Annotated in this window: 54 protein-coding genes and 1 other RNA gene (1 of these 55 only partly in view); 26 read left to right on the forward strand and 29 right to left on the reverse strand. The window is 40.5% G+C overall.

All coding sequences use genetic code 11. From position 1 onward, the window contains the following. On the reverse strand, nt 1-1217 hold the 5' portion of the coding sequence (locus B1201_RS07200) for an extracellular solute-binding protein (protein ID WP_078192927.1). It extends 622 nt beyond the left edge of the window; the window shows 1217 of its 1839 coding nt (coding positions 1-1217); the start codon lies at nt 1215-1217; the stop codon falls past the left edge of the window. Nucleotides 1218-1243: 26 nt separating this feature from the next. After that, nucleotides 1244-4570 carry a LysM peptidoglycan-binding domain-containing protein gene (locus tag B1201_RS07205; RefSeq protein WP_078192928.1) on the reverse strand — a complete coding sequence of 1109 codons (3327 nt, stop codon included), beginning with the start codon at nt 4568-4570 and terminating at the stop codon, nt 1244-1246. A gap of 206 nt (nt 4571-4776) precedes the next feature. Between B1201_RS07205 and dnaQ the strand changes: the two genes are divergently transcribed. The 3 genes from dnaQ to nudC all read left to right on the forward strand — a co-directional run bounded on the left by dnaQ (nt 4777) and on the right by nudC (nt 8827). Beyond that, on the forward strand, nt 4777-6279 hold the full coding sequence (dnaQ, locus tag B1201_RS07210; protein ID WP_078192929.1) for a DNA polymerase III subunit epsilon: 1503 nt from the start codon (nt 4777-4779) through the stop codon (nt 6277-6279). A 128-nt stretch (nt 6280-6407) separates the two neighbouring features. Beyond that, nucleotides 6408-8054 (forward strand): chemotaxis protein, encoded by a 1647-nt coding sequence (locus B1201_RS07215; RefSeq protein ID WP_078192930.1) that lies wholly within the window; start codon nt 6408-6410, stop codon nt 8052-8054. Continuing rightward, nucleotides 8054-8827: an NAD(+) diphosphatase gene (nudC, locus tag B1201_RS07220; RefSeq protein ID WP_078192931.1), complete on the forward strand. Its 774-nt coding sequence runs from the start codon at nt 8054-8056 to the stop codon at nt 8825-8827. Before B1201_RS07215 ends, nudC begins: the two co-directional genes overlap by 1 nt. A gap of 84 nt (nt 8828-8911) precedes the next feature. On the opposite strand, the gene B1201_RS07225 is transcribed toward nudC, so the two are convergent. Genes B1201_RS07225 through B1201_RS07240 form a run of 4 tightly spaced genes read right to left on the reverse strand, consistent with a single transcriptional unit; the run spans nt 8912 to nt 11967 of the window. Next, the gene (locus tag B1201_RS07225; protein WP_143221677.1) at nt 8912-9784 is read right to left on the reverse strand and encodes an alpha/beta hydrolase; all 873 of its coding nucleotides are present in this window, start codon (nt 9782-9784) and stop codon (nt 8912-8914) included. Nucleotides 9785-9809: 25 nt separating this feature from the next. Then, nucleotides 9810-10508, reverse strand: coding sequence for a BON domain-containing protein (locus tag B1201_RS07230; RefSeq protein WP_078192932.1), 699 nt, complete (start codon nt 10506-10508; stop codon nt 9810-9812). A gap of 60 nt (nt 10509-10568) precedes the next feature. After that, nucleotides 10569-10976 (reverse strand): YraN family protein, encoded by a 408-nt coding sequence (locus B1201_RS07235; RefSeq protein WP_078193291.1) that lies wholly within the window; start codon nt 10974-10976, stop codon nt 10569-10571. Nucleotides 10977-11022: 46 nt separating this feature from the next. Next, entirely contained in the window at nt 11023-11967 is a 945-nt protein-coding gene (locus B1201_RS07240; RefSeq protein ID WP_078192933.1) for a penicillin-binding protein activator, read from the reverse strand. Between the two features lie 10 nt (nt 11968-11977). On the opposite strand from B1201_RS07240, the gene rsmI reads away from it, so the two are divergent. Together rsmI and B1201_RS07250 are read left to right on the forward strand one after the other, a co-directional pair. Then, a complete protein-coding gene (gene rsmI / locus B1201_RS07245) occupies nt 11978-12820 on the forward strand; it encodes a 16S rRNA (cytidine(1402)-2'-O)-methyltransferase (RefSeq protein ID WP_078189168.1) in 843 nt (280 codons plus the stop codon). Nucleotides 12821-12923: 103 nt separating this feature from the next. Further along, the gene (locus B1201_RS07250; RefSeq protein ID WP_078193292.1) at nt 12924-13346 is read left to right on the forward strand and encodes a hypothetical protein; all 423 of its coding nucleotides are present in this window, start codon (nt 12924-12926) and stop codon (nt 13344-13346) included. Nucleotides 13347-13478: 132 nt separating this feature from the next. On the opposite strand, the gene B1201_RS07255 is transcribed toward B1201_RS07250, so the two are convergent. The 3 genes from B1201_RS07255 to B1201_RS07265 all read right to left on the reverse strand — a co-directional run bounded on the left by B1201_RS07255 (nt 13479) and on the right by B1201_RS07265 (nt 16351). After that, nucleotides 13479-13727, reverse strand: coding sequence for a hypothetical protein (locus B1201_RS07255; protein WP_078192934.1), 249 nt, complete (start codon nt 13725-13727; stop codon nt 13479-13481). 174 nt (nt 13728-13901) lie between these two features. After that, complete coding sequence (locus B1201_RS07260) at nt 13902-15146, reverse strand: FAD-dependent monooxygenase (protein ID WP_078192935.1); 1245 nt, start codon at nt 15144-15146, stop codon at nt 13902-13904. Beyond that, a complete protein-coding gene (locus B1201_RS07265) occupies nt 15143-16351 on the reverse strand; it encodes an FAD-dependent monooxygenase (protein WP_078192936.1) in 1209 nt (402 codons plus the stop codon). Before B1201_RS07265 ends, B1201_RS07260 begins: the two co-directional genes overlap by 4 nt. A gap of 348 nt (nt 16352-16699) precedes the next feature. Between B1201_RS07265 and B1201_RS16945 the strand changes: the two genes are divergently transcribed. Together B1201_RS16945 and B1201_RS16950 are read left to right on the forward strand one after the other, a co-directional pair. Further along, nucleotides 16700-16864, forward strand: a complete 165-nt coding sequence (locus tag B1201_RS16945) for a hypothetical protein (RefSeq protein WP_171263758.1) — start codon at nt 16700-16702, stop codon at nt 16862-16864. Nucleotides 16865-17110: 246 nt separating this feature from the next. Then, nucleotides 17111-17254, forward strand: coding sequence for a hypothetical protein (locus tag B1201_RS16950; RefSeq protein ID WP_171263759.1), 144 nt, complete (start codon nt 17111-17113; stop codon nt 17252-17254). A gap of 183 nt (nt 17255-17437) precedes the next feature. Here B1201_RS16950 and B1201_RS07270 read toward each other — a convergent pair whose 3' ends face one another. The 3 genes from B1201_RS07270 to B1201_RS07280 all read right to left on the reverse strand — a co-directional run bounded on the left by B1201_RS07270 (nt 17438) and on the right by B1201_RS07280 (nt 20886). Continuing rightward, nucleotides 17438-18613 carry a tetratricopeptide repeat protein gene (locus tag B1201_RS07270; RefSeq protein WP_078192937.1) on the reverse strand — a complete coding sequence of 392 codons (1176 nt, stop codon included), beginning with the start codon at nt 18611-18613 and terminating at the stop codon, nt 17438-17440. 189 nt (nt 18614-18802) lie between these two features. Further along, entirely contained in the window at nt 18803-20137 is a 1335-nt protein-coding gene (gene pepP / locus B1201_RS07275) for a Xaa-Pro aminopeptidase (RefSeq protein ID WP_078192938.1), read from the reverse strand. A gap of 131 nt (nt 20138-20268) precedes the next feature. Further along, complete coding sequence (locus tag B1201_RS07280; RefSeq protein WP_078192939.1) at nt 20269-20886, reverse strand: UPF0149 family protein; 618 nt, start codon at nt 20884-20886, stop codon at nt 20269-20271. Between the two features lie 64 nt (nt 20887-20950). On the opposite strand from B1201_RS07280, the gene B1201_RS07285 reads away from it, so the two are divergent. From B1201_RS07285 to ssrS, 3 genes are all read left to right on the forward strand, one after another. Beyond that, nucleotides 20951-21502 carry a hypothetical protein gene (locus tag B1201_RS07285; RefSeq protein ID WP_078192940.1) on the forward strand — a complete coding sequence of 184 codons (552 nt, stop codon included), beginning with the start codon at nt 20951-20953 and terminating at the stop codon, nt 21500-21502. A 2-nt stretch (nt 21503-21504) separates the two neighbouring features. Continuing rightward, complete coding sequence (locus B1201_RS07290; RefSeq protein WP_078192941.1) at nt 21505-21792, forward strand: cell division protein ZapA; 288 nt, start codon at nt 21505-21507, stop codon at nt 21790-21792. Nucleotides 21793-21891: 99 nt separating this feature from the next. Continuing rightward, nucleotides 21892-22074, forward strand: a non-coding RNA gene (gene ssrS / locus B1201_RS07295) — 6S RNA. Between the two features lie 153 nt (nt 22075-22227). Here the strand turns inward: ssrS and B1201_RS07300 are convergent. From B1201_RS07300 to B1201_RS07315, 4 genes are all read right to left on the reverse strand, one after another. After that, on the reverse strand, nt 22228-22692 hold the full coding sequence (locus B1201_RS07300; RefSeq protein ID WP_078192942.1) for a hypothetical protein: 465 nt from the start codon (nt 22690-22692) through the stop codon (nt 22228-22230). Nucleotides 22693-22778: 86 nt separating this feature from the next. Next, entirely contained in the window at nt 22779-23978 is a 1200-nt protein-coding gene (locus tag B1201_RS07305; protein ID WP_228144770.1) for a YncE family protein, read from the reverse strand. Between the two features lie 261 nt (nt 23979-24239). Further along, nucleotides 24240-26153 (reverse strand): type I secretion C-terminal target domain-containing protein, encoded by a 1914-nt coding sequence (locus B1201_RS07310; RefSeq protein WP_078192944.1) that lies wholly within the window; start codon nt 26151-26153, stop codon nt 24240-24242. Beyond that, nucleotides 26150-26950 carry a cadherin-like domain-containing protein gene (locus tag B1201_RS07315; RefSeq protein ID WP_143221678.1) on the reverse strand — a complete coding sequence of 267 codons (801 nt, stop codon included), beginning with the start codon at nt 26948-26950 and terminating at the stop codon, nt 26150-26152. Before B1201_RS07315 ends, B1201_RS07310 begins: the two co-directional genes overlap by 4 nt. Here B1201_RS07315 and B1201_RS16955 point away from each other — a divergent pair. The 4 genes from B1201_RS16955 to lon all read left to right on the forward strand — a co-directional run bounded on the left by B1201_RS16955 (nt 26931) and on the right by lon (nt 31114). Further along, nucleotides 26931-27266 (forward strand): hypothetical protein, encoded by a 336-nt coding sequence (locus B1201_RS16955; RefSeq protein WP_171263755.1) that lies wholly within the window; start codon nt 26931-26933, stop codon nt 27264-27266. The genes B1201_RS07315 and B1201_RS16955 overlap by 20 nt on opposite strands. A 21-nt stretch (nt 27267-27287) precedes the next feature. Further along, complete coding sequence (locus B1201_RS07325; RefSeq protein WP_078192947.1) at nt 27288-27815, forward strand: OmpA family protein; 528 nt, start codon at nt 27288-27290, stop codon at nt 27813-27815. Nucleotides 27816-27952: 137 nt separating this feature from the next. Further along, complete coding sequence (locus tag B1201_RS07330; protein WP_078192948.1) at nt 27953-28540, forward strand: 5-formyltetrahydrofolate cyclo-ligase; 588 nt, start codon at nt 27953-27955, stop codon at nt 28538-28540. A gap of 147 nt (nt 28541-28687) precedes the next feature. Next, complete coding sequence (gene lon, locus B1201_RS07335) at nt 28688-31114, forward strand: endopeptidase La (protein WP_078192949.1); 2427 nt, start codon at nt 28688-28690, stop codon at nt 31112-31114. Nucleotides 31115-31530: 416 nt separating this feature from the next. Here the strand turns inward: lon and B1201_RS07340 are convergent, their stop codons facing one another. Next, on the reverse strand, nt 31531-32493 hold the full coding sequence (locus B1201_RS07340; RefSeq protein ID WP_078192950.1) for a M20/M25/M40 family metallo-hydrolase: 963 nt from the start codon (nt 32491-32493) through the stop codon (nt 31531-31533). 152 nt (nt 32494-32645) lie between these two features. On the opposite strand from B1201_RS07340, the gene rlmH reads away from it, so the two are divergent. The 3 genes from rlmH to B1201_RS07355 all read left to right on the forward strand — a co-directional run bounded on the left by rlmH (nt 32646) and on the right by B1201_RS07355 (nt 34986). Further along, nucleotides 32646-33128 carry a 23S rRNA (pseudouridine(1915)-N(3))-methyltransferase RlmH gene (gene rlmH / locus B1201_RS07345; protein ID WP_078189858.1) on the forward strand — a complete coding sequence of 161 codons (483 nt, stop codon included), beginning with the start codon at nt 32646-32648 and terminating at the stop codon, nt 33126-33128. Nucleotides 33129-33264: 136 nt separating this feature from the next. Beyond that, a complete protein-coding gene (locus tag B1201_RS07350) occupies nt 33265-34041 on the forward strand; it encodes a dioxygenase (RefSeq protein ID WP_078192951.1) in 777 nt (258 codons plus the stop codon). A 168-nt stretch (nt 34042-34209) separates the two neighbouring features. Further along, nucleotides 34210-34986 carry an META and DUF4377 domain-containing protein gene (locus B1201_RS07355; RefSeq protein ID WP_078192952.1) on the forward strand — a complete coding sequence of 259 codons (777 nt, stop codon included), beginning with the start codon at nt 34210-34212 and terminating at the stop codon, nt 34984-34986. A 614-nt stretch (nt 34987-35600) separates the two neighbouring features. Here B1201_RS07355 and gdhA read toward each other — a convergent pair. After that, on the reverse strand, nt 35601-36947 hold the full coding sequence (gene gdhA / locus B1201_RS07365) for an NADP-specific glutamate dehydrogenase (protein WP_227591817.1): 1347 nt from the start codon (nt 36945-36947) through the stop codon (nt 35601-35603). Nucleotides 36948-37277: 330 nt separating this feature from the next. Here gdhA and B1201_RS07370 point away from each other — a divergent pair, with 330 nt between their 5' ends. Together B1201_RS07370 and nth are read left to right on the forward strand one after the other, a co-directional pair. After that, nucleotides 37278-38072 (forward strand): RnfABCDGE type electron transport complex subunit B, encoded by a 795-nt coding sequence (locus B1201_RS07370; protein WP_078192954.1) that lies wholly within the window; start codon nt 37278-37280, stop codon nt 38070-38072. 2 nt (nt 38073-38074) lie between these two features. After that, on the forward strand, nt 38075-38764 hold the full coding sequence (nth, locus tag B1201_RS07375; protein ID WP_078192955.1) for an endonuclease III: 690 nt from the start codon (nt 38075-38077) through the stop codon (nt 38762-38764). Nucleotides 38765-38827: 63 nt separating this feature from the next. Here the strand turns inward: nth and B1201_RS07380 are convergent, their stop codons facing one another. The 4 genes from B1201_RS07380 to B1201_RS07395 form a co-directional block, all read right to left on the reverse strand. After that, nucleotides 38828-39019, reverse strand: a complete 192-nt coding sequence (locus B1201_RS07380) for a hypothetical protein (RefSeq protein WP_078192956.1) — start codon at nt 39017-39019, stop codon at nt 38828-38830. Between the two features lie 86 nt (nt 39020-39105). Then, entirely contained in the window at nt 39106-39765 is a 660-nt protein-coding gene (gene adk, locus B1201_RS07385; protein ID WP_078189866.1) for an adenylate kinase, read from the reverse strand. Between the two features lie 84 nt (nt 39766-39849). Next, nucleotides 39850-41166, reverse strand: a complete 1317-nt coding sequence (locus tag B1201_RS07390) for a hypothetical protein (RefSeq protein WP_078192957.1) — start codon at nt 41164-41166, stop codon at nt 39850-39852. Nucleotides 41167-41230: 64 nt separating this feature from the next. Beyond that, nucleotides 41231-41749, reverse strand: coding sequence for a hypothetical protein (locus B1201_RS07395; protein ID WP_078192958.1), 519 nt, complete (start codon nt 41747-41749; stop codon nt 41231-41233). A 234-nt stretch (nt 41750-41983) separates the two neighbouring features. Here B1201_RS07395 and mrdA point away from each other — a divergent pair, with 234 nt between their 5' ends. After that, the gene (gene mrdA / locus B1201_RS07400; RefSeq protein ID WP_078192959.1) at nt 41984-44026 is read left to right on the forward strand and encodes a penicillin-binding protein 2; all 2043 of its coding nucleotides are present in this window, start codon (nt 41984-41986) and stop codon (nt 44024-44026) included. A gap of 3 nt (nt 44027-44029) precedes the next feature. Then, nucleotides 44030-44581, forward strand: a complete 552-nt coding sequence (gene rsmD / locus B1201_RS07405) for a 16S rRNA (guanine(966)-N(2))-methyltransferase RsmD (protein ID WP_078192960.1) — start codon at nt 44030-44032, stop codon at nt 44579-44581. 56 nt (nt 44582-44637) lie between these two features. Here rsmD and B1201_RS17050 read toward each other — a convergent pair whose 3' ends face one another. Next, a complete protein-coding gene (locus tag B1201_RS17050; RefSeq protein ID WP_078192961.1) occupies nt 44638-45102 on the reverse strand; it encodes a hypothetical protein in 465 nt (154 codons plus the stop codon). Between the two features lie 199 nt (nt 45103-45301). Here B1201_RS17050 and B1201_RS07415 point away from each other — a divergent pair, with 199 nt between their 5' ends. Next, complete coding sequence (locus B1201_RS07415) at nt 45302-46039, forward strand: sulfite exporter TauE/SafE family protein (protein WP_078192962.1); 738 nt, start codon at nt 45302-45304, stop codon at nt 46037-46039. Nucleotides 46040-46229: 190 nt separating this feature from the next. Beyond that, the gene (locus B1201_RS07420) at nt 46230-46559 is read left to right on the forward strand and encodes a hypothetical protein (protein ID WP_078192963.1); all 330 of its coding nucleotides are present in this window, start codon (nt 46230-46232) and stop codon (nt 46557-46559) included. Nucleotides 46560-46639: 80 nt separating this feature from the next. On the opposite strand, the gene B1201_RS07425 is transcribed toward B1201_RS07420, so the two are convergent. After that, on the reverse strand, nt 46640-47218 hold the full coding sequence (locus B1201_RS07425; protein WP_171263760.1) for a 1-acyl-sn-glycerol-3-phosphate acyltransferase: 579 nt from the start codon (nt 47216-47218) through the stop codon (nt 46640-46642). Between the two features lie 280 nt (nt 47219-47498). Here B1201_RS07425 and B1201_RS07430 point away from each other — a divergent pair, with 280 nt between their 5' ends. Next, nucleotides 47499-47981 carry a copper resistance protein NlpE gene (locus tag B1201_RS07430; protein ID WP_078192964.1) on the forward strand — a complete coding sequence of 161 codons (483 nt, stop codon included), beginning with the start codon at nt 47499-47501 and terminating at the stop codon, nt 47979-47981. Nucleotides 47982-48060: 79 nt separating this feature from the next. Here the strand turns inward: B1201_RS07430 and groL are convergent, their stop codons facing one another. From groL to B1201_RS07450, 4 genes are all read right to left on the reverse strand, one after another. Further along, nucleotides 48061-49695 (reverse strand): chaperonin GroEL, encoded by a 1635-nt coding sequence (gene groL / locus B1201_RS07435; protein ID WP_078192965.1) that lies wholly within the window; start codon nt 49693-49695, stop codon nt 48061-48063. 73 nt (nt 49696-49768) lie between these two features. Then, nucleotides 49769-50059: a co-chaperone GroES gene (locus B1201_RS07440; protein WP_078192966.1), complete on the reverse strand. Its 291-nt coding sequence runs from the start codon at nt 50057-50059 to the stop codon at nt 49769-49771. Between the two features lie 183 nt (nt 50060-50242). Beyond that, a complete protein-coding gene (locus B1201_RS07445; protein ID WP_078192967.1) occupies nt 50243-51028 on the reverse strand; it encodes a metallophosphoesterase family protein in 786 nt (261 codons plus the stop codon). Then, nucleotides 51009-51947: a diacylglycerol/lipid kinase family protein gene (locus tag B1201_RS07450; protein ID WP_078192968.1), complete on the reverse strand. Its 939-nt coding sequence runs from the start codon at nt 51945-51947 to the stop codon at nt 51009-51011. The genes B1201_RS07445 and B1201_RS07450 overlap by 20 nt, the downstream gene beginning before the upstream one ends. 413 nt (nt 51948-52360) lie before the next feature. On the opposite strand from B1201_RS07450, the gene B1201_RS07455 reads away from it, so the two are divergent. Beyond that, nucleotides 52361-54193 carry a phosphoenolpyruvate carboxykinase (GTP) gene (locus tag B1201_RS07455; RefSeq protein ID WP_078192969.1) on the forward strand — a complete coding sequence of 611 codons (1833 nt, stop codon included), beginning with the start codon at nt 52361-52363 and terminating at the stop codon, nt 54191-54193. 80 nt (nt 54194-54273) lie between these two features. On the opposite strand, the gene glpD is transcribed toward B1201_RS07455, so the two are convergent. Further along, nucleotides 54274-55791, reverse strand: coding sequence for a glycerol-3-phosphate dehydrogenase (gene glpD / locus B1201_RS07460; RefSeq protein ID WP_078192970.1), 1518 nt, complete (start codon nt 55789-55791; stop codon nt 54274-54276). A 341-nt stretch (nt 55792-56132) separates the two neighbouring features. Here glpD and B1201_RS07465 point away from each other — a divergent pair, with 341 nt between their 5' ends. Then, nucleotides 56133-57452: an MFS transporter gene (locus B1201_RS07465; protein ID WP_078192971.1), complete on the forward strand. Its 1320-nt coding sequence runs from the start codon at nt 56133-56135 to the stop codon at nt 57450-57452. Nucleotides 57453-57671 lie beyond the last annotated feature (219 nt).

A 57671-nucleotide genomic window follows, 5' to 3' on the forward strand; every position in this document is an offset into this window, starting at 1 on the left:
CCACTGCCATCAGAAACGGGATATTGCCAATCGGATAAGACCCCCTGTCTTTGAATAGGATCAAGTTGCGATAACATCGGTTTTAAAATATCCAACTCTTGGATAGAGGGTTTCCCCTTCGCTTCTAGCACACTATTACTAAAATAACTCTGCAAACGCTGATACTGCCCATAAAATAATGCTTTATTTTGCCATTCAAAATCATAAGCATAGGTTAACGCTTGTCGAAAACGAATATCACTAAATGGCGCACGACGGGTATTAAATACGAGACTTTTTGTCGGAATCGGTCGTTCATGTTTAAAGCGATATTTGACAATTTTACCGTCTTTAAAAGCAGGAAAATTGTACGCTCCCACCCAATTACGTGCGGTCTTTTCCTCATATAACGTAAATTGACCTGCTTTAAAGCCTTCAAAGGCTATGTCTGGGCTGCGATAATATACATATTTCAGATGGTTAAAATTATAGCGACCACGATTGACGGCTAAGTTCTGCCCCCAATACTCAGGATTGCGCTTGTAGCGAATACTCCTACCTGCATCGATCGTCTCAATCGTGTAAGGGCCTGAGCCTAATATGGGCTGCAATGTAATTTGAGTAAAATCTTTTTTTGCCCAATCTTTTTTGGAATAAATCGGCATTTGCGCCAAAATCATGGGCATATCAGTATTATGACCAGATTTAAAACTCATCCTCACCTGATATTTAGATAAAACATCTGTTTTGTCCAAATCCGCTAAGTACATTTGTAGACCTGGATTTGATTTAGTTTGAAAGGTATCAAAACTAAATTTAACGTCTTCAGCAGTGAGTTCAGAACCATCACTAAACCGTGCTTTTGGGTTTAAATGAAAAATAACAAAATTAGTTTTTTTCGGGTCAAATGTCACCTTTTCGGCAAGCAATGGATACATCACACCCGGTTCATCTAAAGATGAACTCATCAAGCTATCAAAAAGATAATTGATACCTTCAACAGAACGCCCTTTTCCATTCATGCTGTTTAAATTATCAAAACTCCCAATACTCGAGGTCGTGATATATCCCCCTTTATTGGCAAGAGGATTGGCATAGGGCATTGCCTGTAATTGATGATATTGAGGGCTACTATGTATGGCAAGAAAAGGCGTGGTCTGCAACGCAGCCCACGCCCCTGTTGAAAGTATGCTCAAAGTCACACCAAACACGTAACGCGAAGTTGAAGCAGAATACATTCAACTTAACTCCTTAATGTTTGGACTCAGTTTGGTACTTTAATGACTTCACCAATACGTAACTGAGCAGACGGTTGTATATCATTCATTTCAGCAAGTTTTGATGTATCAAGTCCATAACGGCTTGCTAAACCAATCAATGTATCGCCGCGTTTAATACGGTATTCACTGATAGTTTTAGGGACTTGTAAATTTTGACCGACACGCAGTCCTGCACGGGGGTTCAAGTTATTTAATTCAGCCAATGCTGCCACAGTTAAACCTGTCCGACTAGCAATCGAATTTAAAGACTCGCCTGATTTCACAGTATAGCTTTCAGTATTTGTTGGTTTCACATTGCTCGTAGAGGATTTAGCTTCCGTTTTTTTGGTTTCAGTTGCTTTACTAGCTACATCAGCAGGTAGTTCACCATCTACTTTTAAACGCTGCCCTACACGAATCGCACTATTGGTATTTAGGCCATTTAATTCAGCTAAATAACGTAATTGAAGATGATATTTCTTCGCAATCACACCCAATGTTTCACCTGATTTCACCACATGAATATCGGTCGCATCAACGGAATTCGTTCGTGTATTGGTTTTGCTTTCAATTTTGGTCGCCTCAGCTTTGGTTTCTACTTTAACCGGTGCGACATCACCTGTTAATTTTAATTTCTGCCCAACCCGTAGACCAGAACTACGCTCTATACCATTTAAATTTGCGACATAGTCCATGCCTAAATCATAGCGACTAGCAATGCCTGTCAGTGTATCGCCAGACTGCACCACATATGTATCAGGAACAGTTGAACTTGCAGGAACTTTAATGCTTTGCCCAGCCATCAGCCCACTATTTACCGACATATCATTTAGACTCGCCAATTCTGACAAACTGATTTTTGACCGCGTCGCAATACTGTAAAGCGTATCACCACGCTGCACTTTATAGCTTTCAACTTTATACGCAGGATCAACTTTGACATTTTCAATGCGATTCACGACTTTGCTTTCGAGCTTCTCAACTTCTGCTACAGCTTGTAATGGCACATTAATTTTTTGCCCCACCATCAAGCTACTGCCAGCCGTTAAACCAGTTGTTAAATCTGCCAACTCTTGATTTGACAGCGCATAACGATCTGCAATGAGTTTTAGATATTCACCACGTTTTACCGTGTAGGATTTGGTTTGAACTTTTGCAGATTTTTCGACAACTTGAGCTGCTTTCTTGTCAGCTTCCAATTTTGCTTTAGATGCTGGCGGTTCTTTTAAGGATAATTTCTGCCCAACATATAAACCACTCGTGGTGGTTAAACCATTGTAGTCGGCGAGTTGCTTCGTACTTAAACCAAATTGACTCGCAACAGCTGTAAGACTGTCATTTGCTTTCACCACATAGCTATCTGCGATAGGCTTAGCTTTCGATTCTTCATTATTTTGCACAATCGGTTTCGCATCATATAAATAGATGGTCGTACCGACATACAAGGTCGAATCTGGCGAAATTTGGTTCCAAGCTGCAATATCACGCCAATTCACGCCATTTTTCATCGCGATCAACGCTAATGTGTCGCCCGCCAAAACTGTATAAGTACTGCGTTTACCTTTAGGTGGTACAACTACAATTTCAGAATCTGTACGAATGACATTTTTACCTTGGTTGCGTTTGGCTTCTTCGGAATCTGCACCTGTATTTTCAGCCACGCTTTTCGGGTAAGAGAACCCTTTCGTCAGTTCTTTACCTTGTTGGTCTGCAATTGACTGACTGGTCTGAATCGCAGTCAACTTAATCTTGCCATCATAAGGATCGACAATTTCAGTGCCTTTCGGCGCAATAGCTTTAATTTCCTGAACGACTTCTTCTTGTTCTGCTTTAGTCGCTACTGGTTTTAATACCTCATCTATTGTTTTGGTCTCACCTTCAGCTTTAATAGCCGCCATGATTTGCTCACGCTCATTTGCGCTGAGTGGTGGCTCGACAGACACGGCTTTCACAGGCGTCGAAGGTGTTACAGCGACTGGAATACGCGGCGCACTTGGAATATCACTATTCGATGCAAAAGCAGCCAAAGCAGATGATCCTATTGGCGTTTTGCCTTTCGTTCCTGATGGAACACTCGGCGTAACCGTTGCAGCGACTACAGGTGGTTTGGCAGAAGCTGTCACTGTCGGCTGTGTTTTAAGCGTAGGTGGCGTCACTTTAGCGGGCTGAATAGTTTTACTATTTAATTCCGGCGGAGTAACACGTGACGGTGTTATTTCAACATTATTTTTTGGTAAGTTATAAGTTGAATTACTTGCCCAATAACCTGATGAACCACCTGATTGTAATTTCTTCAAACGTGCATCGACTGATGGACTCACATCCGCAGGAATTAAAATCCGCATTGGGCTACTGCTGTCAATCACATCGCCACGATGCCCGGGATTTAGTGCATAGAGTTCTGCACGGCTTAAACCGGTAATAGATGCAATTTCATTTAAATTTGCAGGCCCTACAGCCACTTCACGAAAGTGTGGACGGTTGGCAATTGGCGGTAAACTTACGCCATAAGCACTTGGATTTTTAATAATTTGAGCAACAGCCAAGAAACGTGGGACATAGTTCATGGTTTCTTGGGGCAGTTTTAGTGACCAATAATCCGTTGGCAAACCTGCCGCACGGTTACGGTTAATCGCCTGTTGAATGCGGCCCGGCCCTGCATTATATGCAGCCAAAGCCAATTCCCACGAACCGAACTGGTTATGTAGCGCACCTAAAAACTCATAAGCTGCACGCGTTGATTCCACTACGTCACGACGACCATCATACATTGAGGTTTGTTTTAAGCCGTAAATACGTCCAGTACTTGGAATAAATTGCCATAAGCCTGCTGCGGCTGCACTTGAGGTTGCTGCTGGGTCATAAGAACTTTCAATCACTGGTAATAACGCCAACTCCGTCGGCAAACCACGACGTTCTGCTTCTTTAACCGTGTGATATAAATAACGGGACGCACGCGCACTTAAACGATCAATATATGGTTGACGTGAAATAAACCAACCACGCTGCGCTTCAATTCGCGTATCCCAGTGGTTCAAATCCATTTTGAAACCCACAGTCATACGCTTCCAGACATCACCATGCTTCAGTACTAAAAGGCGATCGCCTTCTACGGCACGCATGTCTGTTGCAGAAAGTAAATCTTCGAGTGAATCTAAACTATTGGCATCGAGAAAGTTTGAGCCAACTTGTTTACTTGCTGAGTTCTGCTTAGTCGTTTGCGATGAAGAACAGCCCGTCAGACCAAGAGCTGCGAGCGCAGAACCCAAGACTGTAAATTTAAAAATTTGTGGTAACGTAGGCTGCCAGACAGTCGCAGTTGATTTATACATAAAAAAATCCAGACAACTCATATAAAATTTATTTTTTAGATATGCCATTGTAGTGAAGCAGAACACAGACACAAGGCGTTAATTTAACGCTATTTCAGTATAAATGTTACAAGAAATTAAAAAAATCGCCAGAAATGGATTTCTCTCTGTCATTTGCGTTATACAATATACGGTTCTGAATGCTTGTTTTTCTCCGGATTTGATTTATGTCTCAAACAATCACGCTTTATGTTGATGGTGCATGTAAAGGCAACCCTGGCTTAGGGGGTTGGGGGGCCTATATCATCCGTGAAACTGGAGAAGAAAAACTCTGCGGCGGCGAAGCTGAAACCACCAATAACCGTATGGAATTGACTGCTGCAATTGAAGGTATTCAACACTGTCCGTCCGATGCAAAACTGATTATTTGGACAGACTCTAACTATGTCAAACAAGGCATTACCGAGTGGATACATGGTTGGAAAAAGAAAAACTGGAAAGATGTTAAAAATCCAGATTTGTGGAAATTACTGGATGCAACTTGTCAGGGTCGGGAAATTGAATGGAACTGGATTAAAGGGCATGCAGGCCATCCGGGAAATGAAATGGCCGATCAATTGGCCAATCTAGGCGCTGAAAAAACCCTCGAACACATCAAACAAGCGGCATCATCTACAGCTGAAGCACCTAAAAAAAAAGCTGAACCTGACTGGCTATTAAATGATCCATTTGGACTTGAATTTGCTGATAGCGAGGATGAAGCAGAAGAAATCTCTGAAGAAGCTATGATTGCAAATGACAGCATTGTTGAAGCTTCAAGTCAGGAAACTTCAATTGCTCAGCCGCTAGAAATTGCTCCGTCACGTGAAATGACTACTTACACAGCGATCAATGCAGAGCAGATTGATGACATTACGATAGAACAACAAGCAATAAACACGGCATCAACGTTGAATGAAGCTGCCCCTATACAGTCTAAGCAAGCTGCTGAAATCCATCCAATGATTGTCATTACACCAGCAACCGTCGATGTATCTGGCCCACGACAATTAATTTTGGATACGGAAACCACAGGTTTCTATTTCCAAGATGGCGACCGTATTATTGAAGTCGGTGCAGTGGAAATGATTAACCGTAAACTGACCGGTAGCTCAATTCATATTTATATCAACCCGCAAAAACCTGTCGGTGAATCTGAAAATATTCACGGAATCAGTGATGACTTTCTAAAAGACAAACCACTGTATGCTGAAATTGCTGATGTCTTATTTGACTATCTAAAAGGCGCAGAAATCATTGCGCATAACGCAACCTTCGATATGAACTTCCTTGATATGGAGTTCAAACGTGCCGGTTTTGTGGCCTTATCTGAAGTTTGCGAAGTTACCGATACCTTGGCTATGGCCAAAGCCAAGCATCCAGGCCAGAAAAACTCACTCGATGCATTAGTGCGTCGTTACGAAATTCCACAACGTGACCGTACTTTCCATGGTGCCTTACTCGATGCGGAAATCCTGTCTGACGTATACCTAGCAATGACGGGCGGTCAGGTTTCCTTTGATATCGATGCACTGACCCACTCGCAAAATGAAGATGGTTCGCAAACCCGCGCCGCTGTTGAAATAGAATTACCTGTGATTTTACCTTCAGCAGATGAACTTGAAGCCCATGAGACATGGGTCAAACAATTTGAAGAAAAACATGGTACACCTTGCCTTTTTGCGAAATAAAATCTAAATTTCGTGTTACTTTTTGTATATAAACAATTCTTACATACGCTATAGTAAAACCATAAACATGGACCGCCTTAAGGGGCGGTTAATAAACAAGATAAAACATCTAGGAAAGGTGCAGATACATGTCTTACCAAACCTCTATCCATTTTGATCCAACGGCTTTGCTGATAATAAAAAATGAGGTTGATAACTCAATCAAGTTAGTCGAATCAGCAGTCAGCACCTTAGTTGAAGATCAAACTTTACCTTTCGGGATTGATGATGCACTGATTCAATTTGAACAATGTGCTCAAGTACTAGCTTTAGTTGATATGCCAAGTTTGGCAAAAATCGCTCAATATTCAGCAGAGTTAATGCGCAAGATCATGGGGAATCCTGCGCAAATTAACACTCAAGATGTCATCGCACTGAGCGAAGGCACGACCATGCTGAAACGCTATATCGAATTTATCTGCCTACGTGAAGTTAAAATTCCACAGTTCCTACTCGACAGTCTGAATCGTCTAGAACTGTCTTTAGGTAAACCTTTAACGTCGGAAGGCCAACACATTGAGTCCCTACTCGATTGTATTACCCCTGACTTTGACTTACCTCAAGCTCCTGCACTTGAAAAATCAAAATACGTTCACCGGCTGTATAAGTTGGCTTTGAATAAATTGATTAAACAAGAAGAAACTGAGCTGGATTTGCAAGCGATTAAATTGGTCGGTGCGTATTTAGCAGGTCTTTCAGACAAACATCCAAGCAAACAATATTGGAACTTGGTTTTTGTTGCGTTTAATCAAATTGATCAAATCTTGATTACCGATGCTCGTTTACGTACTTTGGTGAGCATTGAACGCAATATGGCTCAATATTTTGCAGGAACTGAGCGCTTTAAAGCATCCATTTCTGATTTAGCCAATGTCTTAAGTCTAAACATTAGCCAAGAAGATGACATTTCTCATCATATTCGTGGCAAGTTAAATATCGGTGAAGACCTTCTTACCGACACCCAATTGCAAGTTTTCAGTCGTCATTTATATGGTCCTGACTTCGACACCATGCATACCATTGGTGAATTGGTTACGACTGAAATGACGCAAATTCGTAATGATATTGAATTTAACTATCAAAATATGACGCCTGAAAAAACCCAAGAACTTCAAGCGAAATTGAACGAATTGGCAAATATTTTCAAAGTCTTGAACTTAAATGAAGCGTATAACGACCTGTCGCGTCAAGCTGCGTCATTAGGTAATGCTGAGATTTTACAAGATGAAAGCTTTGCCCAGCAGTTGATGAACAATATCTTGTCTGCCATGAACTCGATTGGTGTGCTTGAGCGTCATCACACTTCTAGCCGCTTACAACTTCGTGTGAATAATATGAATATTTCACTCGACCGTTTAGATGAAGCACACGCTGCTCTGTTAAATGAGACCAAGGTTTTAATTGATGCTGCTAGCCAATCTTTGGTTCAGTATTTACAAAACCAAGATTTGACACAACTTGAAGCGACTGCAACTCAATTCCGTGAAATTGGTGGTGCAATGTTGTTCCTCAATGCAGATGCAGCTCAAAATGCGCTGAATTCAACAGCTCAATTCATTTTGAAACGAGTTGAATCTTCAACAGCCATTGAAGCAAATGAAGTGAATCAAGCATTAGATTCATTGGCAAGCGCAGATATGTTGATTGACAATTTAAAGAACAAACAACCTGTTTTACAGGGCATGTTTAAGGTAGCATTGGACAGTAGCGAAAAACTGAAATCAGCAGCGGCCTAATGTCTAAATTATCACTTGCGTATATCTTCAAACAACAGCAATTGCTAGTCGATGAAAACTTTCAACTTCCCGAAGTTGAACAACTCGCAAGTGATTTAAATATTGGCACGGGTGATCGAGTGATTGCCCGTGATCTACTTGAAAATGAGCCAATTCCTGAAGGCTTACAACTCATCCCTATTCGTCAGCTTTTACAACTTTGGAATGTTCAGCAATTTGAACAAGCCAGCCGTGCTATTCAACTCTTAGAATGGCGCCGTAATCATAAATTTTGTAGCCACTGCGGTACTGCAACTCAAGTCCACGCCACAGAATATGCTATGGTTTGTCCCGCTTGCGGATATCACCAATACCCTCGTGTCAATCCTTGTGTCATTACCGTCATTACCCGTGGTGAAGATGAAATTTTATTGGCAAAAAATGCAAAAAATGTCCGTGCTATGTATGGACTGATCGCAGGTTTTGTTGAAGTCGGTGAAACTTTAGAAGAAGCAGTTCGTCGTGAAACTGAAGAAGAAGTTGGGCTGAAGGTCAAAAATATTCAATATTTGGCAAGCCAACCTTGGCCTTTCCCAAGTAATTTAATGATCGCCTTTAAAGCAGAATATGCTTCAGGTGAGCTTCAATTACAAGAAGAAGAAATAAGTGATGCGGCTTTCTTTAAATTTGATGCATTACCTGAAATTCCGTTCAAAGGAAGTATCGCCCATTCGATGATTATGCATGTCATCCATGGGTCTGCTGTTGCAGATGACACCGAAGCATGGTTATAAGTAGCTATTTTTAGTAAATAAATCATGCAATAAAAAAACCGCCATACTTGGCGGTTTTTATTCTCAATCATTTAACCAAAGACATTAAGGTGGACTAATTTCATCGAGTACACGCATGATTTCAGCTTTGGTTTTAAAGAAGCGACTAAATAGACTCGAAATTGAACCAATCATCGTAATGTGCCCAACACGAGGGATTTGAATCAATTGACTATGGTTGCCTGAGGCTTTTAATCGACGATCAAAATCTTCACTATTGCTATGGCCAACGATATTGTCTTTATCCGCAGTGAATAGATAATGCTTCACTTGATTGTGCTCAACAAAATAATACGGCATCACTTGTTGATACGGTACATTTTGATCAAAGGCATCTGCACAAATCGGATCACCTTTATAATCAAAATGATATGGCCCTGCCAAACCCACGATTGCACGAATATTCTCTTTCACTTGTAGCTGATAAGGTGTCGGATGATACAGTGCAGACATGACATTAAATGCCCCTGCCGAATGTCCCATTAACACCACATTTTCCACTTCAATCTGCAACTTATGCTGAGACTGCGTCAAATAGTTTAATGCAAGGCTAAGATCATCAATTGAAGCCGGAAAAATATATTCAGGTGCGAGATGGTAATTGATGACAGCAACATCGAAACCTTCTTTGGCAAAAGCTTCACCAATGAATCCATAATCCTTTTTGTCACCATGCATCCACGCTCCACCATGTACAAACACGATGAGTGGACGTTGCTGACGAGGTGCTGACGTGCGATACAAATCTAGGCGATGGCGCGCTTTTAGACCATAAGGGATATTGTGTTGAACATGATATCCTTGTTTGGGTGTCAGTCGATTTAATGCATAACTGCCAAAATCATATAACCGAAAATTTCGGTATAAAGATTTAGCCAAATCCATTTTTTGCTGAAGCCGCAGAGACCATTGATTCATATTTTACAGCATCATTTCCGACATTTTATTGAGCATTTGGATCGACAGCATCCGGATCTATCGCTACAGGCGTTTGTACTTCAGGTTGCACATTACCTACAGCAGGTGTGGTGTAACTAGAGTTAATCGAACGTGCCTGTGGATTTGGGTTCTGATCAATATTATCGATTAAAGTGACAATTCGCGTTACATTACCCACTTGTTGCAAGATTTGATTTAAGTCTGTGATTTCCGCACTGTTTAAACGGCCCATCACATAAAGAACAGCATCTTCAGTATGAATGTGTACTTTGCTGTCAGATACCACAGGCGCTTTCATAATCAAACCACGGGTATTCGCAGTGACCGCAGTATCTTGCATGATGGTGCTATAGCTGATCTGATTACCCACTGTAATATAGTTATGTACAGTTTTGACATCACTCATTGAACGGACATTTTCTTCTGCCAATTCTTTTAAATGATTATCTGGCACTTGCCCAGTCAATAAGACATTGCCATGAAAACTTTCAATATTGACACGTGACTGTTTAAAACGAGTATCTAATTTATATAAGTTAATTTTTGCTGTTCGAACAATGGAAGAGTCAATAAAAACTTGTCCCAATGAGCGTGCGCCGCTTTCAGTTCCTACAGGTGCTGATCCTGTTCCATTCGAAATAAAACTCGCACAGCCAGATAAACTTGCGACACAAAGCATCGTTATTGCAATACGCTTAACCACTCAGCACGACTCCTCAAATTTCCACACGTATTTTTCTATGCGTTTACACAGTTTGTTTTATCAAAGATTAATCAACTCTTGATCAAAAGTAAAAGCATTTTCAATCCATTGCTGATGATACGGGTATTTAGAAAAGTCTTGCTGTAGTGTTTTTGCAAAGTGTTGATAAAAATCAAAACAAATTGCATCAAAGCGACAATAATAATTTTGAAAATGTGACTGTTCATTTAAAAAATGCAACGCAGTCTTCATCATCTTACGTTGTTTGTGAATTGAGATACTTTCGATGGCTTGGGCATAACGGGTATGCGAACGAGCTTTAACTTCGATAAACACCAATTCTTGACCACGTGTGACGATCAAATCAATTTCACCATAACGACTATGATAATTCTGTTGCACCTGTACATAGCCTTGCTGCTCAACCAAACGTAGCGCTTGCTGTTCTGCCCACTGTCCCAGATTCATCTGTCCCAAATTCATCTGCTCTAAGTTTAGCTGCATCGTTTCATCCCTAAAGTGAGATCGCCACGATGCCTTTTTTACTTCGCTCATAGCAGTGAGGAACACGCTGAATATTATTTTGACTAATTTTGATTAGCCCTGTTCGCCCCTGAAACTCAATGCTTTTTAATTTCGGTTCTTGCAAATATTGTTTTGCGATATGCCATGTGTCCCCACCAAAAGCTAAAAGACGTTGATATGGCATATCTACTGGGTTTTCCTCATAAGCTCGGATCAGGTCAGGCCAACGCGCGTCATGCAATGCAGGTGCATCACAAAATTTCAGCCCTATAGGAATGGGCTTTGTGGCTTCAATCGCATTGGCAACGGTATATAGTTTTGCTTTAGGTAGTTTTTTTTGACTGTTTAACCATTCATTATTGCCCAGCAATAGTACCCCTTGATTTTTGTCCAGCTTCGTTGGGAGCTGTTCAACCACTTGAATCGGCACTGAACTTTGGCTGATTAAGGACATGAGCAATAATTCATGTTCTGCCTCAGTTGCAGGCTGACGTAACACTAACACTTGCGCTAATTTGTCTTTTTCGAAGACTTTTTGGAGTGCTAGGGCATCATCCCGTTTCGATAAACTGTACTGCCAGACGTTTGGAATTTGGCTCGTCGTTTCATTTAAAGCCAACACGCGGACTTTAGGCTTTGCTTTTACAAGTGCTTCAACATCTTGGCGTGCTAAAGGACCAATCACCAATTGAGTTTTTTTATTGACCTGTTGCTTCAATATCGTTGCTATTTGCTTTTGATTTGAATCTACAAACTTAATGGGCACTTTGTAGTCTGACGATTGATATGCGCTATTGAAACCTTGCTTAATACTGGATGCGGCTCGCGCCATAGGGCCAGATTCAGGTAGAATGACCAAGACGTCTGCCTGTGCAGCAGTAAACAGACTGCTTAAAAGGCAAAGACCCAAAATTTTGTTCTTATTATCCAACATGGAGAAACCTATGAGTGCTCAGTTATTTGTTGTTGCAACTCCAATCGGGCACTTAGATGATATTAGTTATCGTGCAATTGAGGTATTGAAGTCGGTTAAAATTATTGCCGCCGAGGATACACGAACTTCAGCACAATTACTTAAACATTTTAGTATCAATACGCCTTTAACCGCCTGCCACGACCATAACGAAAGCAACAAAATAGACCAGCTGATTGAACGCCTCGAAAAGGGTGAAAATATGGCGCTGATCAGTGATGCAGGCACGCCATTAATCAGTGACCCTGGCTTTAAACTGGTTCGTGCTGCACAAGAAAAAAATATTCGTGTCATTCCTGTGCCGGGTGCCTGTGCTGCCATTGCAGCTCTCAGTGCTGTCGGCCTACCCAGTGACCGTTTTAGTTTCGAAGGCTTTTTACCTTCTAAACAGTCACAACGTCTTTTAGCACTCGAAAAACTGAAAGACGAAACTCAAACCATGATTATTTATGAAGCGCCGCACCGTATTGTGGATTGCCTAAAAGATATGTCGAATGTCTTTGGTGCCGATCGTCCTGTGGGCTTTGCACGTGAAATTACCAAAACATTTGAAACCATTAAAAAAATGTCTTTGGGTGAGTTGGTTCATTTTGTCGAATCTGATCACAATCAGCAAAAAGGCGAAATCGTTTTGGTAATTGGTGGTGCGACCGAAGAAAAAGACCTAGAGCAAGAAAAGTTAGACAAATTGCTGACGCGTTTACTTCAAGATTTGTCCGTTAAAGCTGCCTCTCAGTTGGCTGCAGATTTAACTGGGATTAAAAAGAAAGTGGCCTATCAACGTGCTTTAGAGTTAACCCAAGCGAACGATTAAGCTTAATTTTTTTATTTTTAATTTGAACCACTTATGGGACCTACGGGTTCCATAAGCTATCCCATACAATAATTTAAATAGAATGAAAAAAGTTGCTTATAACATGTCCATAAATCTGTCTGTCAAAAAACCGCTGGTGTTCATTCTCTTTAATCTGGTTTGGCTCACGGCCCTTGCACATATTGTTTATACGGGCATTCAACCCTATCCGCACTATATTAATGGCGAGCAAATGACTGCCGATCATAGCGCGATTGCGATGGTCTGTGGATATTGTTCCCTCTATTTTGTAGTCGGTAATTTACTGAAACTGAGCCAATTTTGGGATAGGCATCGCTATTGGGCTTATGTCGTTTTGAGTGCGGTATTACTTTTTCAATCTTTTGTCGCTGCTGTGGCGGCCATGCATGCACCGCCGTATATTGCTGCATTCATTATCAATTGTATGTTTTTGCTTTTACTGCATTTTGTGTTTTATCCTATTTACGCGATCAGCCGTAAATATATGAAGCCAAAGACGGCTTGAAGCGACTTCACATCTTATTAACGTCTTAACTTCTTGAGCAAACATGCTACAGAGTTAAAAAATGAATGACGTTCATCATCGCACAAGCGAATGAAGCAAAAAAAACACCACATGACGTGGTGTTTTTTCATTTTAATCTTTTGCCGATTCGTCTGGAGGGACTTCGGTAATACGACCACCACGCGCTAAGAACGCAGCAACTTCATCTTCAAGCGCCTGACGTTGTTTTAGTTTTGCAGTCACTGTTAATGTTTCAGCTTCAGAGGTGTCATCATCAGAGGCAGAATCAGCTGCGTCACCTGCACCTTTTTCAGCTGCTTGTGCTTCATCTTCATCAACTACTGAATCTTCTGGATCATCATAATCGTTCATATCAGTCATTGTGTTCTCCCCGCGAATGACTTCTGTTTGCCAGCGAATGGCTGGTTTTAAATTAACAGAAATTTAGCAATCTCTGAGCATTTCGACTAGTACCCACAATCAAAAAATCGTATCTTTTTTAATCAAAATCGTAACCTTGTTTATACGACTGTCTAAAAAATATCTGACTTTGACCTAAGCTGCGTAGATTGTATCTTTTAAAATACTCAGACCATTGGCTTGAGCCATAAACGCATCTTTTAGAACAGTCTGATTTTCCACTTGTTTTAAACCAAAGTTTCGCGCCCACACCACAGGTGAAAAAGTGGTGGTTTCTAACCAACCAATCGCGGACATACTATGCATCATGGCATCGTTTTGCCCTTTACGGCGGTGCTCATAGCGCTTCAAACTTTGTTCATGTGCCCACACACCTCGTTTTTTATCGGTCAAAAGCACATCGCAAAGCACCGCTGCATCTAAACAACCAATATTCACGCCTTGTCCTGCAAGCGGATGAATCACATGGGCCGCATCACCAATCAACGCCAGACCATCATGCACATATTGCTGCGCAGCTCGTGCCTTCAATGGAAATTTAGCACGCGGAGTTGCTTCTAAGACTTCACCGAGCATGTGATGACTTTCTCGAGTGAGCAACGCATTAAATTCAGCATCGGATAAAGCCACATATTCATCGGCGTAATCATCTGGTAAGGTCCACACAATGGATTGCCAATAACCGCTTTCCTCTTTTTTCAGACTCGCCATCGGCAAAAATGCCAAAGGCCCAGTTTCTAAGAAAATTTGACGCGCTACATGCTGATGCGGTTGGGCGGTTTTAATTGCACAGCTCACACCGGCTTGTTTATAGTCCAGCACATCTAGATCGATGAAAGCTTGCTCACGGACAAATGAGTTTGCACCATCTGCACCTATCACCAGTTTTGTTTTGAGCTGGGTACCATCTGCGAGGTGAATGATCCACACACCAACGCCGCGCTCAACACGACTGACCTTGACTTGGGTTCGGTAGTCTTCGAGTTGTTCTAGCATTTTTTCTTGAATGGCTAAATTCAATATGCTTGGTTCAACCATTGAACCTAAAGCTTGCTCAACTGATGGTGTTTGGTCTGCAACATGACCAAAATTGATTTCTCCATAGCCATTTTTATTCCACACCTGCATACCAGTATAAGGCTGCTGACGGGCAAGCTTTTCCCAAACGCCCACAGTCTTGAGTAAATGAATGGTGGCTTGACTGAGCGCCAAAACTCGAGGATTCACAACACTTTTGGTTTTTTCTGCATCCAAAATAGGTGCCGCATCCAATACCGTAGCCTGCACACCGCCCTGCGCCAATAACAATGCCGTTAAGCCACCGACCAAGCCGCCGCCGACAATCACGGCATCCAGTACATCTGTATGATTTAAACTCATGCTTTTAGCCCCATTGCATAATTCGCGACCAAAGGCTTAATCCCCGGAATGGTGTCAAAGGCAACTAATCCAGTATTGCGAATCAATTTTAAAAATGGATTCTGGTTACTAAAACCACGAACAACTGAATCACAGAATTTAATCACCCGCTGCTGATCGGTCAGGCGCGATTTTTCATAATCAAGCAACATAGCTGCATCACCCAGATCTGCATTTTTTTCAACTTGCTCTTTTAAATAACGGCGTAGTACATAAGCATCGCGCATACAAAGATTGAAGCCCTGACCTGCCACTGGATGAATGGTATGTGCTGCATTTCCCATCAACACTACACGTCCAACTGCTTGTTTCTCTGCAAGTACTTGCGACAATGGGAAGCTGAAACGTTTACCAGTTTTTTGGAATTTACCGGCACGGTCACCATAGGTTTCTTGTAAAGCATCTAAGAAGTGCTGATCATTTTCATCACCCATCCACTCGCCTTCAGTTCCTTTGGGAACAGGCCAAACCACTGAGCGACGGTATTCACCTGGAAGTGGCAGCAGCGCTAGCGGACCAAGCGGACTAAAACGCTCGAAACCGACATGACCATGCGGTTTAGAGGTTTGTACTGTAGTGACAATCGCCACTTGGTCATAATCATGCACCGATGCGCCAATACCTAAGGCTTTACGGCAGAATGAATCACGGCCATCGGCGGCAATCACAATTTTAGATTGTAGTTTGAGCTGTTCTTCAGCACGCTTTGCTTCAATATAGGCATGGTCTGCATCCTGCGTCAGCGAAGTCACTTGTACGCCGTCAATTAATTCAATGAATTGTTGTTTTTTGACTTCTGTGAGCAGCACACGGCCTAACCATGCATTTTCAATAACTTGTCCAAAGCTTTCGACTTTTTCTTGTTCTGCTTTGAGTCTTGCCTTACCAAAACTTCCTTGCTCGGTAATATTCACTTCTAAAATAGGTGTGGCGTGTTCCTGCAAAGAATCCCAGAGGCCTAGTTCTTGATAAATTTGCACCGTACGGCGTGACAAGGCGCTGTTTCGTGCATCAAAACTCGAGTGATAAGGCTCAAGGTTTGCATCATCATAATTGGGGTATTTAATGGCTTCTAAAAGTTTTACGCCAATTTTGTCTTTGGCCAACATGAGTGCCAGACTTAAACCGACCATACCACCACCAACTATGATGACTTCTTGCTGCATGCTTGTTTCCTTTTTTATCAAGTATTCGAATTTAGGACATTCACTCGAAATACATATAATCTGTAATGAATTTTATCTTACATCAAGGGCATGATTTTTTATAATGAAATACAAATTAGTTGCAGGTATTTGCACTGATTAAATACAAAATTAATCATCTCTTGCCGTAAATATTGATCTTTAAAAAAGAGAAAATCACAATAAAAATGGCTGAGTCCATCAGTATGAGCCATCATTTGCGTAAATCAGCGTCATTTGAACATGTCATGTTTTGATGCATTCAAAAGGACGATATCAAGCTAACTACCTGATGATCTGCCTTTAGCCATTGCTCAATTAGTTGAATAAGTGATTGCAGCTGCAAAAACCAATTATGTTACACCATTCGGTTTAATGAGCTTTTCATTACACAACATTTTCTGGATATATTCCGCAGCAGAATATCCAGAATATGTAATTTTTGTTGTGTTATTGGCGCCTTATCCTAAAGTTGATGCACGTACCAAGCTTTAATTTGAGTTAGGTACAGAGCAACTCTAAAGCGATGTCGAGCACTATTATTCAAACAGGTTTTAGCGCCAACTTTACCTTGGCATGGTGTGAAAATACTATGGCGCAAACCTTAGAAAATACGCTGCAAACCAATAATTGAGAAAGATTTACCCACCAAGCTGAGTTGTAGATTCATACCGATATGACTGAGCCAGCGAAAAAAAAATCAACAAACAAACATTAGTGAATGGCTGTAATTATGATTATATGCCCCCGAGTGTATTGGTCAAATATGCTATAGATCTGATTTCACATGCTGAATATGCTGAACTGGCAACAGGACATTTGGCCGTATATGAAAAACCGGAAGAGTTTTTAAAATTAGCGACTGATTTTTTACAAAAATCTTAATGTTTGAATGAAGTTAAAAAGCCGATCTAATGATCGGCTTTTTTATATTTATTTAATATTTTCCATGATTTGGTCAAAATATTGCGCTCATGCATTCAATTTATTTTCATAGCAATAGATAGAGATATAGAACATAAATGACAGAAATGATCTCCTTAATACGGAATAATTTAAATGAATGGCTTAAGCATTAAAATGCTGGATTAATTTCCGCAATCGAATTTCTGCATCTTGATTAAAAGCATTCGCCGCTTGGTGATACCAGCGTTTCGCCATCTTAAAATCTTGAGCTGCGCCGTTGCCTAGCTCATACATTAAGCCAATTTTATAGGGAGCAATTGCACAGCCTTGTTTTGCCGATTGCTTGTACAAGTTCATAGCTAGATTATAATCTTGATCAAGAATTTCGCCCTTTTCATATATTTCAGCAAGGGCCGTTCTTGCGTTTATATTTCCCTTTTCCACTGACTGATTCAGCAGAGCTAAAGCGATATGAACCTCTGTTTTACATGGTTTTCTGAACAACAGCACCGCTAACTTCAGCATCGCCGCATCATCCCCCTGATCAGCCGCTTTTTGATACCATCCTTGTGCTGTAACATCATTTTTTTCGACGCCGCATCCCGTTTCATACATTTCACCCAATTTAATTTGGGCTGCAATATCCCCTCTTGAGGCTAAACTCAAATAATCATCATAAGTACGCTGATTGTTATACTTAAACTTTATTTTCTTTACTGGATTATAATCACTATCAAAGATTTCAAAACCGACATAGTTTTTAAAGAGTTCAATCAATAACTGCCGAACCAATTGAGTATGATAAATTAAATGATCCTTTTCGCTAAAATAATAATACTGATAATAGCTTTCCAAATCTTCATTGATTTCTTCTTTTAAACTGTTTAAATCAGTCGTCCATTTTTTTTGAACTTTGCCATTTTCAACATATTCGTATAAATACCTTGTTGAAAAGTTTAACCATTCCTTTTCAAAATCTTGTCTTTCTCCATCCATGTAAAGTTCCTCTTCTTCCGCTTGAATGACACATCTGATTTCTGCACCCTCTTTATAAAGCGCATAGCTATAGCTTGAATTTGTGTCTGCAAAATCAAAGAAGATCATCCATTTCATCGGCAACTGACTGCTCAGCAAACTGCTCCATTTTTCAGGTTCAGTAAAAGCAAAATGTGCTAATCCGGCACTATTGATACAAACAATATGATCCGTCAGCCACTCTATATCTAATGCAGATTTTGAGTTTTCTTCAAAATAAACCAGCCAATCATTTATCAGTCTTTCAATATTCTGTTGATTGCCATTAAAGGGAATAACCACCCCAGCTTTTCTAACGCCCATAATTATGATTAAAATAAAAAATTTATACGATTAATTTAAAAAGACTTATATCTAGTTTTTGTAAAAACTTAACATCATAAAATCAACTCCATTGTTAATTACACTTGTCTATGTGACTAGTATTTATAAGACTGCTTGTAGATAAAAAAAGCCGATCATCTGACCGGCTTTTTTAATTACTATATTAACTTAAGCGGCTTTCGCTTTCGCCATCAGCACTTCAATGTCTTCTACAGATTTCACCACTGCAGCTGTTAAAACACGTGGACCTGCTTTAGTTACAGCCACATCATCTTCAATACGAATACCGATACCACGCCATTTTACATCCACTGTTTCATCATCTGGCGCAATATAAAGACCAGGCTCAACAGTCACAACCATACCTTCTTCATAGGCACGCCATTCACCGTCTTGTTTGTATGAACCGACGTCATGCACATCCATACCAAGCCAATGACCCGTACCATGCATATAGAATTGGCGATAACTTTCTTTTGCGATGATTTCGTCAATATCTCCTTGCATAATGCCAAGATCCAATAAACCTTGAACTAAAATACGCACTGCAACGTTATGTGGTTCTTTATAAGAGTTGCCGATACGCACCGCATCAATCGCCGCAATTTGTGCATCAAGTACGATATTATAAAGTGCTTTTTGTTCAGGGCTGAATTTACCGTTGACTGGGAAAGTACGGGTAATGTCTGAGGCATACAGCTGATATTCACATGCTGCATCAATCAGTACCAAATCACCATCTTTGAGTTCTTTGTCATTTTCCACATAGTGCAAAATACAGCCATTTTCACCGCCGCCGACAATGCTGTTATAGGAAGGCACACAGCCATTTTTACCAAAGACATAATTCAGTTCTGCTTCTAGTGCATATTCCATCATGCCCGGTTTAACCGTTTGCATGGCACGAGTATGCGCTTCTGCTGAAATATCCGAAGCAATCTGCATCAATTCAAGTTCATCATCAGACTTGTGCAGACGCATTTCATCAATAATACGATCAAGCTGAATCACTTGTGCAGGCGCACTCGCACCTTTGCGTGATTCACCACTCGCTGTTGCAATCCACTGCGCCACACGTGCATCGAAATCAGCTTGCTGACCTATTCGATAGAATAATTTATCTTTATTTTGTAATTTTTCTAAAATTTCTTCATCAAGCAAATCAATTGCATAAGCTTCATCGGCTTCATAATCATCTACTGCCCCATCTACACCCGCACGGTAGCCATTCCAAATTTCCATTTCACGGTCACGTTCACGGCAGAATAAACTGTAGCTATAACCTTCTTCTTCCGTATCAAAAGTTTCAATCACTGCAACCGCTTCAGGTTCAGCAAAACCTGTTAAATAAAAGAAACTACTATCAGCTCGAAATTTATAATCTGCGTCGCGATTACGCATGGCTTCTTTGCTCGTGGCAATAATTGCAATACTACGTAGTCCCATTTCACCCGCAAGGATGTCTCGACGTTCTTGAAAATCCGCTTGAGTTAATTTCTTCATTTAAATACTTCTTATACCTGCTGGCTGATATTGTTTAAATTTTGATTCAATTGAATATGAATCTCTCAATCTATGTGAGGCATGTATAAAAACACGTAATACCTCACATAGATATAAGCAAAATTAATGCCTTAGCTTGGACGATGTGGGGTGAACATTTCAACCACATTACCCACTTGAGCCGATGAATTTTTAGCGCTCAGTTGTAGCAACGGTGTTTCTGAAACATCAACTTTGGTACGTCCCATAGACAGGCTCACTGGGATTAAACGAACAAATTCGTATAATTCCTGATAGCTTTCTTCACCTTCTTCATCATCATCTGAATCTTCAAATTCTACTGAAGCGACATCCTGTAAATGCTCAATCAATTCTTGTTCATTGGTGCGCAGATGACCTGCCGCCAAACCAAAACCAAGAACAACACCTGCACACCAATCTGCCAAGGCTTGCACACGCTCACCTAGCAAGTGATCATCATCTGGTAATAAAGGAAGATAGTCGAGTTCATCATCTGAAAGTGAATGAGCTACATCTTCTGCTTCTTCAGTCAACAATGCCACCGCATCTTCGTCTAATTCAGCTACATCAAGCGTTGCTAAAATTTGTTGCCACTCTTCACGAGTCGGGGGTTGTGACACACAAACTATACCAGTGAGTAGACCATGTAACTCACTTGGGCTTGAAATTTCTTCAATTTTAGAAAAATTCTGGGACCAATCTGACCAACCTGAAATATCGTCTTGCATTCGCTTATCCAATCTCTATACTTCGTATATATTACCTTTGTTTGCAAGACTGTGCGACTACGTTATGTTAGAAGAATTACAGCGTCTCCAAGCGCATATTAGCGTTTTAAAAAAGCGACTGGCGCAATTTGAAAGCGAAAATAATGCCCTACAAGATGAGAAAAACTCGTCTGATGAGCACCATCATGCTCAAATTGTACATAAGAACGGTATTATCACCTCCAAACAAGAAGAAATTGATACGCTGAATGAGCAATTAACTGATTCACGTGCTCAACTTCAACAGCTGAATACTGATGCAACTGCTTTGGCTGACCGATATAGCCGTCTTGAAAAAAGCTGTACTGATCTAAAAAATCGTTTTCAAGAAATTTTGGCAGAACGTAATGAGCTACGTATCGTTAAAGAAAAGATGCAAAATGAACAGCGTCATGCTCAACAAGAAATTCAAGGTTTGCAGCAAGAACGTGAACGTTTATTGCAAAAAAATGAACATGCCAAAGCAAAAGTTGAAGCGATTATTCAACGTTTAGCTATTTTAGGTACAGCTCAAGATCAACATGCGCAAGAAATTCAACAATTGGCACATCCGACTGAAAGTAATGAGGAAGTTTGATCATGAGTGAACAAATTGCAGTTGATTTAAAAGTTCTAGGTCATAGTTTCCGTTTAGCAACGACTTCTGACCAACAAACCGATTTAGAACGCGCAGCACAATTACTGAATGACAAATACGATGAATTTCGTCGTAAAGCACCACGTATGGAACCGAGTAAGCTGATCATTATGGTCGCACTTGAATTAATGCAAGAAGTCTTGTCAATGAATAAGAGTTTGCAAGAATATGCAAACTGCGAACTTTTGTTGCAAAATATTTTGGAACAAGTTGAAGAATTGACTGATTAATCGGTGGTTTAGTGATTATACTTTGCCCGATTGCTTCATTTTAAACACTTTGTCAGTGTTTGGTGATTTGCCAATAACGCTGAATTCGTTATACTGAGCACATCTCTGAGGTGTTCGCCAGCTAGGTCTAATCCCCTGCCGATACTTAAACTTATGGATGTGTTCTGTATATTCTGAGCGTATGCCCTCCTCGAGTGGGAAACCCAGCGAGTGTACGTCGCGTCCACCTTGAACTCATCGGGTTCAGGGTCACGACATTTGCAGCGGCATCTTCGGAGTGTTTATTTTCCAAATCCTGATTTAAATTACAAGCATTTGATTTAAAAAACATTTTTTAATTTACTATTCTATTTTCGTGCCCCTCTACTTTTGTTCTTCACCATAATTATTTCATTTATGTTTAGTTAGTTTAAAAGTTTATTTATTCAAGCTAATTCATTTTTTGAGTTGTTCCAGTTTAGCTAACTGTCTATCCAAAGCTCTGTCCATTTCAGGAAGTATTTGTCGTAAATATTGAATTGATGAAATGGCTTCATCCAATTTCACGACGCCTTTTTTAACCAAGTTATATTGTTGCTCGAGTAGAGCGAGTACTTGATTTTGATTCGGCTGCTGTCCCTGACTCATCAGCGTATTTATTTGCTGAAATTGTTGATATACCTGTTCACGTTGCTGTAATAGCTCAGAGTGCGTTTCACTGTCGAGTATTGATTGTTTGGAATTAGAACTTGAATGCTGCAATACATTTTCTGTAGTTCGCTCAGAACGTGTTTCAGTCACTTTTTGTTGATCTAACGGTAGCTGTTCATGAACCTCCTGCTGCTTTGGTTTTAATAACTGAATCATCAACAATAAAATCAAGCCAACCACTAACCCGATAACAATCCATTTCTTATACATGATTCAATCTCTAAATGTTCTTCAATTAAAAAAATTCAGAGCCGATTTGACTCTGATTTTTCCATTTTCTTTTGAATTAAACTGTTTTACTGACTGCCCCATCCTGCTGGTGCATAACCTAAACGAACGCGCTGTGGGTGATTGCCAACAGGCACAGTGATGACTTTTTCACCTGTCGCGAAATCGATCACGGTTACTGCATCTGTCGCACTTTCAGAAATTACACAGCGTTTACCATCTGGGCTTTGCGTTGCCCAATACGGTTTGCCTGCAGCAATCAATTTCGCCACGGTCAAAGTTTTACGATCGACGATGGTGGCATAATCATCCATCGTTCCTGCAACACATAGTTTTTCACCATCTCCACTGATCGAAAGCCCATGATGGCGTGAGTCATTTACCCATTTCGTGCGATCAGAGGGAATAGTTGTACTTCCCGGAAGCTGTGCAATGCGTGTGACTTTGCCTTGATTGAGATCATATTCGACCAAGCCATTAAAAAATGAGACTTGCGCATAGATTTTGGATTCATCTTTGCTAAACACAATTGGACGCACAGCGTTTGATAGGTCTTTACGACCAAAGGCATCCAATGCAGGACGAAAATCAATTTTCTTCAAGACTTTAAAATTATTAGCATCGGCAATGGTGATATAGCGTTTGCCTTTAGTGAAATCCTGCCACGCTGCATCCATTGAGGTTTCGACATTACCTATGGCTGAGTTAAGAATTTTTGTGCCACCATCAAAGTAAATATTTTCATGTGGCTTATCTCCTGTGGCAAAGCGCCCGAGCTCCTTGCCTGTGTTGATATCGAGTATATGTACGACATTTCCTGAAGATGCTGAAACAGCAACTTGTTGCCCATCGGGTGAAACCGCCATATGGTCTGCTCGAAATCCCTCAACGGGTGTGCGCCAATTGATTTTTCCTGTTGCTATGTTAATCGAGACTACATCTGCAAAACTTGGGCGTGATGCAACTACCGATTTGCCATCTGGTGTGGAATACATGTCATCGACCAATTGATCATTTCCCTCTCCTGCTGTATTACGAATATAGCTATAGGCGATCAATTTTACTGGGTTAAGGTAAATTTCAGTGAGCCGTTCTTTTTTGTCGGGCACCATATTGATGACACCAACTTTCTGATAGTTTTTTGCAGGATTGATGACTGTAACCGTACCATCCCAATTATTGCCGACAAAAAAGACTTGCTGGCTATTGGGTGGAATTGGTGCAGTGGTTGTCGCGGCGAAAGTAAGTGGCGACACCGCAACCGTCATACAAAGAAGTGTCCTGATCCAGAGATTCTTTTTCATTTTTATTGTCCATTGATTTGTTTTTATGCATACCTTTTGAGCTACGTCATTAGATAAGTGTCGCTTTTTAAGCGCAAAGAAAGCTTATTCAATATACAAGTGTAGATATAGCGTATTTGTTTTAATTCCGATGAGTTGTTGATTAAAACCAAGTCTTCAATCTGCATTCACTTTTTGGGAAGCAAAAAAAAGCACCCGAAGGTGCTTTTTTAGTTCATCAAATTATTAGTAAATAATTTGATTATTGTTGATTAGGTCATCTAGTTCGACTTTGCTCGTTTGATTGAGCAAGACTACAAGATCTTGTGATTCATATTCCGTACCTGATGTGCCATCACGGTCAATTGAAATCACAGCCGATTCAGTCACTTCATCATATGCTACTGTTACAAACTCTGCGAGAGTTGCTTCAGTTGCATCGTCAGAAAGTAATGAAGATATATCGATTTGGTCAGCAATAGAAAAATCATTTACTGTTGTTAATGTATTACCGCCCAAATTATCGTCTGCAAGAAGGTCGAAAACAATATCATCACCAATAAGTAAACTTTCACTTTCTAATGAGAACATCGCAAACGATGCTGTCGCAGTCACTGTTTCCTGAATAGGAAGCACATTGTTACTGTTTCCTAACTCTGTTTCGAGCTGGGTTGTAAGTACATTTACATCTTGAATTGAGGTTTCAGGGACTGTAACTTTCACTACAAAATCTTCAACTTGACTACTTGAAGTGCCTTGATAAGTATAATACCCATCTGAATCTTTGCTTACTGATATACCATTTACCGAAACTTTGGCATCAACTAAAGCATCAAGAGCAGCAGATTTAAATTTCACACCATTTACATTCACATTTGCCTCTGCATCATTTAAAACTTCTGCATGTAAAGTAAATTGTAAAATTTTCTCTGGAACGCCTGCTTCCGGAGCTACTACACCAAGTTGATCCTGTCCATTTTGATTTTTCTCACCTGTCTTAGCAATTTGAGTTCCATCCGCAAATAGCACACCTTCCAACATATTAATTTGGAAACCACTTACATTTTGGACACCCGTAATACTCAAGTTAAAACCATCAATATAGTTGGTTGTATCAGAGTTGTTTAAAATCATTGAATTGACAGGATATTTTTCATCTGAATACGCTTCATCAAATACAATCCAATCACTCGGAGTACCTTTTTGACCTCCAAAGTCTTTAGGGAAACTATTTGAGAAATTAAGCCCAAGCTCATTCTGAGTCAGAACTTTGTTAATTTTCTCCCAATTGATAATAATAATTTCAGAAACGTTAATTTCACTTTTCAAATTAGTAAAGATTCTTAGCGCATCGTTAATTTTATTGAAATCATTACCATACTGTGGATCATTGATAATAGCTTGCATCTGTGCAGCAATATCTACAATTTTCGCACCCGCAACAAGATCATCAGAAACATAATTACCTTGTGCATCTTTATAAATCGTACCTAGGTTTGGAACGTTAATCACTGAACTTGACGCACCACCACCAGTTCCACCTGATGTTGACCCTGATACCGAAATTTCACTTGTTAATGTTGCTTTTAACTCAATGAGTTCAGCATTGCCAGTTACAGGAGTTGTAACTTTACCATCAGTAACTTGAAGACTTATCGAAGGCAATACAGCACCTGAATTTAGCTGATCCGCACCTTTCTGAGTTAAGGTTACAGATTGATCAGCCACTGATAATTGATAGAAACCGTCGGCACTAACTGTCGAGCCATTAGTAAATGTCACAGTCAGACTATCATTATCTGCATCCGATGCAGCATAAGCAGCAATTTTTTGACCGGCAACAGCTGCACCAACAGTGACTACTTCTGGTTCAATTTCAATTTCAGGTGCTACGTTTGTTACAGAAGCAGGATACAAAATTACACCGAACTCTAGTTCTGAACTTGCAGTTGAACCATTCGATTTTTCAGTTGCAACAGATTCAAGCTTCACATTCAACTGTAAAGAATTACCTGTAACAACCAAACTTGGTGGTGCAATCGCCACTAAGCTTGAACCTTCGATACTCATGCCATCAGCGACAAAACTTAAATTGCCATTTGTATCCGCAGTTCCAAGCAATACTCGAGTCCCGTTCTCTGTAATAGCATAAATTTTCATACCTTAATATCAGCATAAGATAGTGTTTGACCCACGATGATTGGTGTTTTATTCCCAGCAGCATCTACGATTGTCAATACACCGTCTTTTGGCAGATTTGTTACCGTAATAACAAGCTGATCATTTGCTGTATTTGCATCTGAAATACCAAAATGCGCCCATGTTAATGTCACACTTTGATCTTCTGTCGTAACCACTTGGGTTGTTTCAACTTCAGGAGCGATGTTGTCCACTGAGACAGTTTTATCGACTTCCGCACCCGGATTGCCTGATTTATCTTCATAGCTATCTGTTGGGACAGTTACGGTAATGTCACCATCAACACCCGGAGGTACTTCACCAGTCACCACATATGAGCCATCTGGTTGTTTCACTGGCGGCGTAAATGGTACTTCGATTGGACCTTTTGGACCTTCAACAATGATCTTCTCTTCTGTAATCGTCGATGAATCGACATCATCCGGATAAGTCACAGTGATCTTACCTTCTGGAGTAATCGTCACTTCTGCTACAGGCGGAACCATATTGATGTTTTCGTTGCCTGTACCTGGTAGACCCAGGTTACCCGAAGTGTCTTCATATGAACCTTCTGGTACATTAACCGTAACTTTGCCTTCAACGTCCTCTAGCACTTTACCCGTTACCGTAATTGAACCGTCTGGTTGAGTCTCAGGTGTACCAAACTCAACCACGATGTCTTTGCCATTTGGATCTTTAACCGTAATTTGGTCAGGCGTAATTGGGGATGGATCGGTGTCATCAGGGTAAGTCTGTACGATGTCACCATTCGGTGTCACAGTCACTTCAACTTGTGGACGCTCAGTTGTCGCATGTTCAACTTTTCCTGGCGTAAATAAATATGCAAAACCAGTTAATTTGTTGTTTCAAATCAATACTATTGATGCATACAAAATACATGTTCAACGTGATGAAAAATTATGCGCAGATGATCAAGCTAAGAACCAAAAATGTGCAACTAAACTCTATATAGATGAATTTAAAGCGGGTGATTTTTATATTAATAATTCTGCTGATTTTTATTTAAAAGAAGGCGAATACCAATTTAAGGTGAAAAATTGTACAACTCATTGTGAAAATTATTCAGTTAGCTAATGTGTAAACGAAAAGTCACTTTTGAATAACTTATTACTTACAGTTGATAATAACGGCAAACCCGTTATATTAAATAATGATGGCACTAGGATTAATAATTGCCCGATTAGAGAAAATGCTCTAAAAAATGTAATAAAACCAATTGAACCGAGTTTAGATAATATAAACTTAGCTGCCGATTCTTTATTTAAATTTAATGGTGGCAAACTAAACGATTTACTTCCTGCAGGTAAATCAAGCTTGAATGAACTAGCAACTAAACTTAATAACCAATATGCACGTATTGATATGATTAAGCTTACCGGACATACCGACCGTTTAGGCAGTGAAAAATATAATCAGCAACTTGCATTGCAACGTGCACTAACTGTCAAAAATTACTTAATGAACCAAGGGATTGCTGCTGACAAATTAAGTTTCGCTTCAGCAGGTGAAACTCAGCCTGTAACCAATAGTTGTTTTGATGTTCAAGATCGAAATACCTTAAAAGCTTGCTTACAAGCAGATCGTCGTGTTGACGTCCAAATTCTTGGTATTAAAAAGCCTTAAATAAGTCCGCGTTCCTTAAGCCGACTAGTGTTTTAAGGAACGCTTTATATAAAAAAGATAAAATCTATTTCTTCGGACTTTTAAGCTTGAACGCGTTAAAATGCCTTTGAGAATTTTGTGCTACTTTGAAATGAATCATGACTTTGAGCACCACCAGCCTTCGTAAACAACTCCGTAAGCAGCGTCGTAGCCTAAACCTATGGGAGCAACGACAAGCTGAACAACAAGTCCTACAGCGCTTAATCAGACACAGTTATTTTAAGCGCAGTCAGCATATAGGCGTATATTTACATGCATTTGGTGAAATTCACACTCAAAAGATCATCCACTACTGTTTTGCGCATCAAAAACACGTGTATTTACCCATGATTTGCAACATGAATCAGCAACTGGTTTGGGTTGAAATCTCACGCCATCAATACATTAATAAACGTTTTTCTCATCACCCGCTCGGTATGAAAGAACCGATGGCAAGCCACGGGAAGCATGTTTCTCACCTTGACCTTTTAATCATGCCCTTACTCGCTTGCGACAAGTACGGCACACGTATTGGTATGGGGGGTGGCTTCTACGATAAAACATTAGCGACTGCCCACTCTACCCCATACCGTTTAGGACTTGGCCATGATTTTCAACTCATTCAAGACTCTTTGGTTCGAGAAGCATGGGATCAACCGCTAGATGGATTTATTAGCCCATCTCAAACTTTAAGTTTCAAACGTTAATTTGATATTTTTGACACTGAGTTACACTTAAAAATCACATATTTAGTCATTTTTTACACATTTTAATTGGCATGACCCTTGTAATTTAAAAAATACACATCACTATAAAAAACATGGCAACACCGTTGTCACTCATTAGGAGTGCCCATGTCTGAGATTATTATGAATGAAGAAAGCTTGGAAACTACAATTCCGAGCGTATTACCGCTCTTAGCGCTACGAGATGTGGTTGTATATCCTCACATGCAAATTGCACTGTTTGTGGGTCGTGAAAAGTCGATCAATGCAGTCAATGTCGCACGTGACAGTGACAATCTTGTATTCGTAGTTGCACAAAAAGATTCGCTAACAGAAGAAATTGATCACGACAATTTATATCAATACGGTACTGTCGCGAAGATTGTGCAAGTTGTGAATCATGAGAATGATGAAAACTGTATAAAAGTACTGATTGAAGGCTTATATCGTGCCAAGTTAGAAAAAATTATCGATGCCGATAATTACCTGACTGCCGAGCATTCATTAAGCCCAATGACGGTTTCTGTAGACTCAGAAACTCAGAATAACCGTGTGGAAGAATTACGCACCTTATTTGCTCAATATGCAGAAGCAAAATTGCGTAACGCACGTGAATTGATTGCAGCAGCCAATAAAATTGATGATTTGCTACAATTATTATTCTTTGTAGCAACACGCGTGCCTTTGAATATTGATGTAAAACAAAAGTTCTTAGAGCATGATGAATTTGAAGCACATTTAGCTGAGCTGATGACCTATTTATTACAACAGTCAGAAGAACAGCAAATTGAGCAAACCTTACATGATTCTGTAAAACGCCAAATGGAAAAGAATCAGCGTGAATACTTCTTAAATGAAAAAATGAAGGTCATTCAACGCGAACTTTCTGACATGAATGGCGGTGGTGAGGATGACGTTGCAGAAATTGAAAAACGTCTAGCTGAAGCCGATTTACCTGAACATGTACGCAAGAAAGCTGAAAATGAGTTCCGTAAGCTAAAAGCAATGCAACCTGCTTCGAGCGAAGCTGCTGTCGTGCGTAACTATCTAGAAGTTATTTTAGATACGCCTTGGAACAAAGCCAGCAAAGTCAGCATTAACCTTGCGAAAGCTCAAGATATTCTTGATGCCGATCACTATGGTTTAGACGACGTGAAAGACCGCATTGTGGAATACCTTGCTGTTCAATCACGTGTAAAAAAACTTCGTGGCCCAATCCTGTGCTTAGTTGGTCCTCCAGGTGTAGGTAAAACTTCACTCGGTGAATCTGTTGCCAAAGCAACTGGTCGTGAATTTGTCCGTATGGCGCTTGGCGGCGTGCGTGATGAAGCTGAAATCCGTGGTCACCGTCGTACTTATATTGGTGCTATGCCAGGTAAAATTGTGCAATCTTTGTCTAAGGTTGGCGTAAAGAACCCTCTGTTCTTACTCGATGAAATTGACAAAATGGCGCAAGACTACCGTGGAGACCCTGCTTCAGCATTGCTTGAAGTCCTAGATCCATCACAAAACAGCAAGTTCAATGATCACTACTTAGATCTTGATCTAGACCTTTCTGAAGTGATGTTCATCTGTACTGCAAACAGCATGAATATTCCAGAAGCTTTGCTTGACCGTATGGAAGTGATTCGTCTACCGGGTTACACCGAAGATGAAAAAGTGAATATTGCTGAACGTTACCTTGTTCCAAAAGCCATCAAGAACAATGGTCTACGTGCAAAAGAATTAACCGTTCACGAAGAAGCCATACGCGATATCGTACAACGTTATACACGTGAAGCCGGTGTCCGTAGCTTAGAACGTGAAGTATCGAAAATTGCACGTAAAGTGGTAAAAGAAGCAGTGAGCAAGAAAGCGAAAAATCTTCAAATTGAAGTGAATTCGAAAAATCTTCCTGACTACTTAGGTCCACACAAATTCGACTTCGGTATGGCCGAAGAAGAAGCTGAAGTGGGTCGTGTAAACGGCTTGGCTTGGACATCTGTTGGTGGTGAACTACTGACGATTGAAGTTGCAGCAGTGAAAGGTAAAGGCAAGTTCATTACCACTGGTTCTCTTGGCGATGTCATGAAAGAATCGATCACTGCAGCGATGACCGTTGTACGTACCCGTGCAGATGAACTAGGTATTGAAGCGATTCGCTTTGAAGAAACAGATGTACACGTGCATTTACCAGAAGGCGCAACACCGAAAGATGGTCCATCTGCTGGTTTAGCCCTGACCACTGCTCTTGTTTCAGCGTTTACAGGCATTGCGATTCGTCCAGATATTGCGATGACCGGTGAAACCAGTCTTGGTGGCCGTGCAATGCGCATTGGTGGTTTAAAAGAGAAACTTCTCGCTGCTCACCGTGGTGGCATCAAGCTTGTCTTTATCCCACAAGATAACGTTCGTGACTTGACTGAGATTCCAGACAATGTCAAAGAAGGTCTAGAAATTAAACCAGTGAAATCGATTGATGAGATTTTACCTCTAGCCTTAGTTGATATGCCTAAACCTCTTGCAAAGACACCGATTGTCAAAGCAACTGAAGGTGGCAAAGCTGCTCGTCACTAAGCGCTAGCAACTCGCAATAAAAGAAAAAAAGCCCTGTTTCGACAGGGCTTTTTTTATTCATGCTTTCAACTAAATATTCGAAAAATTTCATTCAAATCCTTCGCTATGATAAGACTCAAGAAAACAGCTACAACTTTTGATTGGATTACTATTTCAAATTCGACATCAAGATCAATAATAGCCAATAAGAAAGTCTTACAAAATTTGAATGCTATTACTTGAAATATCGCCCTCTATCCCACATATATAGTAGAGAGATATACGCGCTGTATGTTTCTTTATTGGTTCCAATCACGTGTAAAAGCGTGATGATCATTGGAACAAGATGGTCATCTACATCTCCAGGTAGATGACCTTTTATCGCAGTCCACAGGCTTTCGGGGCTGCGTTTTTTATGTCATGTTTTTAAAGACATGCTATTTCAAATTTAAAATGGTTTTTACTAAACCATCGATCACTTGAGCCATTTTGTCTAAGTTTAATTTATCCAGGGTATCTTGCTCAGTGTGATAGTGCTTATTACGATAAAATGCCGTATCAGTGATCATCATCGCCGGCATATCAAATTGCCAATAATTCATATGGTCTGAAAAATCCACACCCTGAATAAATGAAGGAGAAATCAAGCGCTCACATTGTAGTTGCTTCAAAGACTCCATCGCCGCACAATACGTTGAGGTTAAGTCACGAGACTGAATATTCCCCACCGATGCAATAAAATTCGTATGAGATGGATAAATCCATTTCAGTCCAACTGGATAATCTTGAGTGACTTTGGGATCAAAATAACCAATCATTTCCAGAATATACACACCTGAAATTTTATCCTTTTCCTTTGCTACCGATTTTGCGTGAATAAAACTGCCCATCGACTCTGTTCTAAAATATGGTGGTTCTTCGAGGGTATAAAATACAAACTCAATATTTTGTTTTAAACGCGCTTTTTCAGCCGAAAGAATCCGAGCAGCTTCGAGTACACCTGCAACGCCAGAAGCATTATCATCGGCGCCATGCTGCTCCTCAAATACATCGTAGTGCGCGCCAATGATCACTCGGTTGCTATGCCCTGCATTTAAGGGACAGACCACATTACGGTATGGTTGGCTGTTTACGGTATAGGTTTGAAAACGACAATTCACACCAAATAAACGCATCTGCTCACGAATCCAAGCAGACACCCGGTTTAACTCTTGAATATTCTTATAGTTACGATATTCAGCTTCATTACCAATAATTTGCTCTAAATAGACTTTTAAATTATCTGGTTCAGCTGTTCTAATATTGTTGGCATACGCCGCAAATGAACACCATGCAAAAATTGAAAGCATTGCTGCTTGCTTGAGCAAAAATAATTTACCGTCCTGCCATGTTTTTTTCATTGTTATTATTCCAATTTTCATCTTTGATCAAATCTGTTTATGCTGCGTATTTAAACAGCAAGCAGAACACGATTTCAATTGCAAATTGTGTCTGAACATACAAAGCGCAAGCGAACCGTTATAATGCTCTTTTGTATACTTTCAGGCGCTGTATGAAAATTCGTATTCTGACAATCGGTCAAAAAATGCCAGCATGGGTACTGACGGGTTTTGAAGATTATTTCAAACGTATTCAGCCTTTTGTTCAAACGCAGATCATTGAATTGCCTATGGCCAAACGTGGCAAGAACGACTCAGAAGCCGACATTTTAAAATACCGTCAAATTGAAGGTGACAGCATTTTAAATGCCATGAAATCGAATGAAGTGCTGATCGCCTTAGAAGTCGGTGGTCGTGAGTTTAGTACCGAAAAACTAGCTGAAACCATGAAAGGCTGGATGCTTGAAGGCAATGATGTGGTTTTAGCCATTGGTGGGCCAGATGGACATTCTGAAGCAGTACGTAAAGCAGCAGCATGGCATTGGTCTTTGTCTAAACTGACTTTGCCGCATCCTATGGTTCGTGTCATGCTCATCGAACAGCTATACCGTGCAATGAGTATTAACCATAATCACCCTTACCATCGTGCGGGTTAATCCGAACTGACTCCAGTATCTACAGCAAGTACAGCGTTGCAACAATGAAACAAACCGTTGAAATTATCCGAATTGTTACGCTGAATAATTTAGTGCATGATCATCATATTCCTTTAAACAACCAACGGCGACCGCGATGAATTTACAAACACTTCCAGGTTTATTTATTTCCCATGGCTCACCTATGCTTGCCATCAATCCTGAGCAAGTCGGTCCTGCGTTGGAACGTTTAAGCCTGAATCTTCCAAAACCTGAAGCCATTGTTATCATGTCAGCACATTGGGAAAGTAACGCACTAGAAGTAAGTACCAGTGCCCGTCCTGAAACTTGGCATGACTTCCGTGGTTTCCCTGCGGAACTTTATGATATTCGTTATCCAGCACCGGGTAACCCAGCGCTTGCTGAAGAAATTCTTCATTTGCTTGCCAATGCAGGATTATCTGCACATGCCAACAGCACCCGTCCACGCGATCATGGCGTTTGGATGCCGTTATTGCATATGTATCCTGATGCCGACATTCCTGTAATTGAAATATCACTGCCGATGACCATGTCTGCGCAAGAGATCTATAAAATTGGACAAACGCTTGCACCTTTACGTGACAAGCAAATCCTGTTGATTGGATCGGGCAGTATTACTCATAACTTACGTGAATTGGCTTGGGATGGTCGTGCCGCAGCCGTGCCTGAATGGGCGTCTACATTCCGTAATTTTGTGGTCAATAAGCTCACTCATCAAGATTTTGATGCAGTTCTCGATTGGCAAAATATCCCGTTTGTACAACGCAACCATCCGACCATTGAACATTTTGCACCCATCTTCTTTGCGATGGGTGCAGGCCCCCGCTTCTCTATTGTTCACAGTAGCTTTAGTATGGGTTCGCTGGGTATGGATATTTATCGTTTTGATTAAACGTGAATAAAACGAGATAGCTTGACTTATTCATAATTTATATTAATAAGTTAACAAATTATTATTTATGGATACATTTTGCTACTTATTTGAGCTGAATGTATTCATATTTTTTTAAAATGAATGGGTTATGCTACAGGCTGAAATTCACTTAGAACAGTTAGCGTAATGAAATTAAAATATTTAGCAATTGCCCTCTTCCCTTTAGCCCTTGCAGCATGTCAATCAAGCGATATCCAAAAAGCTGGAGATTTAGCCGTGAGCGTATTACAACAACAAAATGCTGATAAAACTTTAGCTTCATATCAATGGAGCACCACCACTGAAAATGCACCAAAACCTTTAGTTTTAAATTTTCTAGAAAATGGCACTTTGGGTATTTCAACCAGCTGTAACAGCATGTCAACCCAATGGAAAGTTGAACACAATACACTTGTAACAGGCAACATTGCATCTACCATGATGGCGTGTCCTGATAATGCGATGAAACAAGAAGGACTTGCATCTTCACTCTTTAGTGACCGTAAAGCACCTTTTGTTTTAAATACCACAGATCCACAAAATCCAACGTTAACCATTATCTCTGCAACAGGTGAGAAACTGGTGTTCACTGGAAAATTAACACCTGAAACCCAATATAACTCACAAGGCGAAACGATTTTCCTAGAAGTCAGTCCTGAAACGAAACAATGTACAGGCGTTGCTCCACAAACTTGTTTGCAAGTACGTGAAGTGAAGTACGATGAAAAAGGCTTAAAAACACAAGTTGATAAAGACTGGACCTTATTTTACGATCAAATTGAAGGCTTTAAGCACACTCCTGCAGAACGCCAAATTATTCGCGTAAAACGTTTTGAACGTAAAAACCCTGCTGCTGACCAATCAAAATATGCCTATATTTTTGATATGTCAGTCGAACGTGAAGCCATAAAAGGTACGTTGTAAGTTACAGCCGATAAAAAACCGAGGTCATCGCCTCGGTTTTTTATATCTACACAACCGCAAACGCTGATTGGATATGCATAGTATTGAAATCACGATGTACTGTTCAGCCAACGCTTTAGCGATGTTAATCTAAAGCTCCTTCTTGCAAATTACTGAATTCATCCTGACGAATCGCAATCAACAGACAGATATTTTTAAGAATACAGCGAATTACCCATTGACGCGATTTTGAAGCAAAACAATTAACTCAAAAGACGTGGGTTCTCGTAGAAAATAAGGCTTTACCCGCCCAAATAACTCTCAAATTAACGATGGCAGTATGACATTCTTAGTGGCTGTAATTACATTGGCCACAATTATGATGTAGAAAAGCATACTTTGCGTTTTATAGGAGATGTAGGGAGCACTCTGAAGTTCTGCACACAGTTACATCAGCTAGGGCTTCATATTAAACGTTTGCTCGACCAACCCTTAAATTTTCACTTCAGTGTTATGGATAGCGAAATCCAACTTACCCTGATGAGCACTAATTAACAATCCAATATATTCCACACCATTTAGCCATAAAAAAACCGAGGCTTGAGCCTCGGTTTTCAGTTCAACTTACGGAGAACTTAGTAAACGCCTTGAGCAAGCATTGCGTCAGCAACTTTTACGAAGCCTGCAATGTTCGCACCGTTTACATAGTTCACAGTACCATCTTCTTCAGTACCGTATTTCACGCAGTTGCGGTGAATTTCTTTCATGATCGCGTGTAGACGCTCGTCAACTTCTTCGAAAGTCCAACCCAAACGAATTGCGTTTTGAGACATTTCAAGACCAGAAGTTGCAACACCACCTGCATTTGAAGCTTTACCTGGTGCATAAAGAATTTTCGCTTCAACGAATTTCTCAACTGCAGCCAAAGTAGATGGCATGTTTGCGCCTTCAGCAACACAGATTACGCCATTAGCAAGAAGAGCTTCAGCATCAGCTTCATCTAATTCATTTTGAGTTGCACATGGCAGTGCGATATCACATTTGATTGACCAAGGGCGTTGACCTTCTAAATATTCAAAACCGTGCTTAGATGCAAATTCAGAAATACGGCCACGCTTAACGTTTTTCAATTCCATTACTTCAGCAAGAAGTTCAGTTGTGAAACCGTCTTTCACGTATACAGTACCAGCTGAGTCAGAAAGTGAAACCACTTTCGCACCTAAGTACATTGCTTTTTCAGCAGCGTATTGTGCAACGTTACCAGAACCCGAAATCGTTACAACTTTATCTTTAAAGCTATCGCCACGAGTTTTTAGCATTTCCTCAGCGAAATACACAGTACCGTAACCAGTTGCTTCAGGACGCGCAAGTGAACCACCGAAAGTTAAACCTTTACCAGTGAACACACATGCTGTGTCATTGCTTAATTTTTTCATCATACCGGCCATGTAGCCAACTTCACGGCCACCTACACCGATGTCACCCGCAGGGATGTCAGTGTTAGAACCAAGATGACGGTATAATTCGATCATTAATGCTTGGCAGAAACGCATGATTTCGCCTTCAGATTTACCTTTAGGGTCAAAATCTGAACCACCTTTACCACCACCCATAGGAAGTGTAGTTAAAGCATTTTTGAAAGTTTGTTCAAAACCTAAGAATTTAAGAATTGAAAGGTTCACTGATGGGTGGAAACGCATACCACCTTTGAATGGACCAATTGCTGAGTTGTATTGAACACGGAAAGCACGGTTAACTTGAGTTTGACCTTTGTCATCTACCCATGAAACACGGAACTGAATTGCACGCTCAGGCTCAACAAGACGTTCTAGCAAACCGTAGTCAGCATATTGTGGGTTCTTTTCGATGAATGGCCAAAGGCTCGTCATCACTTCTTCAACAGCTTGAAGAAATTCAGGTTGATGTTCATCACGTGTTTTAACGTAGTCTAGGAAGTCGTTAAGGCTGTTATATTTCAACACTTAATCCTCAGCAGATGTATGGATCAAAATTGATCACAATTTTGATCAAAGATATATTTTGGCGCAAAATATTAAATATCTTTTGTAACTAATCAGCAATAGTTTTTTTAAAAAATCTTTAAATTCTTTAAAGAACAGCGATTTAAATTGATTACTCAGATATTTTAGTTATAAATACTATTACTTTTAGGAATATTTTAATGAATTATTTTGCTCATTTATGATGCATCTATAGACCCATTTTTGCGCACAGCAATTCATACTGAAACATGCTAGAATTCAACGTCCTCTTTGGTTTTTCTCTGCCTTCATTTGTACTCGCGACTACCCATGACTTCTGAAATTTCCCTCATCCAACAAATTGATGCCCTATTGCCACAAACTCAATGTGGACTTTGTGGACACCGAGACGGCTGCTTACCCTATGCCAAAGCCATCAGTGAAGGAGAAGAAGCCAATAAATGTATACCCGGTGGTCAACCTGTGGCAGATTCACTAGCAGCGTTATTAAATCGTCCACACTTAACAGCAGAAGCCAGCGTTTGGCCAATCCAAAGTGATGGACGCCCGCAACGGGTTAAAGCTGTGATTCGTGAGGATGAATGTATTGGTTGTACCAAATGTATTAGTGCCTGCCCTGTTGATGCCATTATTGGCTCAGGCAAATTGATGCATACCGTCTTGACGGATTTATGTACGGGCTGCGAACTCTGCATTCCACCTTGTCCAGTGGATTGTATCGACCTTGTTGAAGAGCTTGATCAAGTGCCATCTGAAGCCGTTCGAATCGCAGAACAGAATGATTTACGTCGCCGCTACTATGCACATATTCAGCGTGAGGAAAAGCGCCGAATTCATCGTAAAGGCCCTATTGTACGCGCAGAAATTGATACGGAACTTTTTGCCCAATTTTCGACCCAGACAGACTCAGTACCGGTCATTGAAGTCGTGGAAAAACCTGCTACGCCAGTCGTTCAACTCGATGCAAAAACCACCATTGAACTTGCTAAAATTCGAACACAAATTAAGAAATTAGAAAAACAACTGAGTGTTCGAGAAGATGCAAAAAAACGTGAATTACTCCATACGCTAACGCTACAACTAACACAACTGCAAGGGGCTTAATCATGGCTGTTAAAAACATGACTAAGAAGCAAATTCAAACTTTTTTTGAACGCTTACGTGAGCAACGCCCCAACCCGAAAACTGAACTCAATTATAGTAGTCCATTTGAACTTTTAGTGGCTGTTACCCTATCTGCTCAGGCCACAGATGTCAGTGTCAACAAAGCCACAGATAAACTTTTTCCAGTAGCAAATACTCCTGAAGCTATTTATGCGTTAGGTGTTGACGGACTGAAGGAATATATCAAGACCATTGGCCTGTATAACTCAAAAGCGGAAAATGTCATTAAAGCCTGCAAGATTCTCATTGAGAAGCATAACAGTATCGTTCCGAATAATCGTGCAGATTTGGAAGCCTTACCCGGTGTCGGTCGTAAAACTGCAAATGTGGTGCTGAATACTGCTTTTGGTCAACCAACCATGGCCGTTGATACGCATATTTTTCGTTTAGGTAATCGTACAGGATTGGCTGTCGGCAAAAATGTTTTGGAAGTCGAACACCGACTCGTCAAAGTCATCCCCAAAGAGTTTATTGTTGATTCACATCATTGGTTGATTCTGCATGGGCGTTATACCTGTATTGCCCGCAAACCCAAATGTAATGAATGCATCGTGTCTGATGTATGTAATTGGCCCGACCGTTTTGACTTTGGCGCATTAAGACCGATTAAAACCACCCAAATTGAAGATTAATCTCTTCAATTTGGGAGTTGATGAAATTTGTAAGAATCAATTGATCGAGTTGATGCTTAATTTTTATCTTGTTCTTTTTGTTTTTTTATCAAGCTCTTGCTGCAGCTTTGGATGTAAGCGATATTGCTTCGGGCTCAGTTTAGCTTGCTCTGCTTCTTCCACTTGCACCTTACGCAACATTTTAAAGCTGACAAATAATAAGCCCAATAACACCGCTACAGCGATGATGACCATTATAACCAAAGCAAATTTCATAACAGATTCGCCCTAAAAGCCACATAAAAAAAGAGTCCCACTATGCAGTAGGACTCTTTGATTGTCAAAAATTCAAAAAAGCTGAATTATTTAGACTGATCTAAAATCGCGAACAAATCAGTTTGAACTTGATCGATTGGACGAAGACCATTTAATTTGTCATAAGTCGGTGCGTTTTCGCCAGAAGCTGCACGACCTTGGTAGAAACCAACCAATTGCTCAGTTTCAGCGTGGTAAGAACCTAAACGCTTACGAATTGTTGCTTCTTGGTCATCTGGGCGTTGAACAAGGTCTTCACCAGTTTCGTCATCTTTACCTTCCACTTTTGGTGGGTTGTAAACGGTATGATATACACGACCAGATGCTGGGTGTTGACGACGACCAGATAAACGTTGAACGATTTCTTCGTCAGGTACATCGATTTCAATTACGTGATCGATGCTGATACCTTCGTTTTCAAGCGCTTCAGCTTGTGGAATCGTACGTGGGAAACCGTCGAAAATGCAGCCGTTGACACAGTCAGGTTGAGCAATGCGTTCTTTTACAAGACCAATAATAAGCTCATCAGATACAAGGCCGCCATTATCCATGACGCTTTTAGCTTGTAGACCTAATTCAGTACCTTCACGAATCGCAGCACGGAGCATATCACCGGTTGAAATTTGTGGGATATCGTAGCGCTTACAGATCAACTGAGCTTGTGTCCCTTTACCTGCTCCAGGTGGTCCGAGTAATATAATGCGCATAAAAAAACATCCTCATTTTAAACATTGTATATGACGCTATGTAGTGATCTAAACCCAAGATTCAGATCATCTTCCAGCATCTAATTATAAGAAAGCCACAAACAAATGTATTGTACCCGCGATAAAACCGGTTACACCACCCAAGACAATTAAAATCCATTCGTCTTCCTGAAATGCAGGACGTAATAGATTTTGAAATTCTTTCGGTGTTAGCTCACGAATACGGTCTCTAAACATTTGAAAGATTTTCTGTGCACGGCTCGCATTAAACGCAGGGTCGCATACAGGCACCATCGTAATTTCAATTGAGCGATCGATCAAGTCTGTCTTGAGTTTTGCGTACTCTTTTGGACCTAAAGACAACTGTAATGAGGTACGAACCAGTGGAGATTCCATAATTTCATTAATATGACGTTTCACAATGCGACGGGTCTTATCTTTCTTCCCGCCATACATCATTTCGGTCATGATGGATTTTAACGTAATTAGGTCTTCTGTGACTACACTTGCGAATACATCCGAAACTTCTTCTTGGCGTTTCATAAACGCCCCTTGAACATTGTACGTTCCAATACGTGGAATCACAGGTTTAATCCAAGGGAATTTACGATCTTTAGTTAATTCAAATAATTGCAAATACTTAACAGGGTGCGGCTCAATGGGATTAAATACCATCCAGATGGCAATCCAGTTGGTCAAAAAGCCCCAGATTGCTGCCCAAAATGGAACCGTCCAATGCCAAGGCACCACAAACCAAACGATCATCTGGAAGATACCAAAGAACATCCCAATCAAGGCACTGATATGCCAAATAAAGTTGATTTCTTTTTGGCCAACTTTAAGAAACATACGCACCATCAAGAGACGATCTGCTTCCATTTGACTCACCACCATTTCACGCATATCAACAAGTGACTCTACGTTCATGGTCAGTTCGGTCACGAGTTCTTTTAAGGTATTTGGCAGCTGTTTGTGTGCTTGGGCATAAATACGACGTTTAATCGAATACGGTAGGTTTTCCCAAAGCACCGCATTTCGGTCTAGCATGACTTCATCAATCAAATGTTCAAGCTCAAAGCCAACTTGTTCACCAATGATGCGCGCCATGTCCTCAGGATCCATTGCATCCAAAAACTCACGCAAGGAACCCAATTTAGACAATGTATTATCCGTAATAATGCCAGAAATACGTCCAGCTTTTCTTGGCACAATCCCCTGCCATCCCACGGGTAATGGACCTAAATGGAATCCCCAGAAACTAATCGGGTAAAATACCATTTTCAGTGCCATCCAAACGTGTGCCCAGGTAACGAATGCGGTAACGGGGATAATACTCAGCACAGCCCAAAAATCGGGACGTTGCAAAAAGGTTTGCCACAATTCGTTAACGTACTCAAGCATGCATAACTTCCATATTTAATTTTATTCAGTGAGTGCGGTTATAAAATAAAGTTGATTATTTTCACTACAAACCAAAACTTAAAGTATATGAGATTTGTAGTCTCGGTTCGGTTTCCACAATCACATTACCTGATTTGTCTTCTAATTTTTCACCCGCACCCAAGCCTACACTAAACGTACTAATACGCTCGGCACTCAACATCACATAAGCAAGATCGATACCACCACCTAAACGCGCTTCATCTTCACCATCTACTTTCTTGGAGTCGATGTGGCCCGCATAAGCTCCGATATAATAACCATTTTTATCTTTGCCAGTGAAATGAACGGGGTAACGAAAGCCGACTTGCCCACCAGGTGTTTTATCATCGTTCAAGAAAACACCAGCTTTTGCATAGGCAATGCCATATGGGTTTACCCACTCACCATTCACGTGAATAATTTTTTGAGTAAAACCTGCTCCAACATTCCATGGTTGATAACCCTTACCTGTTAACTTTGCCTCAGGTAAAAATGAATTGTCATTGGCATGTGCGATGCTTCCGAGCATCATAAATGCAAGCAATGGATATAATTTATTCATTGTTTTCACAAACTTCCTTAGTATTATTTTTTGGAATATTCCTTTTTTATACGTTTCGACTTTAGCAGAATAATATGAACTGTTATACACAAAGCCCCATATTTTTCATGTCTGCAAAGTCAAAATATAGACTGCAATCACAGCAGAGTCGTTTTTATTTATCAAAAAAATGTCAGTTGCGCTAGAATATGCCTCTTCCGTTATTTTAGCTCTCAGTCTTTAAGTCGATCGCGTATGAAGCAGCATTATCCTTTAAAAAATGTCCAGCAAGAAAAGCGGATTTATCGTAATCGCGTGGTGATTTCGATAGGGATTGTTTCCTTCTTTATGCTGTTGCTTGTGGCACGTTATGCATATTTGCAAATCAAGAGTTATGAGACCTTTTCGACTGCGGCAGATCAAAACCGAATTCGACTGCAACCGCTTGCACCCTCACGTGGTTATATCTATGACCGTAATGGTGTGTTATTAGCCGATAATTATCCGGTTTTCTCAGCAACCATGAGTCGTGCGGATGTTGAAGACATTGATGATACCGTTGAACGCCTAACGCCTCTGTTAGAACTGACAGATGAAGACATCGAACGCTTTAAAAGTCGAATTAAAACCTCTAAAAAGACTGAACGCGTTTCGATTAAACTGAATTTAAATGAAAATGATATCGCCCGTTTTAGTGAGGTGAAATATCAATTCCCGGGTGTCAATATAGAGACCCAAATGACTCGCTACTATCCACATGGTGAACTGTTTGCCCATGTGATTGGCTACGTAGGTCGTATTAATGACAAAGAACTAAAAACGATTGATAAAGATTTATACGCTGGCTCAAACCTGATCGGTAAAATTGGCGTTGAAAAATCATACGAACAACTTTTACATGGTATGCCGGGAAATGAGTCGGTTGAAGCCGATGCCTTTGGTAATGTGTTACGACATCTAGGTCGTAAAGATCCGATTCGTGGTAATGACTTATATTTATCCCTAGATTATGGACTGCAAATGGTCGCGTCAGAGCAGCTTGCAGGTCGACGTGGTGCAATTGTTGCGATTGACCCACGTACTGGAGAAATTCTTGCTCTCGTTTCTAGTCCAAGTTTTAATCCTAACTTATTTGTTACCGGGATTAGCAGCAAAGATTATTCTGAACTGCGTGATAGCCTCGATCAGCCATTATATAACCGTGCTGTACAAGGGGCTTATCCACCGGGTTCAACGATTAAGCCAATGTTTGGTCTAGGTGGTATTCATTATGGTCTAGTGGATTGGAGTACTGCCATTTCAGATCCGGGCTATTTCACGCTTCCGGGTGACAGCCATCGTTTCCGTGACCACAAAAAAACTGGTCATGGCTCAGTTAATTTACACAAAGCTCAAGTCATTTCCTGCGATACCTATTTCTATGTCTTGTCCTATCGCATGGGCATTGAAAAAATGAATACTTGGATGCGTCAGTTTGGCTTCGGTGAAAAAACCGGTGTAGATTTACCAAGTGAAAGTACGGGGCTATATCCAAATCCTGAATGGAAGCTCCGCACACGGAAGTCCAACTGGCTTAAAGGTGAAACAATTTCCGTCAGTATTGGTCAGGGTGCATTTACTGCAACACCATTACAACTGGCGATGGCGACTGCTATTACCGCCAATCAAGGCTCACATGTTACACCTCACGTTTTGCGTGAAAGTAAAGGCGCTAAGGTTCATAAAGTCCATAACGCCCCGAATGGTCGCATTCAATTTAATGGTAAACCAGATGATTGGATCAAAATGCGTGATGCCATGATTGATGTGGTTCAAACAGGGACCGGTCGTGGTATTCGTACCCCAATGTATCAAATCGCAGGTAAAACAGGGACCGCACAAGTTAAAAGTATTGCCCAAGGTAAACGCTATAACGAGTCCTTATTGACAGAGCGTCAGCTTGACCATGGTTTATTTGTTGGTTTTGCCCCTGCGGAAAAACCTGAAATTGCGATTGCAGTCGTTTGGGAAAATGGTCGTCACGGTGGTTCTGCTGCTCAAATTGCGAAACCGATGTTTGACTACTGGTTATTAACACGTAAAAAGAATCCAATTCGTCCTGCAGGCCATCAAATTAGCGGTGGTCTCATGACTGCAGGTCTAAAACCGAGTGAGTTACCAAGCGGCTCGAATATTTTATCAGCCGATCCAAATGCGAGCCCAACAGCTCAACAGAACAACAGTGCAACTCAACAATCGAATACTGCAAATACCCCACCTCGTGCTGCCAGTGCAGCACATGCAACCGATGAGGAATAATTCATGAAAAATCAATTAAGAATCATTGGGGGTGAATGGAAACGCCGTCAACTGCCTTTTGCCAGTATTGATGGTTTACGCCCTACACCTGACCGTGTGCGCGAGACATTATTTAACTGGGTCATGTGGGATGTTCAAAATGCCAAAGTCCTCGACCTCTGTACAGGTTCAGGGGCATTATCGTTTGAAGCACTCTCACGTGGTGCAGCAGAAGCCGTTTTAATTGAACCTGATCGCACCCAAGCGAAGTTTCTCATGGACAATTTAGAACTCTTAAGGGTGAGTAAACAACGTGTGCAACTCAAAAACATGACGGCACAACAAGCCATTCCTAACTTGAAAGACCAATTTGATCTGATTTTCTTAGATCCCCCTTATAGTCTTGATTTATGGCAAGAACTTGCTGAGTTGGTCGATCCGTACATTTCAGACAATGGTTTAATTTATATCGAAGCTGATCGTGATCTTGCTCAGTTAAAACTCCCGAGCAGTTGGCAGCAAATTAAACAAACCAAAGCTGGAACGGTGCGTGCAGGCTTATATAAAAAGGCTTAATGTAGATGCACATAAAAAAGGACGCCAATGCGTCCTTTTTTATTACTTGAAAATCATTAAACCTGTGGTCGAAGTGGACGCTGGCTGTTAAATCCACCTGTGGTTTTAACTTTATCCACGTGCGTCACTTTTGGACGTTGTTGCTGTGGTTTTTGCTGCTGGGGCTTGCTTGTATTGGGTTTAGCCGAAGTCTGAGGCTTTGAGCTTGGACGCTGCACATTTGACGGATGCTGAGATGAAGAATTGTGTACATTCGGTTTATGCGCATTTGGTTTATATATATTGTCTGGACGGTTATTCGAATTCGGTCGTGGTGAGTTTGGTCGATGTTGCGGGCTATTCACTCGACCATATGAGCGGTCATAACGCTGACTTGAGTCATAGCGCTGTCCATATGAACCACCATATTGATTTGCATAGCCATATTGATTCGAATGGTATCGGCCATCATCAAATGGCGCCACGACACACCCTGTAAATGTAATTGCAACCACAGATAGCAAAGCAACTTGTTTAAGCATGTGTAGCACTCCTCTTTGATGAAGAGCATTTTCACTTATCGAAATGAATTTAATTGGAAGTCTGTGTACATCTGCTGTATTTAAATATTCATGTTCTATTCATGATTTGATGTCCAATTTTGCTACATTTACTCAGTCAGCCACATTTATATAGAAAAATTCACTACAATAGCGCCACGTATTTCAAAGCTGTAATTTAATGACTTGGCTGATTTTTATTCTTGGTGCCATCTTTGCGGGATTCGTACAAGGATTAACAGGGTTTGCATTCGCCCTTATCGCAATGTCATTTTGGGTTTGGATACTTCCCCCGCAAATAGCAGCACCCTTGGTCGTCTGCGCTTCAATTTATAGCCACTTCATTTCCTTATCATCAGAACGCAAAAACATTCCGATCAATAAAAAAATCATTTATCCCTATTTAATTGCAGGAATTTTAGGTGTACCACTCGGTACCTATTTATTAGACAGCATTAATCCAGATACATTTAAATTGGTTTTGGGCGCTTTTTTAATGTTTTGGTGCCCAATTTTATTTTTTAATCCAAAATTTTCATTCATCCAAAAGACAGGGAAATGGGCGGATTCTAGTATCGGATATATTGCTGGAATCTTGGGTGGTCTTGGAGGTTTTTGTGGCGCATTACCCTCTGCATGGCTCATGCTGAAAAATACACCCAAAGCAGAACAACGCTATATTTTGCGACATTTCAATTTAGCTATTCAGCTCGTCACACTCATTAGCTACCTATTACAAGGAATCATCCATCGCGAACATCTGCCCTATTTAGCCGTGCTGTTGGTGGTTATGGCTTTTCCAGTGATTTTTGGTGCCAAACTTTTTTATCGCATTTCAGAACGCCAATTTAAACATATTGTATTAGGTCTTCTATTCTCTTCAGGCTGCTTCTTGGTGACGATGAGTATCTTAACCTGATGACTCCAAACCTAAAGATATTTGTCCAAATTGTTCTAACAAAAAGCCTTTTCAGTTAGACATTCACATCTTGTAACAATGACACAGTTCACATTTAAATAAAAATTAGCCAAATGGTAAAAAAGTGATTAATTTTTTTGTCGAAAATTAATAGAATATTGCACCTCATAATTTTGCTTAAAATAAAACCATGAAAAAGTTCATCCTGCTTGCAGGTGTGACTCTGCTTAGCGGCTGTATGTTTGGCACGTCCAGCGAAATTAAAAAAGCTGAAAAACTACTCTCCCATTTTCAATGCAATAATATTGAAAGTTCACATATGACTCATAGCTCGATTACAACTTTCCATGAAGAAAAACTAGCATCAAGCAAACAAAAAGTCGTGTCTTATATCGATAGCTATAAGCAAGGCGAAAAGTTATTTCGTATCCCGCTCATCGATGTGGTTGACCAGCAATACATTATTTATAAGGCGGCATGTCAAAATCTGGGCGGTATCCATCCCGATTTTCATGATTAAATTCAATATAAAAGTCTAAACAAAATCATCTAAACGTAAAAAGGACAGCCGATGCTGTCCTTTTTTATTGGATGGTTAGATTAGTAATAGCGTGTATCGACACTGAATTTTTCAGGAAATTTGGCATGAATTTGCGCGTAAAAATCCATGATTTCAGCCATATCTTTTTCATAATCGCCTGTAGGATAAACAATTTTACCCACACCCGTTTTTTTCTGCGCATAGTCCATATAGGCTAAAGCAATCGGCACACCTGCTTGCATGGCAACATGATAAAAACCGGTTTTCCACTTCTCTTGTTTGGCGCGTGTCCCTTCAGGCGTTACCAACATGACTAATTTCGGATGATGCTTAAATAAGTCAGCCATGAGCTCAACCATACTTTGACGTGCTTCACCATCTTGTTTTGGACGACGATTAATACCAATTCCGCCCATAGCACGTACAAAAGGCCCAAACGGGAATTTCATATAACTGTCTTTAATCGTGATACGAACATTTACCCCTAAAGCTTTCAGGGCAAGGCGTGCATAAAGTGCATCCCAATTACTGGTATGTGGCGCTGCAATCATGACACATTGGTCAATATTTAAATCCCAATGGTTATCAATTTGCCACCCCATTAAGTTCAGACTTTTTTCCGCTGTTTTTTCAAACACAATTTGCACCGACAGTTTTTTCTATGCCGCAGAGTTTAACAACGCAAAATAATTATAAAAGCCTATATTGTTCAGTTATTCACCAATTAATATATAAATGTCCTTTAGCGTTCATTTTTAGGTAAGTCACCAATATTTCACTATTTACGAATATTTAAAATCAAATGTCTGTTTTGATGTATTAACCAAACACACAATTGTTAACAAGAAAAGGCTATTTTTCTTGAGCAATAAAAGCCACGCTTAGCATTATATTGGGTACGTACGGTGTATAAATCTCATGAAAAAACTAATCCTCGCTCTCTGTATGGTCAGTGCAACCTTAACGGCATGTTCAAAAACCAGCAATGAATCTGAAACTGCGACACCACCAGATAATAATGTCATTGCCAATACAGACGCAGCCTCAGAAAGTCCGATTGCCACAGGTGATAACACCGAAAATGCACTTGATTGGGCAGGTGAGTATAAAGGGATTCTACCTTGCCATGATTGCAAAGGGATTGAAACTGAACTTGAACTCAAACTTGATAAGAGCTATGAACTCAGCCAAGAGTTTTTAGGTAAACCTGCGAACACTGAAAATAAAGTGAAAGGCAGTTTTAAGTTCTTGCCAGATCAACCTGGAATGATTCAACTTGATGCCGAGGGCGACAATCGAATTTACTTTGTAGGTGAAAACTTTATTGAGCTTCGTGGTGATAAAGGTGAAAAACTAGAAATGCCTGAAGTAAATCTTAAACTCACCAAAAAGCTTGATTAGTGTTTTATTTTAACTAGGATTGTTATAAAAAAATCCCCGCAAGTAGCGGGGATTTTTTAGATCGGATGATCAGTATGAATTACATCATACCGCCCATGCCACCCATACCGCCCATATCAGGCATAGCAGGTTTGTCTTCTGGGATTTCAGTAATCATACATTCAGTTGTAAGCATTAAGCCCGCAACAGATGCAGCATGCTCAAGCGCAGAACGTGTTACTTTAGCTGGGTCAAGAATACCCATTTCTAACATATCGCCATACTCTGAAGTCGCAGCGTTATAACCGAAGTTACCTTCACCGTTTTTCACAGCATTGATTACAACTGATGGCTCATCACCAGAGTTTGCAACGATTTGACGAAGCGGTGCTTCAATTGCACGACGTAAAATGTTGATACCAACATTTTGGTCATCGTTAGCACCAGACACACCTTCAAGTGCTTTTGCAGCACGTACAAGTGCAACACCACCACCTGCTACAACACCTTCTTCAACTGCAGCACGAGTTGCATGAAGTGCATCGTCAACGCGATCTTTCTTCTCTTTCATTTCAACTTCAGTTGCAGCGCCGATTTTGATTACAGCAACACCGCCTGCCAATTTAGCAACGCGTTCTTGAAGTTTTTCTTTGTCGTATTCTGAAGTTGATTCTTCAATTTGAGCACGAATTTGAGTTACACGTTCAGCAATTTGCTCTGCAACACCTGCACCATCAACAATTACTGTATTTTCTTTAGAAACAGTAACTTTATGCGCTGTACCTAAGTGCTCAAGTGTAGTTTGGTCTAAAGACATACCAACCTCTTCAGAAACTACAGTCGCGCCAGTTAAAATCGCGATGTCTTGAAGCATCGCTTTACGACGATCACCAAAACCAGGTGCTTTAACAGCACAAACTTTGATAATGCCACGCATGTTGTTTACAACAAGAGTTGCAAGTGCTTCACCTTCAACATCTTCAGCAATGATAAGAAGCGGTTTACCTGTTTTAGCAACAGCTTCAAGTACAGCAATTAATTCGCGGATGTTGCTGATTTTTTTATCAACAAGAAGAATGTATGGGTTTTCAAGTTCAGCTGTTAGTGTATCTTGCTTGTTTGCAAAGTACGGGCTGATGTAACCACGGTCAAACTGCATACCCTCTACAACATCTAGAGAATCTTCAAAGCCTGAACCCTCTTCAACTGTAATTACACCCTCTTTACCAACTTTTTCCATTGCTTGAGCAATAAGTTTACCAACAGTGGTGTCAGAGTTCGCAGAAATAGAACCTACTTGTTCAATCGCTTTAGAGTCAGATGCAGGTTTTGCAGTCGCTTTAATTTCAGCAACTACAGCTTTAACCGCGATGTCGATACCGCGTTTAAGATCCATTGGGTTCATACCCGCAGTTACTGATTTAATCCCTTCATTAAGGATTGCTTGTGCAAGAACAGTTGCAGTTGTTGTACCGTCACCCGCGATGTCGTTGGTTTTTGAAGACACTTCACGAACTAACTGAGCGCCCATGTTTTCAAACTTGTCTTTTAACGTGATTTCTTTAGCAACAGAAACACCATCTTTAGTGATGTGCGGTGCACCGAAAGAACGGTCGATGACAACGTTACGGCCTTTAGGACCTAAAGTCACTTTTACAGCATCTGCAAGTACATTTACACCCGCGATCATTTTTGAACGCGCTGAATCACCAAATTTTACGTCTTTAGCTGACATGTCTAACTCCGAATCTTTTTAAAATTTTTAACAATTTATGATGAATAAAAGGGTCTAAATGCGTGTACGAAACTTAAGCTTCAAGTACCGCTAAGATGTCAGACTCTTTCATAATAAGAAGCTCTTCGCCTGCTACTTTTACTTTTGTACCGGCATAAGTGCCAAACAATACGTTGTCACCAACTTTAACGTCTAATGCACGTACGCCATTGTCAGTTACTTTGCCATTACCTACAGCGATTACTTCGCCTTGAGCAGGTTGTTCAGCTGCTGAAGTACTTAAAATAAGACCACCAGCAGTTTTAGTTTCCTTTTCAACACGGCGAATCACAACGTTGTCATGCAAAGGACGAATATTGCTCATAGTTAACTCCAGACTAAGTCTATTTACTAGATAAAAGACGATGACATTTTGATTTCCGTAAGCCATCGACAAAAAATAATTTAGATGACACTTTTGTGGGGATGGAAAAAAACCCTTCAAGGGCAAAATTTAATTTTTTTCATTTTTTTGTATTTTTTTTCTTCAAAATTTAAATTTAAAGGATTAAAGCTCATCCAAAATATGAGTACTAAGATTTTCTTCGAATATTTTTAACTTTGAATTATAAAAATAATGCTGCACATTCATCTGCTCATCAATGACATTAAAACTGTTGGCAAGGTTATCGTGTAGGCGATATGACGTTGCAGTTCCAGCATGAATATCCCAAACTGGATGCGCAGCACCTAAAGCATAAATCTGATTGAGGTCATAGCTGGCTGGAACATGTAAATGCCCATGCAATAAACCATTTAAACCGTGTTGACTCCACTGTTCGAGTGCCAAACGCCCTTGAACAGGACAATCTTTCACACCATGCGGGTCATTGGGCGGCGTATAAAAAGGTTGATGCGCTATGATTAATTTTACTTTATTGGGCGGCGCATGTTTAAGTAATTTCTCGACATGATGTATTTGCTCGAGCGATACATGCCCTCGCGTATGGTAACGACGGCGAATACTATTGATCCCAATTAAATAAAAATGCTCGGTTTCCAGTACATTTTCCATGGCACCAAAAAAAAGTTGATAACGTGCAAAAGGGCTAAAAACACGGTTCCATAAATGATATAACGGAATATCATGATTCCCCGGCACAACGATATAAGGCAGCTTTAAGCTTTCTAAAAATTGCTTACATGCATAAAACTGACGATAACGCGCACGTTGGGTCAAGTCTCCACTGGCAACCACGGCCTCGATACGCTGTTCACGACAAAATTGCTGAATAGCGCGCAAACACTCTGGCTTTTCAGTGCCGAAATGCAGATCAGACAGATGCAGTATCATGTGGCACCCGTATCTTTAAGGCTTGTTTTTGCACTCGAATTTTAAGCGGCGGTTTCATTTCTACAATCTCACCATCCACAGCAACGGTCATTTTTTTTCGTTGGGTATGTATCGTGACTTCATCAGCGGCGAAACTATACACATCTGGTGCATTGTCGATATTGCCACGGATCAATTGCCATAAAATTTTAAATAGCGTTTTCTTATCACTTTTTGCGACCACCACACCTGCAACTTTACCCGCCTCTGCATCCTTAGCAATTTGCAAGTTTAAATCGGCCAATTGCAATTGATTATTGCCAAAAAAGATCAAGGGCGTTTTGACTGGATAAATATGATGATCCACTTCTATTTCCAATTTCAGCTCTTTACGATCTCGAATCAGCACATCCAAACCTGAGGTATAAGCATGCAATGGGAAACGCCCAAACTTTTGATTATAAAATTCTCTTTTTTGTATAAATAAAGGATACAAGCCCAAACTGGCATTGTTTAAATAGATATGTTCATTGATTTGCGCCACGTGCACCTGTCGATTATTGCCTGTCGCAATCACCTGTGCCGCTTGAATTAAATCGAGAGGAATATTGAGTACCCGCGCCACATAATTAAATGTGCCCAAAGGTAAGACCCCCATAGGAATATCGGTATGCATCAACTGATGAGCAACAGCATTTAAGGTTCCATCACCACCTGCAGCAACCACAACACCCAAATTATCAGGGTCTTTATGGCGTGCAAATACCTTGCTCATTAAAGTATCAAAACTCGCTTCCTGCCCAAGCTCAAATGACTGTATTTCGAAATTATGATCGGATAATATCCGCACAAGTTCCTCGTAGACTTCATCTTTGTTTGCAGCATGAAATCCTGATTTTTTATTATAGATAATAGATAAAGGCTTGGCTTGTTTAATCACTTTTTATACATCTTGGCCGCTTAGTATTGTATTTTGTCGAATTTAACAGCAAATAATAGCGCCTTTATGTAAAAATCGAATTACCACCATTTATTTAATCAATAATAATTCTCAAATATCAATTACATGCAACTTTTTGTTTTTATTAAAAATAACTATATAAAATATTGTCCATCACGTTAATAAATAAAGTTAAAATTTATAACATCATATGTTAAGTTATTGTATTTTATCTATATTTAATATAAATAGCATTAACTACCAAAAAAAATCTACCACTTCTTTAGTCTTATTTTTTTTATGATTTTATGCTTTAATACAGCCACTTTTTTTTCATCTTTTATCTGCATGATGTATCCCATGATGCAGATTATACTTTGTACGGTTAGTACATTTTTGAGATAGGCCTCACCATGACCCAAGTGAACGCACCAGAATTCGTTCGTCACCCTAAGCTCATTGCTTGGGTGGAAGAAATTGCCAAATTAACCAAACCAGCAAAAATCGAATGGTGTGACGGTAGCGCAGAAGAATATCAACGTTATATCGACTTGATGATCGCTAACGGCACTATGCAAGAACTTAACCAAGAAAAACATCCTGGTTCTTACCTTGCTAATTCTGATCCTTCTGACGTTGCTCGTGTTGAAGGTCGTACTTACATCTGTTCTGAAAAACAAGAAGATGCAGGCGCAACAAACAACTGGGAAGCTCCAGCTGAAATGCGTGCTCGTCTGAATGGTTTATTTGACGGTTCAATGAAAGGCCGTACTTTGTACGTAGTTCCTTTCTCTATGGGTCCTTTAGGTTCTCATATTGCTCACATCGGTATCGAACTTACTGATTCTCCTTACGTTGCTGTAAGCATGTCTAAAATGGCTCGTATGGGTAAAGCTGTTTATGACGTACTTGGTACTGACGGTGACTTCATTCCTTGCGTACACACTGTTGGTGCTCCGCTTGAAGAAGGTCAAAAAGACGTTGCTTGGCCTTGCAACCCTGAAAAATACATCGTTCATTACCCAGAAACTCGTGAAATCTGGTCTTACGGTTCTGGTTACGGCGGTAACGCATTGTTGGGTAAAAAATGCCTAGCTTTACGTATTGCATCTTCTATGGGTCGTCAACAAGGTTGGTTAGCTGAACACATGCTCATCCTTGGTGTGACCAACCCACAAGGCGAAAAACACTACATCGCAGCTGCATTCCCTTCTGCTTGTGGTAAAACAAACTTCGCGATGTTGATTCCACCAGCGGGTTACGAAGGTTGGAAAATTGAAACTGTAGGTGACGATATTGCTTGGATCAAACCAGGTGAAGATGGTCGTTTATATGCAATCAACCCTGAAGCTGGTTTCTTCGGTGTAGCTCCTGGTACAAATACCAAAACTAACCCGAACTGTATGGCAACTCTTCATAAAGACGTAATCTATACAAACGTTGCTGTGACTGACAACGGTGAAGTTTGGTGGGAAGGTCTGACTAAAGAAGCGCCTGCTAACTTGACTAACTGGAAAGGTCAACCACACACCGGCGAAGAAAAAGCAGCTCATCCAAATGCTCGTTTCACTGTTTCAGCTGGTCAATGTCCTTCTATTGATGCTGACTGGGAAAATCCAGCAGGTGTTCCAATTTCTGCGTTCATCTTCGGTGGTCGTCGTGCAGACACAGTGCCTCTAATTTCAGAAGCATTTGACTGGGTTGACGGTGTTTACAAAGCTGCAACTATGGGCTCTGAAACAACTGCTGCTGCTGTTGGTCAACAAGGTATTGTTCGTCGTGACCCATTCGCAATGCTTCCATTTGCGGGTTACAACATGGCTGACTACTTCTCTCACTGGTTAGAACTTGGTGAAGAAGTTGCTGCTAAAGCTAAAGCTGCTGGCAATAAACTTCCTGGTATCTACAACGTGAACTGGTTCCGTCGTGATGCTGAAGGTAACTTTGTATGGCCTGGTTTCGGTCAAAACATGCGTGTTCTTGAGTGGATCATTGACCGTTGTGAAGGTCGTGCAGACGCTGTTGAAACACCTATCGGCCTTGTTCCAACATACGAACAATTGAACTGGACGGGTTCAGACTTCACTAAAGAGCAATTCGAGCTTGTAACTTCTCAAGATAAAGATCAATGGATTAAAGAACTTGAAAGCCACACTGAATTGTTCAACAAACTTGGTGATCGCTTACCAAAAGCACTTAAAGTACGTCAAGACGAACTTTTAGAAGCTGTAAAAAAATCTGCTTAATCGGCCTTTAATTTCCCTCCATTAAAAGAGGGATTAAGAAAGATTTAAAAGACCGCCTTGCGCGGTCTTTTTTATATCAACTAAGCCACATCTTGAGCTTTTTGCTTTATACGTATTGCCATTAAGTACTCGTCCAAAACATCAACTTCAGATGCACTGAATTGCAAATATAAGTTTGTGCGTCTTTGCAAAATATCTTCAGAGCTTCTCGCCCACTCATGCTCAACCAAATAATCTACTTCTTGAGCATACAAGCCATGCCCGAAGTTTTGCCCAAGCTCATCAATCGAAGTTAAATGATTCAGCAAAATCCAGACACGTGTTCCATAAGCATGCGCCCAACGACTTGCTAGACTGCTTGAAACACCTTTAACATTTTGTTGGATTTCAACTATCAACTGCTCGATTGATTCTAAATTTTCCGCACCAGGTAATGCTGTATCAGCAGTCCAAGGCTTGGATCGATGATGAAAAACAGTTTTAAGCTGATCTAGCGCCGCTTCTGCGAGTTTTCGATAGGTGGTGAGCTTGCCACCAAAGATTGAAAGTAATGCAGCACCTTCTACATCGGTCAGTGCTAATGTGTAATCTCGCGTGACTGCTGCTGGATTATCTGATTCATCATCACACAGCGGACGCACACCTGAATAGGTTGAAATGATGTCCGTTTGCGTCAATTGAGTTTTAAAGTGATCATTTGACACATCAAGCAAGTAATCGATTTCTTCTTGGCTTATCTTTACTCGATTTGGGTCTGCATGATATTCACGATCTGTCGTGCCGATCAAGGTATATTGTTCTAAATATGGGATCGCAAAAACAATGCGATGATCATCATTTTGCATAATAAAAGCTTTATCACCATCAAAGAGCTTTGCAACGATGATATGGCTACCTTGTATTAAGCGTATACCATAAGGTGACTCTTGCTTTAAACCCTGTTTTATAAAGTCAGCAACCCAAGGACCTGCCGCATTCACCAATACTTTAGCCTGCACATTTTGCAAACCCTTGGTATTTTTTAAACACACTTGCCAAATGCCAGCTTTACTGTATGCATTTAAACATTCTGTTCGAGTCAGAACCTTTGCACCATATTCCCGTGCTTGTATCGCATTGAGTACAACCAAGCGTGCATCATCCACAGCGCAGTCGGAATATTCAAACCCTCGGGTAAATCTAGGTGCTAAAGGACTAACTTCCACATCAAATTCAATTCCATTGGAGCCTGCAAGCTGTTCTCGCTTACCCAAATAATCATAAAAGAATAATCCAGTACGAATTAGCCAAGCCGGTCGTAAATGCGGTTCATGCGGCATGATAAAACGCATCGGTCGAATAATATGGGGGGCTTTTTTAAGGAGAACTTCGCGTTCTGCCAGTGCCTCACGTACCAAACGAAATTCTTTATGTTCTAAATAGCGAAGACCACCATGAATTAATTTGCTACTTGCAGATGAAGTATGGCTCGCGAGATCATCTTTTTCGCAAAGCAAAACACTTAAACCACGCCCCGCTGCATCACAAGCAATACCAACACCATTGATTCCACCACCAATGACCACCATGTCATATATTAATTGTTGTTGTGTATTCATCGCTCCCTCCCACTATATCTTTTTATTCAACAATGCTTCGTTTTCTTTGCTTTATTATTTTTCTCATTGATCATCATTTTTTGATCAAGATACCTATTTTGGTCACGATATCCTTACGCTGAGTTTTTGTATTCCTCATTAAATGAGAAGTTATATTTTAAATGTACGTTTAAACGGTTGCTGGCTCAAGTATGAAATCAATCATTTTAAGGCCCAAACCATTATTCAAAGCAAAATTCATGACAAGTTGTTGATTTGTACACTTTTTAAACAAAACCTCTTTTTTAGTTTACATTTCATGCTTTTCGATACGCATAAGATATTTTCACACAATAAAAAAGATGGATTTTAAAATGACGGAAGAAATTGTTACTCAATCAAATTTAGATACAAAGACCCGAGTAAAATCCATTCTCGGAGGTTCAGCAGGTAATCTTGTTGAATGGTACGATTGGTATGTCTATGCGGCATTCACCCTCTATTTCGCCCATGCTTTTTTCCCTCAGGGCAGCCAGACTGCACAACTTCTCCAAGCCGCGGCCATCTTTGCAGTGGGCTTCCTCATGCGGCCCATTGGTGCATGGATTATGGGGATCTATTCAGACAAAAAAGGTCGAAAGTCAGGTTTAACCCTCTCCGTCACACTTATGTGTATCGGCTCATTGATGATTGCTATTTCTCCAACACATGACCAAATTGGTATTTTGGCGCCGATTATTCTTGTGGTTGCACGACTAATTCAAGGTTTAAGTGTCGGAGGAGAATATGGCGCCAGTGCGACCTACCTTAGTGAAATGGCTGACCGCGACCGTCGTGGTTTTTTTTCAAGCTTTCAGTATGTGACACTGATTGCAGGTCAGTTGACTGCACTGTGCGTACTACTTATTTTGCAATGGTTGCTGACCGAAGAACAATTGCATGATTGGGGCTGGCGTATTCCATTCTTTATCGGTGCGTGTTTAGCGGTAGTGGTTTTCCGTATTCGACGTGGCCTACTAGAAACTCAATCCTTTAAAAATGCACAAGAGCAAAAGGACCAGCCTGAATCAGGCTTATTTTCTCTATTTAAGCATTATCCGAAAGAAGCATTCACGGTGTTATTTTTAACAGCTGGGGGTACATTGGCTTTTTATACCTACACCACCTATTTGCAAAAATATCTGGTCAATACCTCTGGCTTTAGTAAACCTGAGGCCACGCAAATCACCACTTTAGCACTGTTTATTTTTATGTGCTTACAGCCACTTGCAGGCGGTCTATCCGATAAAATTGGTCGTAAGCCTCTAATGATTGCCTTCGGGATCTTAGGGGTGCTGTTCACCTATGTTCTATTTAGTGCCTTAGGACAAACTCAAGATTATTGGACCGCATTTTGGCTCTGTCTCGCAGGTCTAGTGATTGTCACGGGATACACCTCGATCAATGCGGTTGTAAAAGCAGAAATGTTCCCTGCACATATTCGCGCATTGGGTGTTGCGCTGCCTTATGCACTTGCAAATACCATCTTTGGTGGTACGGCAGAATTCTTTGCGCTAAGTTTTAAAGAAGCTGGTCACGAGTCATGGTTTTTCATCTATGTAACCATCATGATTTTTATTTCGTTATTGGTCTACGTCTTTATGAAAGACACCAAACACCATTCCAAAATTCAGGAGCATTGATCAGGTTCATTTGATGATGACTTATTGATCAAGCTGATCAAAAACAGCATATTTTTCCAATCAAAGCCTCAACTTATGAGGCTTTGTTGTTTTCATTTAGTCGTGAAAAATGTATCTGCTCAAAAAAATCGCATTTTATAGACTAAAGTCGCATGATTTTATGCGACAACAGGAGTATAAATTAAATAAATATAGTTCCATCTCCCATTTCGACAAAAT

The sequence above is a fragment of the Acinetobacter sp. ANC 5600 genome, from assembly GCF_002018395.1.
GTDB lineage: Bacteria > Pseudomonadota > Gammaproteobacteria > Pseudomonadales > Moraxellaceae > Acinetobacter > Acinetobacter amyesii.

Excerpts from the sequence above, each read along its gene's own strand:
- B1201_RS07205 (WP_078192928.1), bottom strand. The coding sequence starts at position 4,570 with ATGTATAAATCAACTGCGACTGTCTGGCAGCCTACGTTACCACAAATT.
- dnaQ (WP_078192929.1), top strand. The coding sequence starts at position 4,777 with ATGTCTCAAACAATCACGCTTTATGTTGATGGTGCATGTAAAGGCAAC.
- B1201_RS07215 (WP_078192930.1), top strand. The coding sequence starts at position 6,408 with ATGTCTTACCAAACCTCTATCCATTTTGATCCAACGGCTTTGCTGATA.
- nudC (WP_078192931.1), top strand. The coding sequence starts at position 8,054 with ATGTCTAAATTATCACTTGCGTATATCTTCAAACAACAGCAATTGCTA.
- B1201_RS07225 (WP_143221677.1), bottom strand. The coding sequence starts at position 9,784 with ATGAATCAATGGTCTCTGCGGCTTCAGCAAAAAATGGATTTGGCTAAA.
- B1201_RS07235 (WP_078193291.1), bottom strand. The coding sequence starts at position 10,976 with ATGAATCTGGGACAGTGGGCAGAACAGCAAGCGCTACGTTTGGTTGAG.
- B1201_RS07240 (WP_078192933.1), bottom strand. The coding sequence starts at position 11,967 with ATGTTGGATAATAAGAACAAAATTTTGGGTCTTTGCCTTTTAAGCAGT.
- rsmI (WP_078189168.1), top strand. The coding sequence starts at position 11,978 with ATGAGTGCTCAGTTATTTGTTGTTGCAACTCCAATCGGGCACTTAGAT.
- B1201_RS07250 (WP_078193292.1), top strand. The coding sequence starts at position 12,924 with ATGTCCATAAATCTGTCTGTCAAAAAACCGCTGGTGTTCATTCTCTTT.
- B1201_RS07255 (WP_078192934.1), bottom strand. The coding sequence starts at position 13,727 with ATGACTGATATGAACGATTATGATGATCCAGAAGATTCAGTAGTTGAT.
- B1201_RS07260 (WP_078192935.1), bottom strand. The coding sequence starts at position 15,146 with ATGAGTTTAAATCATACAGATGTACTGGATGCCGTGATTGTCGGCGGC.
- B1201_RS07265 (WP_078192936.1), bottom strand. The coding sequence starts at position 16,351 with ATGCAGCAAGAAGTCATCATAGTTGGTGGTGGTATGGTCGGTTTAAGT.
- B1201_RS16950 (WP_171263759.1), top strand. The coding sequence starts at position 17,111 with ATGCCCCCGAGTGTATTGGTCAAATATGCTATAGATCTGATTTCACAT.
- B1201_RS07270 (WP_078192937.1), bottom strand. The coding sequence starts at position 18,613 with ATGGGCGTTAGAAAAGCTGGGGTGGTTATTCCCTTTAATGGCAATCAA.
- pepP (WP_078192938.1), bottom strand. The coding sequence starts at position 20,137 with ATGAAGAAATTAACTCAAGCGGATTTTCAAGAACGTCGAGACATCCTT.
- B1201_RS07280 (WP_078192939.1), bottom strand. The coding sequence starts at position 20,886 with ATGCAAGACGATATTTCAGGTTGGTCAGATTGGTCCCAGAATTTTTCT.
- B1201_RS07285 (WP_078192940.1), top strand. The coding sequence starts at position 20,951 with ATGTTAGAAGAATTACAGCGTCTCCAAGCGCATATTAGCGTTTTAAAA.
- B1201_RS07290 (WP_078192941.1), top strand. The coding sequence starts at position 21,505 with ATGAGTGAACAAATTGCAGTTGATTTAAAAGTTCTAGGTCATAGTTTC.
- B1201_RS07300 (WP_078192942.1), bottom strand. The coding sequence starts at position 22,692 with ATGTATAAGAAATGGATTGTTATCGGGTTAGTGGTTGGCTTGATTTTA.
- B1201_RS07305 (WP_228144770.1), bottom strand. The coding sequence starts at position 23,978 with ATGACGGTTGCGGTGTCGCCACTTACTTTCGCCGCGACAACCACTGCA.
- B1201_RS07310 (WP_078192944.1), bottom strand. The coding sequence starts at position 26,153 with ATGAAAATTTATGCTATTACAGAGAACGGGACTCGAGTATTGCTTGGA.
- B1201_RS16955 (WP_171263755.1), top strand. The coding sequence starts at position 26,931 with ATGTCACCATTCGGTGTCACAGTCACTTCAACTTGTGGACGCTCAGTT.
- B1201_RS07330 (WP_078192948.1), top strand. The coding sequence starts at position 27,953 with ATGACTTTGAGCACCACCAGCCTTCGTAAACAACTCCGTAAGCAGCGT.
- lon (WP_078192949.1), top strand. The coding sequence starts at position 28,688 with ATGTCTGAGATTATTATGAATGAAGAAAGCTTGGAAACTACAATTCCG.
- B1201_RS07340 (WP_078192950.1), bottom strand. The coding sequence starts at position 32,493 with ATGAAAAAAACATGGCAGGACGGTAAATTATTTTTGCTCAAGCAAGCA.
- rlmH (WP_078189858.1), top strand. The coding sequence starts at position 32,646 with ATGAAAATTCGTATTCTGACAATCGGTCAAAAAATGCCAGCATGGGTA.
- B1201_RS07350 (WP_078192951.1), top strand. The coding sequence starts at position 33,265 with ATGAATTTACAAACACTTCCAGGTTTATTTATTTCCCATGGCTCACCT.
- B1201_RS07355 (WP_078192952.1), top strand. The coding sequence starts at position 34,210 with ATGAAATTAAAATATTTAGCAATTGCCCTCTTCCCTTTAGCCCTTGCA.
- B1201_RS07370 (WP_078192954.1), top strand. The coding sequence starts at position 37,278 with ATGACTTCTGAAATTTCCCTCATCCAACAAATTGATGCCCTATTGCCA.
- nth (WP_078192955.1), top strand. The coding sequence starts at position 38,075 with ATGGCTGTTAAAAACATGACTAAGAAGCAAATTCAAACTTTTTTTGAA.
- B1201_RS07380 (WP_078192956.1), bottom strand. The coding sequence starts at position 39,019 with ATGAAATTTGCTTTGGTTATAATGGTCATCATCGCTGTAGCGGTGTTA.
- adk (WP_078189866.1), bottom strand. The coding sequence starts at position 39,765 with ATGCGCATTATATTACTCGGACCACCTGGAGCAGGTAAAGGGACACAA.
- B1201_RS07390 (WP_078192957.1), bottom strand. The coding sequence starts at position 41,166 with ATGCTTGAGTACGTTAACGAATTGTGGCAAACCTTTTTGCAACGTCCC.
- B1201_RS07395 (WP_078192958.1), bottom strand. The coding sequence starts at position 41,749 with ATGAATAAATTATATCCATTGCTTGCATTTATGATGCTCGGAAGCATC.
- mrdA (WP_078192959.1), top strand. The coding sequence starts at position 41,984 with ATGAAGCAGCATTATCCTTTAAAAAATGTCCAGCAAGAAAAGCGGATT.
- rsmD (WP_078192960.1), top strand. The coding sequence starts at position 44,030 with ATGAAAAATCAATTAAGAATCATTGGGGGTGAATGGAAACGCCGTCAA.
- B1201_RS17050 (WP_078192961.1), bottom strand. The coding sequence starts at position 45,102 with ATGCTTAAACAAGTTGCTTTGCTATCTGTGGTTGCAATTACATTTACA.
- B1201_RS07415 (WP_078192962.1), top strand. The coding sequence starts at position 45,302 with ATGACTTGGCTGATTTTTATTCTTGGTGCCATCTTTGCGGGATTCGTA.
- B1201_RS07420 (WP_078192963.1), top strand. The coding sequence starts at position 46,230 with ATGAAAAAGTTCATCCTGCTTGCAGGTGTGACTCTGCTTAGCGGCTGT.
- B1201_RS07430 (WP_078192964.1), top strand. The coding sequence starts at position 47,499 with ATGAAAAAACTAATCCTCGCTCTCTGTATGGTCAGTGCAACCTTAACG.
- groL (WP_078192965.1), bottom strand. The coding sequence starts at position 49,695 with ATGTCAGCTAAAGACGTAAAATTTGGTGATTCAGCGCGTTCAAAAATG.
- B1201_RS07440 (WP_078192966.1), bottom strand. The coding sequence starts at position 50,059 with ATGAGCAATATTCGTCCTTTGCATGACAACGTTGTGATTCGCCGTGTT.
- B1201_RS07445 (WP_078192967.1), bottom strand. The coding sequence starts at position 51,028 with ATGATACTGCATCTGTCTGATCTGCATTTCGGCACTGAAAAGCCAGAG.
- B1201_RS07455 (WP_078192969.1), top strand. The coding sequence starts at position 52,361 with ATGACCCAAGTGAACGCACCAGAATTCGTTCGTCACCCTAAGCTCATT.
- glpD (WP_078192970.1), bottom strand. The coding sequence starts at position 55,791 with ATGAATACACAACAACAATTAATATATGACATGGTGGTCATTGGTGGT.
- B1201_RS07465 (WP_078192971.1), top strand. The coding sequence starts at position 56,133 with ATGGATTTTAAAATGACGGAAGAAATTGTTACTCAATCAAATTTAGAT.